Origin of the sequence: Aestuariimicrobium sp. p3-SID1156 (genome assembly GCF_025144225.1) — a bacterium.
Taxonomy (GTDB): domain Bacteria; phylum Actinomycetota; class Actinomycetes; order Propionibacteriales; family Propionibacteriaceae; genus Aestuariimicrobium.
Genome location: NZ_JALXXB010000001.1, coordinates 507,047 through 561,960 on the forward strand (window position 1 = coordinate 507,047; position 54,914 = coordinate 561,960).

56 protein-coding genes, 1 tRNA gene and 1 pseudogene (2 of these 58 running past the window's edge) are annotated in these 54,914 nt (G+C 68.1%); 30 read left to right on the forward strand and 28 right to left on the reverse strand.

Annotation, left to right across the window (positions count from 1 at the left end; translation table 11 throughout):
- Positions 1-98, reverse strand: partial view of a neutral zinc metallopeptidase gene (locus tag M3G03_RS02405; RefSeq protein ID WP_259807814.1) — the beginning only. The gene continues 1,186 nt to the left of window position 1, outside the view; the window shows 98 of its 1,284 coding nt (coding positions 1-98); it begins with the start codon at positions 96-98; the stop codon falls past the left edge of the window.
- Between the two features lie 67 nt (positions 99-165).
- Between M3G03_RS02405 and M3G03_RS02410 the strand changes: the two genes are divergently transcribed.
- Positions 166-1,605, forward strand: a complete 1,440-nt coding sequence (locus M3G03_RS02410) for a glycine hydroxymethyltransferase (RefSeq protein ID WP_259807815.1) — start codon at positions 166-168, stop codon at positions 1,603-1,605.
- A 36-nt stretch (positions 1,606-1,641) separates the two neighbouring features.
- On the opposite strand, the gene rlmB is transcribed toward M3G03_RS02410, so the two are convergent.
- The 7 genes from rlmB to M3G03_RS02445 form a co-directional block, all read right to left on the reverse strand.
- A complete protein-coding gene (gene rlmB, locus M3G03_RS02415; RefSeq protein WP_259807816.1) occupies positions 1,642-2,598 on the reverse strand; it encodes a 23S rRNA (guanosine(2251)-2'-O)-methyltransferase RlmB in 957 nt (318 codons plus the stop codon).
- Positions 2,598-4,031: a cysteine--tRNA ligase gene (cysS, locus tag M3G03_RS02420; RefSeq protein WP_259807817.1), complete on the reverse strand. Its 1,434-nt coding sequence runs from the start codon at positions 4,029-4,031 to the stop codon at positions 2,598-2,600. The genes rlmB and cysS overlap by 1 nt, the downstream gene beginning before the upstream one ends.
- A 22-nt stretch (positions 4,032-4,053) precedes the next feature.
- Entirely contained in the window at positions 4,054-4,365 is a 312-nt protein-coding gene (locus M3G03_RS02425) for an antibiotic biosynthesis monooxygenase (RefSeq protein WP_259807818.1), read from the reverse strand.
- Positions 4,366-4,386: 21 nt separating this feature from the next.
- Positions 4,387-5,049 (reverse strand): methionine ABC transporter permease, encoded by a 663-nt coding sequence (locus M3G03_RS02430; protein WP_259807819.1) that lies wholly within the window; start codon positions 5,047-5,049, stop codon positions 4,387-4,389.
- A complete protein-coding gene (locus tag M3G03_RS02435; RefSeq protein WP_259807820.1) occupies positions 5,049-6,089 on the reverse strand; it encodes a methionine ABC transporter ATP-binding protein in 1,041 nt (346 codons plus the stop codon). The genes M3G03_RS02430 and M3G03_RS02435 overlap by 1 nt, the downstream gene beginning before the upstream one ends.
- Entirely contained in the window at positions 6,086-6,967 is an 882-nt protein-coding gene (locus tag M3G03_RS02440) for a MetQ/NlpA family ABC transporter substrate-binding protein (protein WP_259807821.1), read from the reverse strand. The genes M3G03_RS02435 and M3G03_RS02440 overlap by 4 nt, the downstream gene beginning before the upstream one ends.
- 154 nt (positions 6,968-7,121) lie before the next feature.
- Entirely contained in the window at positions 7,122-8,513 is a 1,392-nt protein-coding gene (locus tag M3G03_RS02445; RefSeq protein ID WP_259807822.1) for a DUF4032 domain-containing protein, read from the reverse strand.
- A gap of 45 nt (positions 8,514-8,558) precedes the next feature.
- Here M3G03_RS02445 and M3G03_RS02450 point away from each other — a divergent pair, with 45 nt between their 5' ends.
- Complete coding sequence (locus M3G03_RS02450) at positions 8,559-9,428, forward strand: uracil-DNA glycosylase (RefSeq protein WP_259807823.1); 870 nt, start codon at positions 8,559-8,561, stop codon at positions 9,426-9,428.
- On the opposite strand, the gene M3G03_RS02455 is transcribed toward M3G03_RS02450, so the two are convergent.
- Complete coding sequence (locus M3G03_RS02455) at positions 9,361-10,290, reverse strand: rhodanese-related sulfurtransferase (RefSeq protein WP_259807824.1); 930 nt, start codon at positions 10,288-10,290, stop codon at positions 9,361-9,363. The genes M3G03_RS02450 and M3G03_RS02455 overlap by 68 nt on opposite strands.
- Before the next feature lie 20 nt (positions 10,291-10,310).
- On the opposite strand from M3G03_RS02455, the gene M3G03_RS02460 reads away from it, so the two are divergent.
- Positions 10,311-10,904 (forward strand): MarC family protein, encoded by a 594-nt coding sequence (locus tag M3G03_RS02460; protein WP_259807825.1) that lies wholly within the window; start codon positions 10,311-10,313, stop codon positions 10,902-10,904.
- Positions 10,905-10,971: 67 nt separating this feature from the next.
- On the opposite strand, the gene M3G03_RS02465 is transcribed toward M3G03_RS02460, so the two are convergent.
- Positions 10,972-12,069 carry an ABC transporter ATP-binding protein gene (locus M3G03_RS02465; protein WP_259807826.1) on the reverse strand — a complete coding sequence of 366 codons (1,098 nt, stop codon included), beginning with the start codon at positions 12,067-12,069 and terminating at the stop codon, positions 10,972-10,974.
- Positions 12,070-12,322: 253 nt separating this feature from the next.
- Here M3G03_RS02465 and M3G03_RS02470 point away from each other — a divergent pair.
- Both M3G03_RS02470 and M3G03_RS02475 read left to right on the forward strand, forming a co-directional pair.
- A pseudogene (locus M3G03_RS02470) lies at positions 12,323-13,000 on the forward strand (DedA family protein); the annotation flags it as partial.
- On the forward strand, positions 13,000-14,358 hold the full coding sequence (locus M3G03_RS02475; protein WP_259807828.1) for a serine/threonine-protein kinase: 1,359 nt from the start codon (positions 13,000-13,002) through the stop codon (positions 14,356-14,358). The pseudogene M3G03_RS02470 and the gene M3G03_RS02475, both read left to right, overlap by 1 nt.
- On the opposite strand, the gene M3G03_RS02480 is transcribed toward M3G03_RS02475, so the two are convergent.
- Both M3G03_RS02480 and M3G03_RS02485 read right to left on the reverse strand, forming a co-directional pair.
- A complete protein-coding gene (locus M3G03_RS02480; RefSeq protein WP_259807829.1) occupies positions 14,359-15,177 on the reverse strand; it encodes a hypothetical protein in 819 nt (272 codons plus the stop codon). It abuts the gene before it with no gap.
- Between the two features lie 3 nt (positions 15,178-15,180).
- Positions 15,181-15,792 carry a bifunctional 2-polyprenyl-6-hydroxyphenol methylase/3-demethylubiquinol 3-O-methyltransferase UbiG gene (locus M3G03_RS02485; RefSeq protein ID WP_259807831.1) on the reverse strand — a complete coding sequence of 204 codons (612 nt, stop codon included), beginning with the start codon at positions 15,790-15,792 and terminating at the stop codon, positions 15,181-15,183.
- A 50-nt stretch (positions 15,793-15,842) separates the two neighbouring features.
- Here M3G03_RS02485 and M3G03_RS02490 point away from each other — a divergent pair.
- Positions 15,843-15,915 (forward strand) — tRNA-Thr (locus tag M3G03_RS02490).
- A 7-nt stretch (positions 15,916-15,922) separates the two neighbouring features.
- Here the strand turns inward: M3G03_RS02490 and manA are convergent.
- Positions 15,923-17,125, reverse strand: coding sequence for a mannose-6-phosphate isomerase, class I (gene manA, locus M3G03_RS02495; RefSeq protein ID WP_259807833.1), 1,203 nt, complete (start codon positions 17,123-17,125; stop codon positions 15,923-15,925).
- Positions 17,126-17,197: 72 nt separating this feature from the next.
- Between manA and M3G03_RS02500 the strand changes: the two genes are divergently transcribed.
- Positions 17,198-17,497, forward strand: coding sequence for a DUF3263 domain-containing protein (locus M3G03_RS02500; RefSeq protein ID WP_259807835.1), 300 nt, complete (start codon positions 17,198-17,200; stop codon positions 17,495-17,497).
- Here M3G03_RS02500 and M3G03_RS02505 read toward each other — a convergent pair.
- Positions 17,481-17,924, reverse strand: coding sequence for a hypothetical protein (locus M3G03_RS02505; RefSeq protein ID WP_259807837.1), 444 nt, complete (start codon positions 17,922-17,924; stop codon positions 17,481-17,483). The two genes, M3G03_RS02500 and M3G03_RS02505, sit on opposite strands and share 17 nt — an antisense overlap.
- Before the next feature lie 175 nt (positions 17,925-18,099).
- Between M3G03_RS02505 and groL the strand changes: the two genes are divergently transcribed.
- Complete coding sequence (gene groL / locus M3G03_RS02510) at positions 18,100-19,725, forward strand: chaperonin GroEL (RefSeq protein WP_259807838.1); 1,626 nt, start codon at positions 18,100-18,102, stop codon at positions 19,723-19,725.
- Positions 19,726-19,800: 75 nt separating this feature from the next.
- Here the strand turns inward: groL and M3G03_RS02515 are convergent, their stop codons facing one another.
- Positions 19,801-21,351: a DUF6056 family protein gene (locus M3G03_RS02515; protein WP_259807839.1), complete on the reverse strand. Its 1,551-nt coding sequence runs from the start codon at positions 21,349-21,351 to the stop codon at positions 19,801-19,803.
- 47 nt (positions 21,352-21,398) lie between these two features.
- Between M3G03_RS02515 and M3G03_RS02520 the strand changes: the two genes are divergently transcribed.
- The 6 genes from M3G03_RS02520 to M3G03_RS02545 are packed head-to-tail and all read left to right on the forward strand — an operon-like array spanning position 21,399 to position 26,054.
- Positions 21,399-21,800 carry a GtrA family protein gene (locus tag M3G03_RS02520; protein ID WP_259807840.1) on the forward strand — a complete coding sequence of 134 codons (402 nt, stop codon included), beginning with the start codon at positions 21,399-21,401 and terminating at the stop codon, positions 21,798-21,800.
- Positions 21,801-21,827: 27 nt separating this feature from the next.
- On the forward strand, positions 21,828-22,793 hold the full coding sequence (locus M3G03_RS02525; RefSeq protein ID WP_259807841.1) for a glycosyltransferase family 2 protein: 966 nt from the start codon (positions 21,828-21,830) through the stop codon (positions 22,791-22,793).
- Positions 22,794-22,798: 5 nt separating this feature from the next.
- Entirely contained in the window at positions 22,799-23,500 is a 702-nt protein-coding gene (locus tag M3G03_RS02530) for a copper homeostasis protein CutC (protein WP_259807842.1), read from the forward strand.
- Positions 23,501-23,543: 43 nt separating this feature from the next.
- Complete coding sequence (locus tag M3G03_RS02535; RefSeq protein ID WP_259807843.1) at positions 23,544-24,473, forward strand: ABC transporter ATP-binding protein; 930 nt, start codon at positions 23,544-23,546, stop codon at positions 24,471-24,473.
- On the forward strand, positions 24,466-25,257 hold the full coding sequence (locus M3G03_RS02540) for an ABC transporter permease (RefSeq protein WP_259807844.1): 792 nt from the start codon (positions 24,466-24,468) through the stop codon (positions 25,255-25,257). The genes M3G03_RS02535 and M3G03_RS02540 overlap by 8 nt, the downstream gene beginning before the upstream one ends.
- Entirely contained in the window at positions 25,254-26,054 is an 801-nt protein-coding gene (locus M3G03_RS02545) for an ABC transporter permease (RefSeq protein ID WP_259807845.1), read from the forward strand. Before M3G03_RS02540 ends, M3G03_RS02545 begins: the two co-directional genes overlap by 4 nt.
- On the opposite strand, the gene M3G03_RS02550 is transcribed toward M3G03_RS02545, so the two are convergent.
- Positions 26,031-27,170 (reverse strand): MalY/PatB family protein, encoded by a 1,140-nt coding sequence (locus M3G03_RS02550; protein WP_259807847.1) that lies wholly within the window; start codon positions 27,168-27,170, stop codon positions 26,031-26,033. The two genes, M3G03_RS02545 and M3G03_RS02550, sit on opposite strands and share 24 nt — an antisense overlap.
- A 23-nt stretch (positions 27,171-27,193) precedes the next feature.
- Between M3G03_RS02550 and M3G03_RS02555 the strand changes: the two genes are divergently transcribed.
- The 3 genes from M3G03_RS02555 to M3G03_RS02565 are packed head-to-tail and all read left to right on the forward strand — an operon-like array spanning position 27,194 to position 28,555.
- Positions 27,194-27,556: a hypothetical protein gene (locus M3G03_RS02555; RefSeq protein ID WP_259807848.1), complete on the forward strand. Its 363-nt coding sequence runs from the start codon at positions 27,194-27,196 to the stop codon at positions 27,554-27,556.
- A complete protein-coding gene (locus M3G03_RS02560) occupies positions 27,525-28,055 on the forward strand; it encodes an MFS transporter (RefSeq protein ID WP_259807849.1) in 531 nt (176 codons plus the stop codon). The genes M3G03_RS02555 and M3G03_RS02560 overlap by 32 nt, the downstream gene beginning before the upstream one ends.
- An 11-nt stretch (positions 28,056-28,066) precedes the next feature.
- Positions 28,067-28,555 carry an NUDIX hydrolase gene (locus M3G03_RS02565; protein WP_259807850.1) on the forward strand — a complete coding sequence of 163 codons (489 nt, stop codon included), beginning with the start codon at positions 28,067-28,069 and terminating at the stop codon, positions 28,553-28,555.
- A 14-nt stretch (positions 28,556-28,569) separates the two neighbouring features.
- Here the strand turns inward: M3G03_RS02565 and M3G03_RS02570 are convergent, their stop codons facing one another.
- The 6 genes from M3G03_RS02570 to M3G03_RS02595 form a co-directional block, all read right to left on the reverse strand.
- The gene (locus tag M3G03_RS02570) at positions 28,570-29,904 is read right to left on the reverse strand and encodes a DUF222 domain-containing protein (RefSeq protein ID WP_259807851.1); all 1,335 of its coding nucleotides are present in this window, start codon (positions 29,902-29,904) and stop codon (positions 28,570-28,572) included.
- A gap of 208 nt (positions 29,905-30,112) precedes the next feature.
- The gene (locus M3G03_RS02575; protein ID WP_259807852.1) at positions 30,113-30,343 is read right to left on the reverse strand and encodes a hypothetical protein; all 231 of its coding nucleotides are present in this window, start codon (positions 30,341-30,343) and stop codon (positions 30,113-30,115) included.
- Positions 30,340-31,986, reverse strand: a complete 1,647-nt coding sequence (locus tag M3G03_RS02580) for a DNA repair helicase XPB (RefSeq protein WP_259807853.1) — start codon at positions 31,984-31,986, stop codon at positions 30,340-30,342. The genes M3G03_RS02575 and M3G03_RS02580 overlap by 4 nt, the downstream gene beginning before the upstream one ends.
- The gene (locus M3G03_RS02585) at positions 31,986-32,747 is read right to left on the reverse strand and encodes a hypothetical protein (protein ID WP_259807854.1); all 762 of its coding nucleotides are present in this window, start codon (positions 32,745-32,747) and stop codon (positions 31,986-31,988) included. The genes M3G03_RS02580 and M3G03_RS02585 overlap by 1 nt, the downstream gene beginning before the upstream one ends.
- A gap of 119 nt (positions 32,748-32,866) precedes the next feature.
- On the reverse strand, positions 32,867-34,897 hold the full coding sequence (locus M3G03_RS02590; RefSeq protein ID WP_259807855.1) for a helicase-associated domain-containing protein: 2,031 nt from the start codon (positions 34,895-34,897) through the stop codon (positions 32,867-32,869).
- Positions 34,894-35,583, reverse strand: coding sequence for a hypothetical protein (locus tag M3G03_RS02595; RefSeq protein WP_259807856.1), 690 nt, complete (start codon positions 35,581-35,583; stop codon positions 34,894-34,896). Before M3G03_RS02595 ends, M3G03_RS02590 begins: the two co-directional genes overlap by 4 nt.
- Before the next feature lie 74 nt (positions 35,584-35,657).
- On the opposite strand from M3G03_RS02595, the gene nagB reads away from it, so the two are divergent.
- The 4 genes from nagB (at position 35,658) to M3G03_RS02615 (ending at position 39,143) form a co-directional block, all read left to right on the forward strand.
- Positions 35,658-36,416 (forward strand): glucosamine-6-phosphate deaminase, encoded by a 759-nt coding sequence (nagB, locus tag M3G03_RS02600; RefSeq protein ID WP_259807857.1) that lies wholly within the window; start codon positions 35,658-35,660, stop codon positions 36,414-36,416.
- 40 nt (positions 36,417-36,456) lie between these two features.
- On the forward strand, positions 36,457-36,840 hold the full coding sequence (locus tag M3G03_RS02605) for a cold-shock protein (RefSeq protein ID WP_259807858.1): 384 nt from the start codon (positions 36,457-36,459) through the stop codon (positions 36,838-36,840).
- The gene (locus M3G03_RS02610) at positions 36,840-37,622 is read left to right on the forward strand and encodes a DUF3027 domain-containing protein (protein WP_259807859.1); all 783 of its coding nucleotides are present in this window, start codon (positions 36,840-36,842) and stop codon (positions 37,620-37,622) included. The genes M3G03_RS02605 and M3G03_RS02610 overlap by 1 nt, the downstream gene beginning before the upstream one ends.
- 72 nt (positions 37,623-37,694) lie before the next feature.
- Positions 37,695-39,143 (forward strand): NCS2 family permease, encoded by a 1,449-nt coding sequence (locus tag M3G03_RS02615; protein ID WP_259807919.1) that lies wholly within the window; start codon positions 37,695-37,697, stop codon positions 39,141-39,143.
- Here M3G03_RS02615 and M3G03_RS02620 read toward each other — a convergent pair.
- From M3G03_RS02620 to M3G03_RS02630, 3 genes are read right to left on the reverse strand one after another with little or no spacing between them, the layout of a single operon-like run.
- Positions 39,127-40,233 (reverse strand): glycosyltransferase family 4 protein, encoded by a 1,107-nt coding sequence (locus M3G03_RS02620; RefSeq protein ID WP_259807860.1) that lies wholly within the window; start codon positions 40,231-40,233, stop codon positions 39,127-39,129. The genes M3G03_RS02615 and M3G03_RS02620 overlap by 17 nt on opposite strands.
- Positions 40,230-41,447, reverse strand: a complete 1,218-nt coding sequence (locus tag M3G03_RS02625; RefSeq protein ID WP_259807861.1) for an O-antigen ligase — start codon at positions 41,445-41,447, stop codon at positions 40,230-40,232. Before M3G03_RS02625 ends, M3G03_RS02620 begins: the two co-directional genes overlap by 4 nt.
- The gene (locus tag M3G03_RS02630; protein ID WP_259807862.1) at positions 41,444-42,664 is read right to left on the reverse strand and encodes a glycosyltransferase; all 1,221 of its coding nucleotides are present in this window, start codon (positions 42,662-42,664) and stop codon (positions 41,444-41,446) included. The genes M3G03_RS02625 and M3G03_RS02630 overlap by 4 nt, the downstream gene beginning before the upstream one ends.
- A gap of 18 nt (positions 42,665-42,682) precedes the next feature.
- Between M3G03_RS02630 and M3G03_RS02635 the strand changes: the two genes are divergently transcribed.
- Both M3G03_RS02635 and M3G03_RS02640 read left to right on the forward strand, forming a co-directional pair.
- Positions 42,683-43,912: a polysaccharide biosynthesis tyrosine autokinase gene (locus M3G03_RS02635; protein ID WP_259807863.1), complete on the forward strand. Its 1,230-nt coding sequence runs from the start codon at positions 42,683-42,685 to the stop codon at positions 43,910-43,912.
- 225 nt (positions 43,913-44,137) lie between these two features.
- Positions 44,138-47,551 (forward strand): pyruvate carboxylase, encoded by a 3,414-nt coding sequence (locus M3G03_RS02640; protein WP_259807864.1) that lies wholly within the window; start codon positions 44,138-44,140, stop codon positions 47,549-47,551.
- Here M3G03_RS02640 and M3G03_RS02645 read toward each other — a convergent pair.
- On the reverse strand, positions 47,487-48,251 hold the full coding sequence (locus M3G03_RS02645; protein WP_259807865.1) for a hypothetical protein: 765 nt from the start codon (positions 48,249-48,251) through the stop codon (positions 47,487-47,489). The two genes, M3G03_RS02640 and M3G03_RS02645, sit on opposite strands and share 65 nt — an antisense overlap.
- 24 nt (positions 48,252-48,275) lie before the next feature.
- Between M3G03_RS02645 and M3G03_RS02650 the strand changes: the two genes are divergently transcribed.
- Complete coding sequence (locus M3G03_RS02650; RefSeq protein WP_259807866.1) at positions 48,276-48,599, forward strand: hypothetical protein; 324 nt, start codon at positions 48,276-48,278, stop codon at positions 48,597-48,599.
- On the opposite strand, the gene serC is transcribed toward M3G03_RS02650, so the two are convergent.
- Positions 48,518-49,678, reverse strand: a complete 1,161-nt coding sequence (serC, locus tag M3G03_RS02655; protein WP_396121849.1) for a phosphoserine transaminase — start codon at positions 49,676-49,678, stop codon at positions 48,518-48,520. The genes M3G03_RS02650 and serC overlap by 82 nt on opposite strands.
- Here serC and pdxH point away from each other — a divergent pair.
- On the forward strand, positions 49,677-50,324 hold the full coding sequence (gene pdxH, locus M3G03_RS02660) for a pyridoxamine 5'-phosphate oxidase (RefSeq protein ID WP_259807867.1): 648 nt from the start codon (positions 49,677-49,679) through the stop codon (positions 50,322-50,324). The genes serC and pdxH overlap by 2 nt on opposite strands.
- On the opposite strand, the gene M3G03_RS02665 is transcribed toward pdxH, so the two are convergent.
- A complete protein-coding gene (locus M3G03_RS02665) occupies positions 50,304-50,960 on the reverse strand; it encodes an acVLRF1 family peptidyl-tRNA hydrolase (RefSeq protein ID WP_259807868.1) in 657 nt (218 codons plus the stop codon). The two genes, pdxH and M3G03_RS02665, sit on opposite strands and share 21 nt — an antisense overlap.
- Before the next feature lie 31 nt (positions 50,961-50,991).
- On the opposite strand from M3G03_RS02665, the gene nagA reads away from it, so the two are divergent.
- From nagA to trxA, 5 genes are all read left to right on the forward strand, one after another.
- A complete protein-coding gene (gene nagA, locus M3G03_RS02670; protein ID WP_259807869.1) occupies positions 50,992-52,143 on the forward strand; it encodes an N-acetylglucosamine-6-phosphate deacetylase in 1,152 nt (383 codons plus the stop codon).
- Positions 52,140-52,829 (forward strand): metal-dependent transcriptional regulator, encoded by a 690-nt coding sequence (locus tag M3G03_RS02675; protein ID WP_311197445.1) that lies wholly within the window; start codon positions 52,140-52,142, stop codon positions 52,827-52,829. The genes nagA and M3G03_RS02675 overlap by 4 nt, the downstream gene beginning before the upstream one ends.
- Positions 52,830-52,832: 3 nt before the next feature.
- Positions 52,833-53,891 carry a hypothetical protein gene (locus M3G03_RS02680; RefSeq protein WP_259807870.1) on the forward strand — a complete coding sequence of 353 codons (1,059 nt, stop codon included), beginning with the start codon at positions 52,833-52,835 and terminating at the stop codon, positions 53,889-53,891.
- Between the two features lie 9 nt (positions 53,892-53,900).
- The gene (locus tag M3G03_RS02685; RefSeq protein WP_259807871.1) at positions 53,901-54,677 is read left to right on the forward strand and encodes a class I SAM-dependent methyltransferase; all 777 of its coding nucleotides are present in this window, start codon (positions 53,901-53,903) and stop codon (positions 54,675-54,677) included.
- An 83-nt stretch (positions 54,678-54,760) separates the two neighbouring features.
- Positions 54,761-54,914 carry the 5' end (the start) of a thioredoxin gene (gene trxA, locus M3G03_RS02690; RefSeq protein ID WP_259807872.1) on the forward strand. 218 nt of this gene lie beyond the right edge of the window, so 154 of the gene's 372 nt are visible here — the first part of the coding sequence; the start codon lies at positions 54,761-54,763; the stop codon falls past the right edge of the window.

Below are 54,914 nucleotides of genomic sequence, written 5' to 3' on the forward strand. Positions count from 1 at the left end.
TGTGGCCCTGTGGGTCGGCTCACCGGAGTGGGCTGACTTGCCGGCAACCACGATTGTCCGCCCTGGGGCGGCTGCGGGTGCTGGAAGTCGCTGGTCACCCCTCCACTGTAGGCGTCGGGGGGGCTAGATTGGGCTGGGTCAGTTCCCCTCGCCCAGGAGTACGCCGTGTCCCAGGTCAACGCTGAGCTGAACAGCGCCTACAAGACCATCCTCAACGTCATCGGCGGCATCGAACCTCGCATCGCCGAGGCCACCCGTCAGGAGCTGGCAGACCAGCGCGCGTCACTCAAGTTGATCGCCTCGGAGAACTACGCCTCCCTGCCGGTGCTCGCGACCATGGGCACCTGGTTCAGTGACAAGTACGCCGAGGGCACCGTCGGGCACCGCTTCTACGCCGGCTGCCAGAATGTCGACACCGTTGAGTCGGTCGCCGCCGAGCACGCCCGCAACCTCTTCGGCGCCGAGTACGCCTACGTCCAGCCGCACTCCGGGATCGACGCCAACCTGGTCGCCTACTGGGCCATCCTGGCCAACCGCATCGAGAGTCCGGCCCTGGAACAGCTGGGTGCCAAGACGGTCAATGATCTCACCGAGCAGGACTGGGAGACCCTCCGCAAGACTTTCGGTGAGCAGCGGGTGATGGGCATGGCGCTGGACGCCGGCGGCCACCTCACCCACGGCTTCCGGCACAACATCTCCGGCAAGATGTTCCACCAGCGCAGCTATGGCACTGATCCCGAGACCGGTCTGATCGACTACGACAAGCTGCGCCGGGACGCCAAGGAGTTCAAGCCCCTCATCCTCATCGCGGGCTACTCGGCCTATCCGCGCCGGGTCAACTTCGCCACCATGCGCGAGATCGCCGACGAGGTCGGCGCCGTTCTCATGGTCGACATGGCCCACTTCGCCGGGCTTGTCGCCGGAAAGATCTTCCAGGGTGATGAGAACCCGATCGCCCACGCCGATGTGGTCACCACCACCACCCACAAGTCCCTGCGCGGCCCGCGCGGCGGCATGGTGCTGTCCACCAAGGAATTCGCCGCAGACATCGACCGCGGCTGCCCGATGGTGCTGGGCGGCCCGCTCTCGCACATGATGGCTGCCAAGGCCGTGGCCCTCGCCGAGGCGCAGACCGCCGACTTCCAGACCTACGCCCAGAATGTCGCCGACAACGCCCAGTCCCTGGCCGAGGGCTTCCTGAAGCGCGGCGGCAAGCTGGTCACCGGCGGCACCGACAACCACCTGGTCCTGCTCGACGTCACCACCTTCGGCCTGACAGGCCGCCAGGCCGAGTCCGCCCTGCTCGACGCCGGTGTGGTCACCAACCGCAACTCGATCCCGCAGGACCCGAACGGCGCCTGGTACACCTCCGGCGTTCGCCTCGGTACCCCCGCGCTCACCACCCGCGGCTTCACCGGCGAGGACTTCGACCGTGTCGCCGAGCTCATCGTGGACGTGCTGGAGAACACCACCCCGGTCACCGCCTCCACCGGCAAGCCCGGGAAGGCGAAGTACACCCTGGCCGACGGTGTCGCGGACAGGACCAAGCAGGCCGCCAACGAGCTGCTCAACAACCATCCGCTCTACCCCGGACTGGAGCTCTGAGCCTCAGTTCCTCTGCGGCGGCCACCCGAGGGGTGGTCAGCCGCGGCATCGCCCGATCTCGTAGAGCGCGATGGACGCGGCCACGGAGGCATTGAGGGATTCCACCTCGCTGCTGATGGGGATCGACACCAGGTGGTCGCAGTTGTCACGGACCAGCCGGGACAGGCCCTCACCCTCGGAGCCGAGCACGACGACCAGGGGGCCGTCCACGCCGGGGATGCCCGCGACGTCCACGTCCCCTTCGCCGGCGAGGCCGACGATGGTGAAGCCCGCCTTGGCGTACTGCTGCAGGCTCCGGTTCAGGTTGGTGGCCATCGCCACGGGGATGCGGGCAGCCGCACCCGCGGAGGTCTTCCACGCCGCAGCTGTCATCGACGCCGAGCGACGTTCCGGGATCACCACGCCATGCGCCCCGAAAGCAGCCGCGGAGCGGATCACCGCACCCAGGTTGCGGGGGTCGGTGATCTGGTCGCAGAACACGACCAGCGCCTCCCGGTCCTCGTCGTTGATGGCGTCTGCCAGCACATCATCCGGGTGCGCGTACTCGTAGGCCGGCAGCTGCAGGGCGACGCTCTGGTGCAGCGCGCCCTGGGTGAGCCGGTCCAGTTCGACGCGGGTGACCTGCATCAGCGGGATCGACTTCTCGGCAGCGATCTTGAGGATGTCGCGCAGGCGGTCGTCGCGATCGGCGCCCTCGGCGACGAACGCGGTCTTGACCGGCAGCCCGGCCTGGAGCGCCTCGAGAACGGGATTGCGGCCGACGACCCACTCCGGGCCCGCCCCCGGGCGTCCTTTGGTGAGGTTGCGGCGGGGCTGGGCGGCCTGGCGCTTGGCGGCAGCCTGCTTGGCCTTGTAGGCCTTGTGGTACGTGCGGTCCTCCGCCTTGGGCGTGGGGCCCTTGCCCTCGAGCCCTCGACGGACGCGCCCGCCGGAGCCGGCAGTGCGTCCCTTGCCCTTGGTGGTGGCGCCGCGGCGCTGCGAGTTTCCGGCCATCAGTTCTTCTCCAGTTCCCACCGGGCACCCTGCGGGGTGTCGGTGATCTTGAGGCCGAGTGCGGCCAGTTGGTCGCGGACGGCATCAGCGGCGGCCCAGTCCTTGCGGGCGCGGGCATCGGCGCGCTGGGCCAGCATCGCCTGCACCAGCCCGTCGACCACCGGCTCCAGCTCGCCGGACCCCCCAGAGGCGAGGTGCGCCCATTCGGGGGCGTCCGGGTTGAGGCCCAGGACGTCGAGCATGTCGAGGACCTGTGCCAGCAGGGGAGCCAGGGCATCCAGGTCCTTGGCGGCGATCGCCTTGTTGCCGTCGCTGATCGTGCCGAACAGGGACGCGACCGCTCCCGGCGTCCCGAGGTCATCGTTCATCGCCTCGACGAAGGCGGTGGGCAGGTCTGCCTCGACCACGGGCACCTCGAGTTCGCGTGCCCGGGCCAGGAAGCCGTCAATGCGCTCGATCGCCTTGCCGGCCTCGTCGAGTGAGCCGCGGGTCGCCTCGTCGGCGGGGGAGAAGTCGATCATGGAACGGTAGTGCGGGGCGAGCAGGAAGAAGCGGACCGCGCGCGGGTTGTGCATCCGGGTCACCTCGCTCACCTTGGCGGTATTGCCCAGGGATTTGCTCATCTTCTCCCCGGCCATGGTGACCCACGCGTTGTGCATCCAGTAGTGCGCGAAGGGACGCCCGGCAGCCCGCGACTGGGCCAGTTCGTTCTCGTGGTGCGGGAAGCGCAGGTCGATGCCTCCGCCGTGGATGTCGAAGGCATCGCCCAGGTACTTGCCGGCCATGGCGGAGCACTCGATGTGCCAGCCCGGGCGTCCACGGCCCCAGGGTGAGGGCCAGGAGGCGGTCTCGGGCTCGCCCGCCTTGTGGCCCTTCCAGAGGGCGAAGTCGCGCGGGTCTCGCTTGCCGCGCGGGTCGGCGTCGCCCGCGGGCTCCATCTCGTCGAGCTTCTGGTGGGACAGCTCGCCGTACTGGGGCCAGGAGCGTACGTCGAAGTAGACGTCGCCGGATTCGTCGGGGGCGGGGTAGGCGTGGCCGCGATCAATGAGGGTCTGGATCAGCTCGACCATCTCGGGGATGTGGCCGGTCGCACGCGGCTCGTAGGTGGGCGGCAGGCAGCCCAGCGACGCGTAGGCCTCGTGCAGCTCGTTCTCGAACTCGTACGCATGGGCGTACCAGGCCACGCCACGCTCGGCGGACTTGGCCAGGATCTTGTCGTCGATGTCGGTGACATTGGCGATGATGTCGACCTGGTACCCGCAGTGCTCAAGCCAGCGGCGCAGGACGTCGAAGACGACCTCCTTGCGAATGTGGCCCAGATGCGGGGAGGACTGCACGGTCAGGCCACAGTGGTAGATCGAGACCCGACCCTCGACGAGGGGCGTGAAGTCATGGACCTGACGGGTGGCGGAGTCGTACAGACGGAAGTTCACCCCGTCAGTCTAGTGGGGCAGGTCAGCCACGATGCTGGTCGAAATCGACGACGCTGTAGCTCCACAGTTCGGCGGAGATACCGGCAGGACTAGGGCGACCCGAGCCGTGCGCCTTGGTGAAGGCGGCACCGGAGGCCCAGGACTGGTAGGCGTCCTCGTCGCGCCAGCGGGTCACGACCAGCCAGGTGGTGCGGTCGTCGGCCGGACGCAGCAGCTCGAAGCCCTCGAAGCCGTCCTGCCCGTCGACGGCGCCCTGGCGCTGGGCGAAACGCTCCGCGAGGGTGTCGCCGGAGTCGGCCGGCACGGTGATGGCATTGATCTTGACGATGCTCATGGTGCCCAGCCTAGGCATCGTTCAGCGGTGTTGCGTCCGCCTCGCCAGCCAGTTCCCCAGGAACTGCACGGCCTGCACGATCACGACGATGACCAGCACGGTGATCCAGGTGATGGCCCAGTCGAAGCGCTGGTAGCCGTAGCTCAGCGCGAAGGCGCCCAGGCCGCCGCCGGCCACGATCCCGGCCAGGGCGGACATGTCCACCACGGCGACGAACAGGAAGGTGTAGCCCAGGATCAGCGGGGCCAGCGCCTCGCGCAACAGCACGGTGTGGATGATCCGCCAGGTCGAGGCACCCATCGCTCGGGCCGCCTCGATGACTCCCGGGTCGACCGACACCAGGGACTGCTCCACCAGCCGCGCCGTGGCCATGGAGACCATGATCGAGGCGGGGAAGATGAAGGCATTGGTGCCGATGGAGGTTCCCACAACCGCTAGGGTTAGCGGCCCCATCGCGGCGATGAAGATGATGAAGGGGATCGGCCGGAAGAAGTTGATGATCACGTTGAGGATCGTGAACACCACCTTGTTCTGCTTCAGCCCTCCGCGGCGGGTGAGGTACAGCGTCAGGCCCAGGGCCAGACCGACCAGACCGCCGATGCCCATGGCTACCGCGACGATGTAGAGGGTCGTCCCGATGGCCTCCAGGAAGATGTCGCCATTGGTCGAGAAGTCGAACTTCATCAGGCCACCACCTCCACGTCGGTGAAGTCGCGGACCGCGGCGATGGCCCCGGCAACTTGGTCCTCGGTGCCCTTGAGCGAGAAGGTCAGCGAACCGTAGGGGCGGTCGGCGATCTCCACGATCGAGCCGTAGACCAGGTCAGCGTGAACGCCGGCATCGTTGAGGGTGTTGACCACGGTGCGTCCGGCGGTGTCCTCATCACGAATGGTGACCGTGATCAGCCGGCCGGGGTAGTTCGCGGCCAGGCGCTTCAGCGCCGCCGGGGTGGGCCTGTCGCGCAGGGAGGTCTGGACGAATCGTCGGGTCGTCGGGTGCTGGGGCCGGCTGAAGATGTCGTAGACCTCGCCGGACTCGATGACCTTGCCGGACTCCATCACGGCCACGCGGTCGCAGAGGTTGCGCACCACGTCCATTTCGTGGGTGATGATGACGATGGTGATGCGCAGCTCCTTGTTGGCGCGGCGGAGCAGCTCGAGCACCTCGTCGGTGGTCTGCGGGTCGAGCGCCGAGGTGCATTCATCGGCCAGCAGGATCTTCGGGTTGGACGCCAGCGCGCGGGCGATCCCCACCCTCTGCTTCTGGCCTCCGGAGAGCTGGCTGGGGTAGGCATCGGCCCGGTCGGCGAGACCGACGAAGTCGAGCAACTCGGCGACCCTCGCGCGGCGCTTCGCCTTGTCCCACTGCTTGTTCTGGGCGTGGAGGATCTCCAGCGGGTAGGCCACGTTCTGGGCGACGGTCCGCGACTGCAGCAGGTTGAACTGCTGGAAGACCATGCCGATGTCGTGGCGCACGGTGAGCAGCTGCTTCTCGCTCATCGCCGAGACCTCGTGCCCGTCGACCACCAGGCGTCCGCTGGTGCAGGGCTCGAGGCCGTTGACCAGGCGGACGAGGGTGGACTTGCCGGCTCCGGAGAAGCCAATGACGCCGAAGACCTCTCCGGCGTTGATGTCCAGGGAAACGCCATCGACGGCGTGCAACTCGCCCTTCCTGGTGGTGAAGGTCTTGTGCACGCCGTCGAGCGTGATGATGGGTGCGGTCACTTCAGCGACGCGGTGACCTCGGCGAGGATCTTCTGCAGTTCCTCGGGGGTCTTGTCAACGAAGACCGCGGAGCCACCGGAGTCCTTGGCCAGAGCGGCACGAACATCCTTGTCAGCGAACAGCTTGCCCAGCTTCAGCAGGGTCTCGTTGTTGGCATCGGCCTTGCGGACAACGAAGACGTTGATGTAGGGCTCGGCAGCCTTGGAGGAGGCATCGTCGCTGAACAATGCCTTCTTCGGGTCCAGACCGGCGTCGGCCACGAAGTCGTTGTTCACGACCGCACCGTCAATGGAGGACAGGGCGGTCACGGTCTGCTGGGCGTCCATCGGGGAGACCTTGACCTTGGAGGCGGCGGTGTCGATGTCCTCCTCGGCGGCGATGACGCCGGTGCCGTCCTTGAGCTTCAACAGCTTGGCCTCGGCCAGCACGTGCAGCGCACGGGACTTGTTGGTCTCGTCGTTGGGGACGGCGATCTGCGCACCCTGGGGGATGTCCTCCAGCTTGGTGTGCTTCTTGGAGTAGAGCGCGAGCGGGTAGATCGCGGTGGAGGCGATGGGCACCAGGTCGGCGTTCTGGTCCTTGTTGTAGCGGGCCAGGTAGAGCAGGTGCTGGAACTGATTGGCGTCCAGGGAGCCGTCCTTCACCGCCGGGTTCTCAGTGGTGTAGTCGGTGAAGTCCTTGATCTCGACCTTGATGCCGGCCTCTTCGGCCTTCTTCGTGAACACGGTCCACTGTTCCTGGGACGCACCCACGACGCCGATGGTGATCGGCTTGTCCTTGCCGTCACCGACGGACTCGGTCTTCTTGCCGCAGCCCGTCAGCAGGAGGGCGAGGGCAGCGGTCAGAGCAACCACTTTCGCGGTCAGGCTCTTGGTCATTGGTGATTCCTTTCGTTCGGGGCAACAAGCCCCACACCGCAAAGAGCGGCGCGCTGGGTGGGGTGCCGTGCTGGGCACGACGTTCGTCGCGACAAGCGACGAGCTCCAGTTTTGCTCCTGAACCACCGGGCAGGCAACCCATCTCAGATCGCGACTACTCCTGGGGGCGTGCTTTCGCCCTCAGCGAATTGATGTCGAGGACGGACGCGGCCGCGACGTCGATCTCCTCGGCATCCTGCTCCCAGGGGTCGAAGATCGGGATCTCATCGGTCGCCTCGACGTAGCCCTTGGACGGGTCGTAGGGGTTCACCGGGGTCATGCCCTGCTGGGTGACCTGCACCATGGAGGCCTGGGTGACCGCCTCATCCGGCAGTGCGGTGAGGAAGTCGCGGATGTAGCTGTCGGCCGCCTCCCACAGCGGCACCTCGCGGTTGAAGGCCTGGGACTGGTACCAGCGGTGGTCGAGGACCTCGTGGAAGAACTGGGCATTGTCACGCTTGCCGCGCAGTTCGTCAGGGATCCGCCGCACCGTCGGCTCGTAGCACTCGGTGAGCCACTGGTGGGCGACGACGGCCTCGTCCACCCAGCCCAGGTTGTTGCGTGCCCGATAGGTGTCCAGGTCGTTGAGCATGCGTCGAGCCTGGTTCTCCTCGGCGTCCAGGCCGGTGAGGCGGAGCAGCCGCCGCGAGTGGTGGCCGGGGTCGACCACCTTGGGCTGGATGCGGATCTGCTCACCGCTGGTGTCGGTGGATACCTCCAGTTCGGCGACGTCGAAGCCCAGCGCATTGAGCCGGCGAACGCGTCCCTCGATGCGGTGGATCTCGCCGCCGGAGAACTCCTCGACGCCAGTCAGCTCGCTCCACAGCTCGTTGTAGCGGGCCTCGATGGTGTCAACCAGGGTCAGGGGGTCGAGCGAGCTGTCGAGCAGGCCGCCGGCCTCGAGGTCGAGGAACTCGCCGAACAGGTTGGTGCGCGCGATCGTGAGGTCGTGCAGCCGCTGGCCGTCGGTGAGCTTGTCGTGCAGCTCGCCGGTTTCAGCGTCCACCAGCCAGGCGGCGAAGGAGTCGGCATCGCGGCGGAACAGGACGTTGGAGAGCGACACGTCACCCCAGAGGAAACCCAGCAGGTGCAGCTGGGCGAGCAGCACCACGAGAGCGTCCAGCAGCCGCATCACGGTGTCCTGGCGCACACCTGAGTGGAACAGGGAGCGGTAGGGCAGCGAGAAGGACAGGTGCCGGGTGATCAGGATCGGGTCGAGCTGGGTGCCGTCGCGGGTCAGGCGCCCACTCACCACGGCCACCGGCTCGACACTATGGGCGCCGAGCCGACGCAGGTCGTGGAGCAGCCGGTACTCGTGCACGGCCAGGTGCTCGATGACCTCCTTGGCGGCGTAGACCTCGTCGCCGACCCGGATGAACCGCACCACATGTCGGGAGATACCTCGGGGCAGCGCAACCAGCAGGTCGGTGGGCCATTCCTCGAGCGGCGTCGACCAGGGCAGCGGGATCAACCGCGAGTCGGGCTGGGAGGAGAGGAAGCGTGGCACCCTGCCAGTCTGCCAGCCGACTGCCTCTCCCACTAGCCTCACCCCATGGAGCACTTGCCGAATCCACTCACCGGACAGCTCTTCGACTCCCCGGTCCCGCCCGGAACCGGGTGGCCCGGCGACCCTGCAACGGCCGAGACTGCGGTCGCCGCAGCGCCTGCCGAGGTGCGCCACCTGGCACGTACGGCCACCACGCTCGAGGAGTTGGACGCAGTGATCTCCGTCTGTCGCGCCTGCCCTCGGCTGGTGGCCTGGCGGGAGGAGGTGGCTGAGAGCAAGCGCAAGTCCTTCGCTGACCAGCCCTATTGGGGACGCCCGGTGCCCTCCTTCGGGGACTCTTCCGCCCGGCTCCTGGTGCTGGGTTTGGCGCCGGCAGCGCATGGCGCCAACCGCACCGGTCGCATGTTCACCGGTGACCGCTCCGGGGACTGGATCTTCGCCGGGCTCCACCGGGCCGGCCTCGCCACCCAGGCGACCTCGGTGTATGCAGGGGACGGGCAGGAACTCCTCGGCGTCCGGATGGTGGCCCCGGTGCACTGCGCGCCCCCGGCGAACGCGCCCACCACCACGGAGAAGGCGACCTGTTCAGGCTGGCTGGATCGTGAACTCGCGCTGCTCACCGAGGTCGGTGCGATCCTCGCTCTGGGTGGGATCGCCTGGCAGGCGGCACACACCACGGCGGTCAGGCTGGGCTGGAAGGTGCCGAAGCCCCGCACCCCCTTCGGGCATGGTGCCACCAGCACCTTCACCCGCCCCGACGGGCGCGAGGTCACGCTGGTCGGTTGTTACCACGTCTCCCAGCAGAACACCTTCACCGGCAGACTCACCGAATCCATGCTGGACGCGGTCATCCAGCAGGCGTGGGAGTGTGCCCACCACACCAGTTCTGGTCATCCCCACACCCTGGACAGGTGACCAGCCGCTCCTGGCAGGCGGGGTCCGAGCAGTTCTGCAGCCGGCTGGTCGGCTCGCCGCACCGGTGGCAGCGCCCGATCACGGTGGCGTCGGGCCCAAGGTCGACCACCGACCGTTTGTCGAAGACGGTGAGCCCGCCCTCCCACAGCCCGGTGTTGCCGAAGCGCTCGCCATAACGGACGATGCCGCCCTCGATCTGGTAGACCTGCTCGAACCCGCGATGGCGCATCAGTGCCGAGAGCACCTCGCAGCGGATCCCGCCGGTGCAGTAGGTGATCACCGGCCGGTCCTTGAGGTGGTCGTACTTCCCGGAGTCCAGCTCGCGCACGAAGTCGTGGGTGGTGGAGGTGTCGGGGACGATCGCGCCGCGGAAGCGTCCCACGGCTGCCTCGATGGCATTGCGCCCATCGAAGAAGACCGCATCGGGGTGCGACTCGACCAGCTCATGCACCTCATCGGGGCTCAGGTGGGTGCCGCCACCCACGATGCCCTCGGCGTCCACCTCGACCTCACCGGGGACGCCGAAGCTGACGATCTCGTCGCGGGCCCGCACCCGCAGCTTGGGGAAGTCGAGCGAATAGCCCTCCGCGTCCAGGCCGGTCCCCTCGGACCATTTCCAGTCGATGTCGCGGAACGCGGGGTAGGTGCGGCAGGCCTTGATGTACTGCTTGCAGGCCTCGACGGCGCCGCCGACGGTACCGTTGATGCCATGCGGGCTGACGATGATCCGGCCGCGCAGTTTCAGCGAGCGGCACAGTTCCCACTGCCACAGACGCACTGCCTCGGGGTCGGCCAGCGGGGTGAAGCGGTAGTAGAGCAGGATCTTCGGCACGGGCACCGGGCCATTATGGCGTGTCCACATGGTGGGATATCCTTCGGCCCGTGACTTTTACCTCCGCTGCCCTGACGTTCCTCCTCGTGATGGACCCGTTGGGCAATGTGCCGCTCTTCCTGGCGGCCCTGCGGCACACGGCTCCCGAACGCCGGATCAAGGTGGTGCTCCGCGAGCTGCTGATTGCGCTGGTGCTGATGCTGGTCTTCCTGGGGCTGGGGCGCAGCATGCTGTCGGTGCTGCACGTCTCGGAGGAGGCGCTGACGGTTTCCGGTGGCGTGATCCTGCTCTTGATCGCGGTCCGGATGATTTTCCCCAGCGAGGATGCCAACCTGCAGGAGGTCGTCCACGGGGAGCCCTTCATCGTGCCGCTGGCGGTGCCCTACATCGCTGGCCCCTCGCTGCTGGCCACCGAGATCCTGGTGGTGAGTTCGGGACGCCCGGGGCAGTGGCCGTTGTGGCTTGCTGCGTTGCTGGTGGCCTGGGCGCTCTCGGCCGTGGTGCTGCTCGCCTCAGGCTGGCTGCAGCGTTACCTGGGTGACAAGGCGCTGACCGCCATCGAGAGGTTGATGGGCATGGTGCTGGTCATGATCGGTGTCCAGATGCTCATGGATGGCATCGGCCACTACGCAGCCACCTTCTGATCCCCTCGCAGTACACGACAAAGGGCCCGGCCGAAGCCGGGCCCTCTGCTGTTGTCGCGGTGCGACCTCAGGAGATGCGGTCCTGGGTGGCGTTGCTGAACACGTGGACGTTGTTGGGATCGATGCCCAGGCGAACCTGCGCGCCACGCTGGGGTGGGCGACGCGAGGAGATGCGGGCGACGATCTGCTGGGCGGTGATGCGCTCGTCCTCCGACAGACCCGACAGGGTGCCATAGAGGTAGGCGTCGGCGCCGAGCTCCTCGACCACGGCCACGTCCAGGCCGATGCCCTGCTCGTTCTCGGCCAAGGTGAAGTTCTCCGGGCGGATGCCCAGGGTGAGGGTGTCCTCGCCCTTGGCGCGGTCCAGGATCTCGCGGGAGACCGGAACGACGTAGTCACCGATCTGCACGCCGCCGTCGACCACCTTGCCCTGCATCAGGTTCATGGCGGGGGAGCCGATGAAGCCGGCCACGAAGAGGTTCTTCGGGGTGTCGTAGAGGGCCAGCGGGGAGTCGACCTGCTGCAGCTCACCGGCGGACATGACGGCCACGCGGTCACCCATGGTCATGGCCTCGACCTGGTCGTGGGTCACGTACACGGTGGTGACCCCCAGGCGCGACTGGAGGGCCGCGATCTGGGTACGGGTCTGCACACGCAGCTTGGCGTCCAGGTTGGACAGCGGCTCGTCCATCAGGAAGACCTGCGGGTCACGGACGATGGCGCGTCCCATGGCAACACGCTGGCGCTGACCGCCGGAGAGGTTCTTCGGCTTGCGGTTGAGGAACTCCTCCAGGCCCAGCAGCTTCGCGGCCTCGAGGACGCGCTTCTGGCGATCGGCCTTGGGAACGTTCTGCATCTTCAGGGCGAAGCCCATGTTGTCTGCCACCGTCATGTGCGGGTACAGCGCGTAGTTCTGGAAAACCATCGCGATGTCGCGGTCCTTGGGCGGCAGGTCGGTGACGTCGCGGTCGCCGATGTGGATGCTGCCGGCGTTGACCTCCTCGAGGCCGGCCAGCATGCGGAGGCTGGTGGACTTGCCACAGCCGGAGGGGCCGACGAGGACCATGAACTCGCCGTCGCCGATCTCGAGGTTGAGCTTGTCAACAGCGGGGCGCTCAGAGCCCGGGTAGATGCGCGTGGCATCCCTGAATGTGACCTTGGCCATGCCAATTGTCCTTTCCACGGGCAGGTACGTGCCCGACGATCCGTAGTGGAGTGTCCCCCGAAGGGGCTTCACAAAAGATACCCCCACACCCTGACAAAACTGGAAACGGGTCCGGAAAGTAATCAAGTGGTTACCTCTCCGGCCCCACTGGGACGCGACCAGCAGTCTCGGCTTGCTCCTCGTCACCGCGGTGGGGGGCTGACCGCCCAGTACTCTCGGACGCGTGAGTGAACCCAACAGCACCCAGCCCACCGCCACCAAGGAGTGGTGGCAGGAGGAGGGCATGCCCTGGAAGCAAAAGCCGGGGCGCCAGGACTACTGGTGCCTGGGCTGGATCATGTTCATGGGTATCTTCGGGCTGGCGATGCTGCCCCTGCGCGGCTGGCTGCTGGGGCTCAATCCACCCCTGCTGGTGGCGCTGACCGGGTCGCGCTCGGGCACTGCGGCGATGGGCGCCCTCGCCTCCCAGGGGCTCGCGCCCCACTGGTACTGGTACCTGCTCGCCGGGACGATCATGTCGATCAAGTTCGACTGGGTCTTCTGGTGGGCGGGCAAACTGTGGGGCCGGGGCATGATTGAGGTCTGGGCGGGACGCAGTGAGCGGGCGGGGAAGAACTATGCGCGCGCCGAACGCTGGGCGCAGAAGCTGGGCTGGCTGGGCATGTTCATTGCCTACATCCCCATCCCGCTGCCGCTGATGCAGGTGATCTTCGTGCTGGCGGGCGCCTCGCGGATGAGCCTGAAAAAGTTCGTGGCGCTGGACTTCCTGGCGTCCACCGTCTGGCTGCTCGGCTACTTCGCGCTGGGTTGGGTGGTCGGGAAGCCGGCCGTCGAGCTGCTCAAGGAGTACGCCAAGATCGCCAACTACGTCGCCATCGCGTTGATCGTGTTCATCGTTGTCGGTCCGATGTTCCAGCGGCGCAAGGGCTGATGGCGTCCCCGGGTCGGCTGGGCAGCCGCTACCAGCTCGAGGAGCTCATCGGGCGCGGTGGCATGGGCGAGGTGTGGCGCGGCACGGACGACGAGGGGAATGCGCTGGCCTTCAAGGTCCTCCATTCCCACTACCTCGACGACGAGGACATGCTGCGCCGGTTCATCTCCGAGCGACGACTGCTCACCGACATCGACCACCCGAACCTGGTCAAGGTGCACGACCTGGTCCTGGAGGGCTCGACGCTCGCGATCGTGATGGAACTGGTGGAGGGCGGCGACCTGCGCCGGTTGATCCAGCAATGCGGGCCATTGGCTCCGGCCGACATCGCGGCGGTGGGGGCACAGATCGCCGAAGGGCTGGCCGCCATCCACGCCCAGCGGATCGTGCACCGGGACATCAAGCCCGAGAACGTGCTCATTGCCCCGGAGCCCACCGGGGCGCTCGCCAAGATCACCGACTTCGGCGTCGCGCGGCTCTCCGCGGACGACCTGACTGTGGACCGCACCACCGTCGTTGCCGGCACCCCGCAGTACATGGCTCCCGAAGTGGTGCAGGGACGCGTCCCCACCCCGCAGTCGGACCTCTACTCACTCGGATTGGTCCTGTACGAGCTGGCCTGCGGCGTCACTCCCTTCCAGGGGCGTTCCCCGGCCGGGGTGATGTACGCCCAGGCGAACGATGTTCCGAGCCGGCCCGTTGGTGTCCCTGACCCGCTGTGGGAGGCCATCGAGCGGTTGCTCCACAAGGAGCCCACCCAGCGTCCCAGCGATGCCCGCGTGGTCGCCCACCACCTCACCACGCTCCGGCAGTACCTGACAGGATTGCCTGCCGCGCCCAGGCTTCAGGAGCCCCCACCATCCACGCCCCTGTCCCAGCCGGCGCACCAGGTCGCGGCGGTGCCTGCGCTCCCGCCGGCGAGGAAGCGCCGGTTCCCGTGGGTCGTGGTGCTGATCCTGCTGGCGCTGCTGCCGGCCGGCTATGCCGCATCAGCCCTGGTGCGTCCAGTGCCGACGGAGGTCGACCCTCCGCGGCCGACTCCCACGGCCTCCGCCAGCCCGACACCCAGCCCCACCCACAGCACGACGCAGCCCACCTCGGAGACCCCGACGCCGAGCCCAACCTTCCCGCCGAGCGTGAAGGCGTGCACCGAGCGGGTGGGCGTCAACGAGAACACCACCTGCCCCTTCGCCCAGAACGTCGCCCGGGCCTGGGAAGCAGAGGGCAGCAGGACCGACGTGGTCGAGGTCACCGCCTGGAGCCCCGCGGTTCGCAAGGACATCACGATGACCTGCGTGCCCGGGCAGGTCGTGATCTGCACCGGCGGGAACCGGGCGGCGGTCTACATCAAGCCCTGATCACAGCGCGTTGGCCAGGGTCGTCAGGGCCTGCGTGCCCTCGCCGAAGGAACCGGCCTCGACGGCCATGGCCACCGGGAGCCGACCACCCGGGGTCTCGAACCAACCGAATTGGCGCACCAGGTAGCCGCCCTGCCGCGCCGGCCCCCAGCCGCCCTTGGCCACCGGCCGGGTGCGGTCAGCGATACCCCAGTGCTGCTGGGCGTCCAGGTGGCGCATGTCCTCCAGCAGCGCGCCGCTGTCGGGCAGGGAGGCGAATCCCAACAGGTAGCGCAGCTGGTCATCGGTCTCCCAGGGTGTCTGTCCGAAGACCGACCAGGGCGCCTGCAGGCGGGTGGTCGGCACCATGGTGCGCTGGTCGCCGCCGCGTCGTAGTTCCTGGGTGAGCCGCCCAGCACGGTGCACGTCGTTGCTGCCCAGGGACGCCCACAGTCTCTCCGCGGCGTCGTTGTCCGAGGCGCGGATGGCGGCGCGCTTGTCAGCGGCCGAGCCCGAGGTCGCCACCAGGACGAGGGGTACCTTGATGGTCGACCACGCCGGAGCCGCCGTGAGCGAGCCGGCGGAGCGGACGGTGTCGTCCCACCAGGACATGCTGATCCGCGCGCCTCGCCGTTCCAGCCCGGCCACGACTATGGCAGGGGACTGGCGGGGGCGCGCCCACCGGGCGGTGGGGCTCCTCCCCGGCGCCGAACTCGTCGGGCGCAGGACCGCGGTCTGGCGCGGCGTGGGTGGTGCTTCCGACGACGGCGCCACCTGCTCCGGCGTTCGTGAGCATCCGACCAGCCCCAGACCGGCCAGCACCACCGTCCGGCGGCGCATGGCTCAGGCCTTGCGGAAGATGGCGACGAGGAAGTTGTCGCCGTCCCTGTAGGGGCGCAGGTCCCAGGTGGACAGCGCCAGATCCAGCTCGAGACCACCCTCGGCGGCGTCCGCCATGAAGTCGTTGAAGTCGTAGCCACGGCCGGCGCCGAAGCCGATGGCGCAGCGTCCCTCGTCGGACAGGTGCTGGGCGAATCGACGCAGGACCTCAGTCCGGGTGCTCTCGGCCAGGAAGCCCATCACATTGCCCGCGCACACGATCGCATCGAACTTCTCGGCGACGCCGCGGGCGGGAAGGTCCATCTCGGCCAGGTCACCAACGAGGTACCGCGGCCCCGGATGGTCCTCCTGCGCAGCCTTGATCAGCCCCGGGTCCACGTCGACGCCGACCACCTTGTGGCCCAGGAGGTGCAGGCGTCCGGCGACGCGGCCGGGGCCGCACCCGGCGTCGAGGATGTGGGCCTGGCGCGGGACCATCGCGTCGATCATCCGGGCCTCGCCATCGAGGTCATGGCCCTGGGCGGCCATCACCTTGAATCGTTGGATGTAGCGGGCAGTGTGCTGGGGGTCTGCTTCGATGATGCGCTGCCACGTGGACGCTTCTGGGTGGGTCACCGCACCATCGTAGCCATGGCACAATGGACGGCGACCCACCCCCGGGTCATGCCTCCGTAGCTCAGTTGGTAGAGCGCCTCTCTTGTAAAGAGGATGTCGTGGGTTCGAATCCTGTCGGAGGCTCCGCGAATCAGGCGTACACGCCCGCTGAGGCCAGGTACGCCTCGGCATCGCCGTGCACGCGCACGACCTCCCCGGCGGGGATGAATGCCGCCTGGCCCTTCACCAGCTCCTGGGTCTCGTCGGCCGTTGCGCAGTCCAGGAAGCCGTCCAGGACGAACAGGATGCGTGCCCCCTCGGTAGCCGGGAGCAGGGTCGGCTCGCAGGAATCAGTGCCGCGTCCGACGTGGATCTTCCACAGCGCGAACTCCGGGGCGTCCGTGGGGTAGTGCACCAGCCCGGGCGCAGGCATCTGGGGAGTGACCAGCGCCTTCTCCTCACCGGTGAAGGTGAGCACCTGGAGCAGGCCGTCGACGTCGATGTGCTTGACGGTGAGGCCGCCGCGCAGGACGTTGTCGGAATTGGCCATGATCTCCACGCAGGTGCCGCGCATGTGGGCGTGCAGGTTGCCGGGCTCCAGATAGGTGGCCTCCCCCGGCTTCAGCTCGACCCTGTTCAACAGGAGCGCCGCCAGGATCCCGCGATCACCGGGGTAGTACTCGTCCAGTTCCAGGGCAGTCCGTGCGAACCTGCCCATCTCGCTGTCCTCGTCGCGGTAGGGGAGGCAGGCAGCCACCACCTGGTCGACCAGCCCGCGACGCTCCTCCGACAGGCTCAGGGCGTCCAGGAAGACCTCGGCGAGCGCCGCACTGCCGCCCCGCTGGGTGAGGGGCCCAATGACGCTGTCCAGGCCGGGAACGCTGAGGCGCTCGAACAGGGCTGCTGTCTGGGAGGCGGGGCGGAAGCCGCTGAGGGTCACGAAATCGGTGAGCGCGAGCGCCATCTCCGGCTTGGGCCAGTCGTCCTTGTAGGTGCGATCGGACGCCTGGAGGTCGATGCCCTCGTCGTTCTCCTTGGCGAAACCGGCCTCGGCTTCGGCCCGGTTGGGGTGGGCCTGCAGACTCAACGGCTGCCCGGCGGCCAGGATCTTGAGCATGAAGGGGAGCACATCGCCGAAATGTTCACGGGACTTCTCGCCCAGCACCTCGGGGTGCTCGGTCACCAGGGCAAGCAGGTCGGTATCGTCCTGGGGAAGGCGGCTCGGCTTGAGCGGATGGGCCCCGAGCCACAGTTCTGCCTGGGGGTCGCCGGTGGGCTCCACGCCGAGCAGACGGGGGATCGAATCGAGCGATCCCCAGGCGTAGTTCTGGATCGCGCCTTGCAAGAGCTTCATGGCCGGGATTCTATCCAGCGCCTCCTTCGGCGATGAATGACAGTCATGTGATTCGAGCGTAGACTGCTCCTCATGTCAGCGCAGCGCCACATGTCCGTCGTCCCTGAGGCGCAGGCCGAGGTCGGCCTCAGCGACCGCGACGCCGCCATCCTGGCCTTCGAGAAGAGTTGGTGGGCGGCCGATGCGTCCAAGGCCAGTGAGATCCGCGAGCGCTTCAACATGTCGACCACGGCCTACCACCAGATCCTCAACGGGCTGCTGGACAACCCTCACGCCCTGGCCGCCGAACCGCTGCTGGTCAAGCGCCTGCGTCGCCTGCGGGAATCACGCCAGAAGGCGCGCTCCGCGAGCCGCCTCACCCATCACGGCTGAACCGCCGCCGAAGGGGACGCTGCTCGTACCCGCCGCGTTCGAGGCCAGCGGCACGTTCGAAGAAGTTCGCTGACGCCCGGTCTCCGGTGCGCACCCACGACCAACCCATGCATGCGGTGTAGATCGGCAGGTAGAGCAGGCCCAGTGAGTAGGCGTACTGCCAGGTGTGGTGCTCTTCGTGCTCGACCAGTCCGGGACGCCGCTCTGCGAGCTCACGCCACGAGTGGTGGCCGGTGATCAGCACGGAGCCGAGGGCGAAGGCACCCGCAATGGGGAACTTCAGTCGATAACCCTCGGCGAGCCAGAGCCCGTCGCGTCCCCTGGTGATGTGCGCGCGGCCCAGAGTGGCGACCACAAGGCCCAGGGGAGTCGACAGGTTGCACCAGTTTGCGACGTTGCGAACGCGGGCCATCGGCGAAATGCTCATGGACGCATTCTGCCGCCGGTCAACTCTTTGCACTCGCAGGGGTCGAGTGCTAAGAATGGTGTTGGCACTCGAAGCATCCGAGTGCTACCGCCAGGTTCTGGTGAGGCCCCCATGGGCCGTCCGTCGCGGGCACCGGGATGGCGTTCGACCCGATGCTGGAGGATTCCCCAACACCATGGCAAAGCTCATTGAATTCAACACCGAGGCCCGCCGCGGGCTCGAGCGGGGCATGAACACCCTCGCCGACGCGGTGAAGGTCACGCTCGGCCCCAAGGGCCGCAATGTCGTGCTCGAGAAGAAGTGGGGTGCGCCCACCATCACCAACGACGGCGTCTCCATCGCCAAGGAGATCGAGCTCGAGGACCCCTACGAGAAGATCGGCGCCGAGCTGGTCAAGGAGGTCGCCAAGAAGACCGACGACGTCGCAGGTGACGGCACCACCACCGCCACCGTGCTGGCCCAGGCCATGGTCCGCGAGGGCCTGCGCAATGTGGCTGCCGGCGCCAACCCCATCGAGGTCAAGAAGGGTATCGAGGCCGCTGTCACTGCCATCATCGGGCAGCTGCACGCTCAGGCCAAGCCTGTCGAGACCCGCGAGCAGATCGCTGCCACCGCCTCCATCTCCGCTGCTGACCCGGCCGTGGGCGACATCATCGCTGAGGCGATGGACAAGGTCGGCAAGGAAGGCGTCATCACCGTCGAGGAGTCCAACACCTTCGGCATCGAGCTCGAGCTCACCGAGGGCATGCGCTTCGACAAGGGCTACATCTCGCCCTACTTCGTCACCGACACCGAGCGCATGGAGGCCGTCCTCGACGACCCCTACGTCCTCATCGTCAACTCCAAGGTCTCCTCGCTGAAGGACCTCCTGCCGCTGCTCGAGAAGGTCATGCAGGCCTCCAAGCCGCTGCTGGTCATCGCCGAGGACGTTGACTCCGAGGCCCTCGCCGGCCTGATCGTCAACAAGATCCGTGGCACCTTCAAGTCGGTTGCCGTCAAGGCCCCCGGCTTCGGTGATCGCCGCAAGGCCATGCTGGAGGACATCGCCATCCTGACCGGTGGCACCGTCATCAGCTCCGAGGTCGGCCTCTCCCTGGAGACCGCCACCCTCGACCTGCTCGGCCAGGCCCGCTCGGTCGTCATCACCAAGGACGAGACCACCATCGTCGATGGTGCCGGCGAGGCCGAGAAGATCGACGGACGCGTCCAGCAGATCCGCAAGGAGATCGAGAACTCCGACTCCGACTACGACCGCGAGAAGCTGCAGGAGCGCCTCGCCAAGCTGGCCGGCGGCGTGGCCGTCATCAAGGTCGGCGCGGCCACCGAGGTCGAGCTGAAGGAGCGCAAGCACCGCATCGAGGACGCCGTTCGCAACGCGAAGGCTGCCGTCGAGGAGGGCCTGGTCGCTGGTGGCGGTGTCGCGCTGGTGCAGGCTGCCAAGGCCACCTCCATCGACGACCTGCAGGGTGATGAGTACACCGGCGCCCAGATCGTGCTGCACGCTGCCAACGCCCCGCTCCGCCAGATCGCCGTCAACGCCGGCCTCGAGGGTGGCGTCGTGGTGGAGAAGGTCCAGGGCCTGGAGCCCAACCACGGGCTGAACGCCGCCACCGGTGAGTACGTCGACATGGTTGCCGCCGGCATCATCGACCCGGCCAAGGTGACCCGCTCTGCCCTGCAGAACGCGGCCTCCATCGCGGCCCTGTTCCTCACCACCGAGGCCGTTATCGCCGACAAGCCGGAGAAGGCCCCGGCCATGCCGGCCGGCGCCGACGGTGGCATGGGTGGCATGGACTTCTGAGCCCAGCCACTCGCTGAACAACACGGACGGGCGGTCCCCCAAGGGGGGCCGCCCGTTTCGTGTGCCGTGCGGGTCTCAGCGAGCCCTGGGAGGCTTGATCCTGCGGGAATCGGTCGTCACGAACTTCACATCCTTGGGGATGCCGTAGTAGCGCTCGAAGGCGAGTTCATAACGGGGGACCGAGAAGGAGTTGTTGTAGCCGGCGTCGTTCACCGGCATCGGCCAGGGCAGCACCACACGGTTGAGCTCACCAGCTGCTGCGAGCTCGAACTGGGGCAGCACCCTGGTGGTGACGAAGCGATGATTCGTGGCCAGGGCCGGTCGTGCCCAGTTCCACCACAGGAAGGAACTGGTGACCAGCATCGCCACGACGATCGCCGGCAGGACCCAGCTGCGACGAGCCCGTGCAGCGAGACCGAACAGCGCGGCGATGATCACCACGAGCAGCCACAGCACGGGGACCAGGTACGCGCGGGACTGGCGCACGCCGGTGAGGACGGTCGGCGCCCACGAGGCGCAGAAGGCCATCCAGGCCAGCAGCGGCGCGTACCCCCACACGTCCACGAGCTTCCAGAGGGCGACCAGACCCACGAACAGGGTCCCGAAGAGGCAGAGGGCGAGCAGGGACTGCCACACCAGCATGTTCTGGGCGACGGGCAGGGCAGCGGCGTCCCGCTCGGGGGCGCGCCGCACCCATAGGTCCCCAGCGATCACCAGACCGACGATGCCGACCGTCCACAGGGCGGGGACCAGCCGCTTCCGTGCAGGGAGGAGGAAGGACCCCAGGGCAGCCACGACGGCAAGGACGACCCAGAGTTCCGCGGACGACGCATGCAACGTTCCTCCCGCGAGGGCGACGTTGTGGACGCGGGCGTGGGGCCCGGTGGGGCCGGTGGTCATGCGTCCCAGTCGTGCCCACAGGCCGGGCGCCGACATCTGCGCGACGAACCCGAAGAGCCAGGCGCCCACCATGGCCCACGATCGCGCGCCCAGGCGCCCACGCTTCGCGGCCACCACGACGAGACCGATCCCCAGCAGGGTCCATGAGGCTTGTTCGTGCATCAGTTGGGCCAGCAGACCGGCCGGGATCGCGAAGGCCAGCCATCGCCAAGAGGGTTCGGCGTCCCGTCGGAGGAGGACCAGGGCAGGGTGGGCCACGAAGACGACGAGAGTGGTGGGGACGAGGTAGTTGACCGCAGCATCGGCCCAGAAGACCCCGTCGCCGGTGATGTTAGGCCAGACAGCCAGCGCGGTGGGAAGCACGAGCAGGCCGGCGACCAGTCGCAGCTCGCGATGCCTGCTCCCGAGCCAGCGATGGATCCCGATGCCGAGCAGCGTGTAGCACAACGGTGCGAACCACTTCCACGTATCGAAACCGGGCCGCACGATGAGGCGGAAAACACCATCACCCAGGCGACCGACGCGCCAGGACCAGTCGTTCCAGACCACGGTTGCCCATTCCTGAACCGTGAACGAGATGCCTGGTCGGTTCGTGATGGCGACGAACTTGTAGTCATCAGCGGCGGGGTACCAGAACCTGTGCAGATCCCGCCAGGTGCAGAGCGACGCGAGGGCGATGAGAATGCACAACGCGAAGCGCAGGTGCGAGCGGGAACGGGTCTGCATGCGCCGGATCCTATCTGTCCGGGGGTCGGGGCAGTATTCTCGACCGGGTGACCGAACAACTCGCGCGGGTAATGCGCTTCGGCATCGTTGGTGTCGCGAACACCACCGTGTACTACCTCATCTATCGGCTGCTGCTGTTGGTGATGCCTTACCTTCCCGCGCACGTGATCGCCTTCGCCTGCGGCGTGGTGTTCTCCTTCTATGCCAACTGCCTTTTCACCTATCGAGTTCGCCCCACCTGGCGTCGATTCATCGAGTTCCCGGCGACAACCGCCATCAACTTCCTCATCACCACATTCGGCTCGATGCTGCTGGTGAATGCCTGGGGCGTCTCCCCGAAATGGGCGACGCTGGTGGCAACCGTCGTCGCGATCCCATTCACCTATCTCGCGACGACCTTCGTGCTGGCACGTCCGCGCCCTGACACGCCTGCTGCCCAGCACAAGTGATGACCGCGCCTGTGGGACGATTGTCGGGTGAAACTCGTCTCCTTCATCTTCCCCATCTACAACGAGCAGGAGAACATCAACCTGCTCTGGGAAACGATGCAGCGAGTCACGGCGGACACTCCCTATCGCTATGAGTACGTCTTCGTCAATGACGGCAGCCGCGATGGCTCGCTCGAACTGTTGAATGAGCTGCACCAGCGCGACGACCGGGTCACGGTCATCGACTTCTCGCGCAATTTCGGGCACCAACTCGCGGTCACTGCCGGGCTGGACAGGGCCGAGGGCGATGCGGTCATCATCATGGACTCCGACATGCAGGACCCGCCCGAGGTGGCGATGGAATTGCTGGCCACCTGGGAGCAGGGCTGGGATGTCGTCTACGCCCAGCGCCGCAGCCGTCAGGATTCGGCCTTCAAGAAGCTGACCGCGAGTGCCTTCTACCGCACCCTGCACAGCCTGGCCGACATCGACATCCCCCGCGACACCGGCGACTTCCGCCTGCTTGACCGCAAGGTGGTGCTGGAGTTGCGGCGCTACCGCGAGCAGGATCGCTTCCTCCGCGGAATGGTGAGCCACGTCGGCTTCCGCCAGACTGCCGTCCAATTCGACCGCCATGCCAGACATGCCGGGGAGACCGGCTACCCCTTGCGCAAGATGGTCAAGTTCGCCCTCGACGGCATCTTCGGCTTCTCGTCGAAGCCGCTGCAGCTGATCAGCCGGGTGGGCTTCCTGGTCGCCGGGCTGGCGGTCATCGGAATCATCTACGCCCTTGTTCGACGCCTCTTCTTCCCCGACCAGGTCGTCTCGGGCTGGACCTTCGTGGTCATCACCATCCTGGGCGTCGGAGGAGTGCAGCTGTTGATGATGGGCATCATGGGCCAGTATCTGGGGCGGGTGTACTCCCAGGTCCAAGGGCGTCCCCTCTACTCGGTGCGGTCGATCCTGACGACGCCGGGCGATCAGCACACTCCCAGCGGCGAAGTGCACGCCTGACTGCCATGTCCGGCCTGCTCGAAGTGATCGCGCTCCACGAGAACGATGCCAAGCGCGCGGAGGAGGGTGGCGCTGACCGCATCGAACTGTGCGGGACCCTCGACTTCCACGGCCTTTCCCCCGAACCCGCCCGGCTTGAGAAGGTACGGCGCGCCACCACCATCCAGATCCGTCCGATGGTCCGCCTGCGGGAGGGCTTCGGGACCGACGGCGGCGAGGTCACCCGCCTTCGCGGCCTGATTTCGGCCTATCTGGACGCCGGCGCGGACGGCGTGGTGCTGGGCTTCCTGAACGGCCACGGCGATGTCGACACTGAAGTCGTCCATGCCCTGGTCGACGTGGGCGACTTCCCCTGGACCTTCCATCGCGCCATCGACCACGCCCTGGACGCCCGCCGCGCCTGGCAGGTGATCCCTTCGCTGCCGCGCGTCGACCAGGTGCTCACCGCCGGTTCCGCACGAGGCCTCGACAAGGGCCTGGACGACCTGCTCCACACCGCGCGGGAGATCCCCGGCGCCGCAGAACTGATCATGGCCGGAGGCGGTCTCGAGGCCGAACATGTGCCCTGGCTGGCTCGCGCCGGCGTGCGAAGCTTCCACATCGGGCGCAAGGCGCGTCCCGGGGGCAGCTGGAAGGCGTGGGTGGACGCCGAGCTGGTGGCATCCTGGCGCGATCTGGTCGACGCGGAAGTCGCCCACCACCGTTGAAGTCTGTCGCTTTTGTCGCCCGCACCCCGTAGTGTGCGGACTCGTGTCAACCGCCCCCGTGATCCAAGCCCGTGACCTGCGCAAGAAGTACGGCGACTTCACTGCCGTCGACGGCATCAGCTTCGACGTAATGCCCGGTGAGTCCTTCGGCCTGCTCGGGCCCAACGGCGCCGGCAAGTCCACCACCATGCGCATGATTGGCGGCACCCTGGCCCGCAGCGGCGGGCAGCTCACCATCAACGGGCTCGATCCGGAGGAGAATGGCCCGGCCGTGCGCGCCCACCTGGGTGTGATCCCGCAGCAGGACAACCTCGACGAGGACCTGCGCGTCCGCGAGAACCTGATCATGTACGGCCGCTATTTCGGTCTCACGCGCAGCCACCTGAAGGAGAAGTCCCAGGAGCTGCTGGAGTTCGCCCAGCTCACCGAGAAGGCCGACGAGCGCGTCCGCGAACTCTCCGGCGGCATGAAGCGGCGCCTCACGATTGCTCGAGGGCTGGTCAACGACCCGAAGATCCTGCTGCTCGACGAACCCACCACCGGCCTCGACCCACAGGCGCGTCACACCTTGTGGGACAGGCTTTTCCGGCTCAAGGAACAGGGCGTCACCCTCATTGTCACCACCCACTTCATGGACGAGGCCGAGCAGCTCTGCGATCGTCTGATCGTCGTCGACAAGGGCTCGATCATGGCCGAGGGCTCTCCCGCCCAGTTGATCAGGGAATACTCGACCCGCGAGGTACTGGAACTCCGCTTCGGCTCCTCGCGCAATGAGGCGGTGGTCGACCAGCTGGAGCAGCTCGCCGAACGCATCGAGGTGCTCCCCGACCGCGTCCTGCTCTACACCGCCGACGGGGAGGCGACGCTGGAGAAGGTGACCCAGGCTGGCCTGCAGCCGGTCACCTCGCTGGTCCGTCGCTCCTCGCTGGAGGACGTCTTCCTCCGCCTCACCGGGAGGACCCTCATTGACTGAGCGAGTACGGCGCTGGGGCGCCCTCTACCACGCCGAGCACTACCTGTTGGTCGCCCGGGCCTTCCTCTGGACCGTCCTGCTCAACGCCATCGGCACCCCGCTGCTCTACATGGTCGCGATGGGCGTGGGCCTGGGCAGCCTGTTGGACGCGAAGGGCACCACGGTCGATGGGGTCTCCTACCTCGTCTTCGTCGCGCCCGCGATCATGGTCGCCACCTCTGCCCAGTCCGCCTTCGGGGAGAACACCTACACGGTGATGGCCGGGTTCAAGTGGCAGCGCACCTATTACGGCCCTGCAGCGACGCCGATGGACCCCTCCCAGATCGCCTGGGGACACCAGATCGGTATCGCGATCAGGTATCTCTTCCAGGCGTCGATGTTCTGGGTGATCATGGTCCTCTTCGATGCCGCTCCCAGTGTCTGGTCGTTCCTGGCGATCCCGGTAACCGTGCTGACGGCGCTCGCGATGGGTGCGCCGATGCAGGCCTATGCCGCGACCCTGGACAGCGAGGGAGCGCAGTTCACCACGATCCAGCGGTTCGTGGTGATGCCGATGTTCCTGTTCGCCGGCACCTTCTTCGCCCTCTCCTCGATGCCGATCTACCTGCAGTGGATCGGCTGGATCTCGCCGATGTGGCATGGGTCCCAACTCGCCCGCTGGGCAAGCTATGGTCTGGCTGAACCGTGGTGGCTGCGGGTCGTCCATGTCGTGTACCTGGCCGGTCTCTTCCTGCTCGGCGGCACTCTGGCTGCCCGCACCTATCGACGGAGGTTGTGGAGTTGAGCACCGTCCCACGCCCTCTGCGGGGTCTCTACTCGGGAAATCTGGCCGCCGTCCTCGAACGTGGCTGGATCGCCATCAAGACCCAGAACTGGGTCATCATCATCTCCGGCTTCGTCGAGCCCGTGCTCTACCTGCTCGCCATGGGCCTGGGGGTCGGCGCGCTGGTGGGCGACGTCGCCGGGCCCGGTGGCAAGCCGATCAGCTACGCGGCCTACATCGCCCCCGCACTGCTGGCGACCTCGGCGATGAACGGCGCCCTCTACGACTCGACCACCAACGTCTTCTTCAAGTTGAACTTCGCCAAGCTCTACCAGGCGATGCTGCAGACCGCGTTGGGGCCCATGGACGTCGCGCTCGGTGAGATCGTGCTGGCGCTGCTTCGCGGCCTGCTCTACGCCATCGCCTTCATGATCCTGATCGCCGGCCTCGGGCTGGCGACGAGCTGGTGGGCAATCCTGATGATCCCCGCTGCGCTGCTGATCGCTTTCGGCTTCGCCAGTATCGGGATGGGGATCACCAGCTTCATCAAGAACTTCCAGGGCCTGGACATCATCACCTTCGTGATGCTGCCGATGTTCCTGTTCTCGGCGACGCTGTACCCCATCGAGGTCTTCCCGGCCGCGATCCAGTGGTTCATCAAGGCGATGCCGCTGTGGCATGGCGTGGAGATGATGCGCCACCTCTCCGTGGGCCACATCACCGGGGCGACGCTCGGTCACATGGCCTACTTCGTGGCCATGTCCCTGGCAGGGATGGTCATGACCACGCTGCGGCTACGCAAGCTGTTCCTGCGCTGAGGCGCCCATCCGTTCCAGAATCTCGGACAGCACCGGGCGCGGGGTAGCGAAGTTGAGCCGGACGCTGCCGCGTCCCCCCTCGCCACACAGCGCGCCATCGGTGACCGCCACGTTCGCCCTGTCCAGGAAGAACTTGGCGGGCGAGGTGGGTAGGTCGAGGGCGGTGCAGTCCAGCCAGGCCAGGTAGGTGCCCTGGTTCGGGATAAACTCGACCCCCGGCAGCACGGTCGGGAGCATCTCCTGGATCAGGCGCTGGTTGCCCTCAAGGTAGGTGATCACCTCCGCCAGCCAGGGCTCTCCGTCGGAATAGGCGGCGATGTTGGCCAGGACGCCCGGCGTGGCCGGCTCGTGCAGGTCGGTCGGCTGCAACGTGGTGCCGTCGGTGATGACCAGCTGGGCGCACTTGTAGCCGGCCAGATTCCAGGCCTTGGACGCCGACAGGGCGGTGATCGAGTGGCTCGCCGCGGCGTCCGAGACGGTGGGGTAGGGGATGTGACGGGCACCGTTGAGGGTGAGCGGCGCGTGGATCTCGTCGTTGAAGACCCGCCCGTGGTGGCGCTCCACGATCTCGCTGATCGTGGCGAGTTCGTCGGCGGTGTACACCTTGCCGATCGGGTTGTGCGGGTTGCACAGGACCAGCAGGTCGCCCTCACCGAAAGCGGCATCCAGGGCGTCGAAGTCCACCAGCCACTCGCCCTCGGCCCTGATCATCGGGACCTGCACCAGTTCATGCCCATACGCCCCGGGCAGGGTCATGAACGGCATGTAGGCCGGCGTGGGCACGATGACGCGGGCGTCCGGAGAGATGTGGCGGTTCATGGTGATGACCATCCCGGCCAGCACGTCGGGGATGGCGTGGACCTGGTCCGGGCTGACCGACCAGCCATAGCGACCCGAGAGGAAATCTGTCGTGCTGGTCTGCAGGTCCTGGGTCCATCGCGGGGTGAGGTAGCCGGACTGCCCCAGGTCAATCGACTCATGGAGTCGCGCCTTGATCGGTTCGGCCAACCCGAAGTCCATCTCGGCGATGAACGCGCCCAGGGCGTCGCCCATGCGGCTCCACTTGCTGCCGCCAATGCGGAAGAGGTCCTCGGTGGTGATCTGGTCGAAATCCATGGTTACGACACTAGTCTGGGCCGGTGACCCTGGACCCCGCCTTCCACCCGAACCAGTGGCGCCTCGCGACGGCCCAACTGCTGAGCGGTGTGGGCATCGCCTCCGGTATCGCTGTCGGTGCCGTGCTGGTGGAACAGGTCTCCGGCAGCACGGTGCTGGCGGGATTCGCGCAAACCGCGACAGTGCTGGGCGCTGCCCTGCTCGCCTTCCCCCTCTCTCGGCTCGCCTTCTCGCAGGGACGCCGACGCGCACTCGGTCTGGGCTTTGCCCTCGGCGCACTGGGGGCTCTGCTGATCGTGGCCGGGGTGCAGCTGCGCCATGTCGGTGGTGATCTGGGCCACGACGGTGGGCTCGGTGGCAGGGCCACAGCTGTCGGCGCCCGGTGACGCGATCGGCCGGCACTTCGGGCTCTCTGAGCTGGTCGGACCCTACCTGTTCTCGATCGTCGCCTTCTCCCTGGCTGCACTCGTCTCCAGCCACATCCTCGGCATGTACGGACTGTCGCCCCTGGTCGGTTGGGCGACCGACCGCTTCGGGGCGCGCATGGTGATCGGGATCGGCATGGGGATCTTCGCCCTCGCTTTCGTGGGCGGCATCCTCGACGCGGTGGGGGAGTCGCACCTGGCTCGCCTGATCCCCGCCCTGATGCTCCTCGGCCTCGGCTGGTCCTGCACGCTGATCGCCGGCTCGTCGCTGGTGGCGCAGTCCACGGAGCCGGAGTTGAGGATGCCCATGCAGGGTACGGTGGACACGTTCATGAACTTCGGCGCCGCGGGGATCACCGCGGTCAGCGGGAGCGTGCTGGCCTGGCAGGGATTCATGGGGATCAACGCGATGGCCTTCGTGGTGTGGTTGGTGCTGCTGCTGTTCTGGATGCCACGGTGAGAGGGGAGCCCATGCGTCCCACCAAGAAGCGGACAGCTGCGCGCATCATCGTGCGCGACGGTGACCGGGTGCTTCTCTTCCAGGACACGGACCCGGGGATTCCTGGCAGCTCGTGGTGGGTGACGCCCGGTGGAGGCATCGACCCGGGCGAAACAGAGCTGCAGGCGGCCGTGCGAGAACTTGCCGAAGAGACCGGGCTGGTGGTGCCCGAGTCGGACCTTCGGGGACCGGTCGCCCGCAGGCTGGTCGTGCATGGGTACTCCGATCAGGTGCTGGAGCAGGATGAAGTGTTCTTCCTGATCGACGCGAAGCCTTTCGAGGTGAGCACGGCCGGTTTCACCGAGAAGGAGAAGCTGACCCTGCTGGACCACGGCTGGTTCGGCCCTGACGAGCTTCGCGGCATGACCGTCTGGCCCAGGCAGTTGGTGGACTGCCTCGGCTGGGATGGGGAGCCCGCAGTCGACTGGGGCCGGATGGAGGAGTCGACGGTCCCGGTCTGAACCCGATCCTTCCCTCAGGCGGCGAGGGTCCAGGTGTGGCTGGGGGTGATGAGCCATTGCTGGCCCAGGGGTGAGGTCCAGTGGAGGATTCCGGGGGCCAGGTGGGTGACTTTCCAGCCGGCGTGGGTTTTGGCTCGGTGGACGGTGCGGCTGAGCGGGGCGAGGTTCTCCGGTCTGGTTTGTCCGGGGGTTCCGGTTTGGTAGGGGATGGTGTGGTCCATGTCGCTTCCCCGGCTGGAGGCTCGCAGGGAGCCGGGGAAGGGCTCGACGGGGTTGCGCAGCTGGACCCATTCGCGCATGGAGCGCGGCACCTCGTAGGCATCGACGGGACGCAGGTGGTCGGGGGCCAGGACGGGGCGGACGCGGATGCGGCGGTGCCCGAGAAGCGTGGTGAGCCAGCTGGTGAGGACGGGGCCGATGTCCTCGGCGCGGGCCACGCCTTTGCCAGTGGCGAGGTGGTCGTCGGTGAGGTGGACGACCAAGTCGGCCCGGGGGAGCAGCTTGTCAGGATCAACGGTGATCGTGCCGCAGGTGTGGCCCGCCAGCCCCTGCTGGGGGCAGGGTTCTGGGACCAGGCCCTGGGTGTGGGCTTGGAGCATGGTGAGGGCTCGGGCGGGGTTGGCCAGGATGCCCAACGCGACCGAGCGTCGCACATCCCGAGAGTCGGCGGATCCTTGGCGTGCCAGGATGTCGGCGAGCTTGTTGAGGGTGGCGTCGAGTTGGAGGGCGTCGCCGGCGTCCAGTGATGAGCTGACGCTGGTGAGATCGTGGTGGTCGGGGTGAAGGTCGACGCGGCGCTGCCGGCGGGCCTGGGTGCGAGCATCGGTCTCGTGCTCATCCAACATCTCGAGGACCCGCGCCTTGATGAACTTCTTGATCCGGTCGGGGTGGACGGTGTCGAGCAGCGGTGCGATGTCGGAGTCGAGGATGAGGGAGTCGGTGTAGGAGAGTTTGCGCGTGAGGTGGGCGGCCTCGCGGGCACGCCAGACTCGCCAGCGGCCGGTGATGATGGCCTCCCACAAGCTGGGGAGGCGGTGTCGGACGGTGAGGGCGTCGGCGATCAGAAACCTGGCCTCGGTCTCCTTCAGGTCCATGGTGGCGGAGAGTTCGAGGCTGCAGAACTCCGCCACCAGTGGGGTGCCGTCGCCTCCCCACTGCACCAGCCGCTCCTCCCCATCGACGGTGGGGGCGTCGCTGGTGGTGAGGGTGTTGTTCAGGTCGGCCCAGTGGGCGGCGAGGGTGAACTGTTCGGCTTCGGCTTGTCGTTTGCGTTGCTCAGCATCTTTGAACTCGGCGAGCGCGAACAACCGCGTGGCGCGTAGATCGCGGGTCCGGTCGGGGTGGTTCATCGGGTTTCTCCTGTCGGCTAGCAGGAATGAATCCATATCGAACTCACTATCGATACTAGACGCGAGCTCCGACAAAACCGGCACACCAGCGACAACGGACAACACCTGAGGTCACACGGACAACACCTGTCGGGGCCGATCACGCTTCGTCTCAATGGCCACAGGGGGAGAGGGGAGGCGAGCTGCGGGACGCGCACCCATCAGCCCATCACAGGTGCGCGAAGACCTCGCGGTGGCCGTTCACCGCCGGCGCGATCAGGGCCAGCAGCGTGCTCAACCCCACCATCACCAGCGCAGCCGACCACCAGCCGACGACAACAAGCCCCAGGGCTGCGCCGTACCAGACGACGGCCAGCGTCATCCACAGCGCCGCGAACCACCCCGATTCACCACGGATCAGGGAATAGGTCTCGCGTCCGCAGGGGCAGGTGTACTTCACAGGCTGTCGATCTCCTCGGCGTCAATGATGCGGTACGCGTATCCCTGCTCCGCCAGGAATCGCTGGCGATGCTGGGCGAAATCGGCGTCCACCGTGTCACGTGCCACCACAGCGTAGAAACGCGCCACCAGCCCATCCTTGGGTCGCAGCAATCGCCCGAGCCGCTGGGCCTCCTCCTGGCGCGATCCGAAGGCGCCCGAGACCTGGATCGCCACCTCGGCGCTGGGCAGGTCCACCGAGAAATTGGCCACCTTGGAGACCACCAGGCGCGTGATCTCCCCATCGCGAAATTGCTGGTAGAGCTTCTCGCGTTGACGGGTGGTGGTCGAACCGGTGATCAGCGGCGCGTCCAACCGCGCAGCCAGGTCCTCGAGCTGGTCCACATACTGCCCGATCACCAGCGTGGGCTGGTCGCGGTGCTTCTCGGCCAGTTCCAGCACCACTCGGGTCTTAGACTCCGCGGTGGACGCCAACCGGTAGCGCACATCGGGCTCTGCCATGGCCTGCGCGAGCCGCTCGTCCTCGGTCAGGCTGACCCGCACTTCCACGCAATCAGCGGGCGCGATCCAACCCTGGGCCTCGATCTCCTTCCAGGGCGCGTCGTAACGCTTGGGCCCGATCAGGCTGAACACGTCGCCTTCTCGACCGTCCTCGCGCACCAGCGTGGCGGTGAGGCCCAGTCGACGACGCGCCTGCAGGTCGGCGGTCATCCGGAAAACCGGGGCAGGCAGCAGGTGCACTTCGTCGTAGATCACCAGCCCCCAGTCCCGCGCATTGAACAACTCCAGGTGCGGATGCACCCCGCCGCGCTTGGTGGTGATCACCTGGTATGTGGCGATCGTCACCGGACGGATCTCCTTCTTCGCCCCGGAATACTCACCGATCTCGTCCTCGGTCAAGGTGGTGCGACGGAGCAGCTCATCGCGCCACTGCCGCGCCGATACGGTGTTGGTGACCAGGATCAGAGTCGTCGCCCCGGCCAGCGCCATGGACGCTGCCCCCACGATCGTCTTGCCAGCCCCACAGGGCAGCACCACGACTCCCGAGCCGCCGTGCCAGAACGAGTCCGCCGCAAGCTTTTGATAGGGACGCAGCTGCCAGCCGCCACTGGCGTCCAGCTCGATGGCGTGGGCTTCGCCGTTGACGAAACCGGCCAGGTCCTCTGCCGGCCAGCCCAACCCCAACAGCGCCTGCTTGACCGAGCCCCGTTCCGAGGGGTGCACGACGACGGTCTCGTCGTCGATCCGCCCCCCGACAAGGCCCTTCAGCTTGCGCGAACGCAGCACTTCGGTGAGCACGGCGCGGTCAGAGGACACCATGACCAGCCCGTGGGTGGGGTGCTTCTCGATGCGCAGGCGCCCGTAGCGTCCCATGGTCTCGGTGATGTCGACCAACAGCGAACTCGCGACCGGGTAGCGCGACCAGGTCAACAGGGCATCCACCACCTGCTCGGCGTCGTGCCCTGCCGCCCGGGCGTTCCACAACCCCAGGGGCGTGATCCGGTAGCTGTGCACGTGCTCAGGGGCACGTTCCAGCTCGGCGAAGGGCGCGATGGCAATGCGGCAGGCCTCCGCGTCCGGATGGTCCACCTCCAGCAGCAGGGTGCGGTCGGACTGGACGATCAGTGGTGCGGTGGGATTCATCAACAGGTGGGGGCCGGTTCGCTTGGGGGCAGTGGGGAATCGCTGGGGTCCGACGGCGCGGGGGTGCCGGTGGCGGTCACCGTCTCGGCGGGCTCACTGGGGCACAGGGTCTCTGAGGGGGATGGGGTGGGGGTCTCGGAGGTGGGCGAGGCGCTGGATGAGCTGGGCGCCGCCGAGCTTGAGGGCGCCAGGGTCGAGGGTGTCACCGAGGGCGACGGAGTCTGGCTCGGCGTGGTGACCGTGGAAGTCGGTGCGGTGCTGGACTGGGTGGGCGCCGGAGCAGAGCCGTCCGGGGAGGGCTGGGGCAGCACGACGGTTGTGGTGGGCTGCGTTGGCGTCGGCGTCGGCGTGGGCTGCGGAGTCGCGGGTGGCGTTGGCCCGGGGGTGGGGGTGGCCGGCTTGGCAGGGGGGGCGACCGCCAGCGGCGGAGGAATCACCACGATGGCCCGCCATTCGCCCTGGTTGCCGTTCCCGTCCACAGCCGCCACCTGGATCAGGATGTTCGCCGTCGATGCCGGCCAGGTCAGCGTGATCCACGGGTCCTTGACGGTGCCGGTCAGGTAGCCGTCCACGAGCACCACATAGTGCTGGATGCCTGCAGCGTCGTGGCTGCGGTTCCAGCCGATCAGGTAGTGCGAGGCCGTGTTCGACACCAGCCGCAGTCCGCGCACCGGCGTCGGCAGGCTGCGGTCCTTGCCCGGCAGAGGCGAGGCGGTGGAGCTTGGGTGCGCCTTTTCCGGGGACGTGGGGGGCACCGACACGCCAGGAGACGAGGCCACCGGCACCGGTTCGTCAAGCCCTGTCGGTGTCGTTCGGTCGGGCCTCAGATACAGCCCCAGCCCCACGACAAGACACACGCCGGTCACGGCGAGGCGTCGGATCACATGGGGCTGCACGCACCAATGATACGTGCCTGCACGACGCGTGCGACCGGCACGGTGGTGGGTGCCGACGCCCTGCGCACCACGCGGGCCTGTCCGCCCTGGACGCCCAGCACTCGCACCACGTCGGTTGTTGCCACGCCACGAGCGTCGACGTGGGTGAGTTCGGTCCACTCCCCGCTCTCCAGGGCGCGCCCGAGCAGGTCGACGACGTCCTCCTCCTGGTCGGGCTGGGTCTGGGTCAGCAGCGCCCGTGCCAGCAGCGTGAGCTGGTCCCGGGTCGGGGGTTCCGGCTCCCGGTGGGGAGCAGTCGCACGCGTCGCGCGGCGAGGAACGGGTGCCTGCAATGGCTCGCCGGACTCATTGGTCGGCACCGGCGCGTGCCCCATGCTGCGCAACAGGTCAACGACCTCCTCGACATCCCCCTGCGCCGCGATCGCCTGCGGCCCGACCCGGCGCAGACCGAGGATTTTCGCTTCTGGCGAACGCAGGAGTGACTCCAGGATGGCTGGATCCTCCACAGTGACCACCGAAGCGGCCGGCATGACGCGGAGTTGACCATGCCGGCGCGCGACATCGGCCACCAGGTAGGCCAGTGGTTGGGGTACGGGAGTGAGGGAGTGGTCCTCCAGCCACTGGACCAGGGACTGCGCGGTGAGCCCCGAGTCCAGACCGCGACGGACGCTGGCAGCGGTGAACCGACGAGTACTTCCCTCCCTGGCGGTCACCAGGTCGAGCCGCCGTCGCACGTCGGTCTGCAGTGGACCGGGCAGGACCGCAGTCAGGTCGGACTGCAGGACGAACTGGTGCCCCGCGGCTGGGAATCCGGGGTCCTCGGCGGTGTGCGACAGCTCGCTGACCCTTCCCATCGCGACGACGCCGAGAACTTCGGCATCCCGCACCACCGCCGTCGTGGCCTCCTGGACCGCTTCCTCCGGCCAGGTCGGGTAACGCCACAGGACGCGGGCTGCCAGCAGGTGGGTGTCGATCGGCGTGCCGGTGGGAGCCTGGTGCAGCTCGGCCATCACCGCACGGTCGATGCGTTGCGCGCCTCTGGTCCAGGCACGGGCCAGCGCCCGCCATTGCCCCCACCCGGCCAGGGCGTCCCATCGATCGAACTGGGGGGTGGCCAGCCAGGTCGGCCCGTGGGCAGCGACCAGACCGGCCTGCAGCGCGAGGCGAAAGGCGAACTCCACCGCGGCCACCGGACGATCACCCGCGAGCACCTTGAGGTCACGACGCCCCACGCCGCCGGTGCTGAGGACGCGGGGCGCCAGGCTGATCACCTGCTCGACCAGGTCGGTGACCAGTGACAGGGCCTCGACGGCGGTGCCCAGGGCCGCCTGCTCGAGCAGCCTGCCGGGTTCAGCGGCGGGGGGAAACCCCGGGGGCTGGGAGGGGACCGCATCGGCGAAGAAACGTCCGCCGCGCAGGTGCAGCGCCACCTCGCGGGCCAGCACCACGCTCTCCTCGTCGTGGCGGCGCAGGATCCGCGCATTCAACAGCGCTTCGGCCGGAGCGCCCCGCACGGGGGTGCGCAGCCGTCCCCGGGGGTGCCAGACCAGCGGGTCCAGCAGGGCGCGCTGTTCGGGGGTGAGGTCCGTCAGCGCTGCGGTGACGTCGGCGTCCGTCAGTGGCAGGGGGGAGGGGGCGGCCAGACCAGCGGGGAAGGGGCCGAAGGCGGCTGCGGCCGCGCGGGTCAGCTGGAGCGACTTCCCCGTGCCCCAGACCAGCGCACGGCGTTCGAGCACGCGCAGGGCTGCCTCGACCGCCCCCCTGTCGGCGTCCAGCATCGCGGCCAGATGCCGCGGGCTCACCGGCTCATGCGCGGCGGCCAGGCCCTCGGCCACTCGCCGCAGCCAACGGTCCAGGCGCTCCATGGCCTGGGCGGTCGACGAGGGCGAGGAGGCGCGCTCGACCAGGTCCGACAGTGAGCTGGGCCGGGGCTGTGCGAGGTCCGGACGCTCCCGCATGAGGGTGACGAGCTGGTTCTCGTCCATGGCGCGGATCGCGTCGGCCAGGCTCCTCATCGTTGGGGGACCAGCTGCCGCCAGCCCCACCACAGCCCCAGACCCAGGCAGACCAGACAACCGAGCTGGCTGTAGCGGCCCATCGAGTAGAGGCTGTCGTCCATCACGTTGACCAGGAAACCGAGGACGAGCGCACTGGCGGAAGCCACCGCCAGGGCAGCGCGCAGGCGCGGCGAGAGGGGGCGTTCGGGTTGGCTGATGACAAGCACCAGCCCGAGAACCAGCAGCGGGAAGGCGAGCATCCACAGCGCAGTGCCGACGGCCAGACAGACGAGCAGGGGGACGCCGACGGCGTTCGCGATCTCTGCGGCAGGCACGCCCAGTCGCGGTTCGGCGGGGGCCGGCTCGGGCTCCCACTGGAGTGGTTCGGGTTCGAACACGGGGGCGTCGAGGACGGCGGTGGTCGCCATCGGGGCGCGGGGGTCGAAGGAGGAACTCGCGAAGCCGTCCGGGGGACCGGCGGAGAAGGCTGCATGGGGGTCGCGCCGAGGGCCGGAGGAGGGAACCAGCGTTTCCAACGGACGGCGGCCGGGGGCGTCGTGGTAGGTCGATGGGGCGGCGTCTGGGTGCCCGTCGGCGGGGGAGAGCGCCTTGGCGGGGAGTTCGAGGGGGCTGGTGCGCGGCATGGCGAAGCCATCAGGACGCTCGGTCGGTGCGTACTCGACCCCGTCACTCCACGAAACCATGACCACCACTGTAGTCCGCCGCTCCCGGTGAGCGTTTCGCTGCAGTCAGGCCGATTCCGTGGGACGGTGGATCGGTGGACGTGATCATTTGCAAGGATCCGGCTGAGGTCGGACGCACGGCGGCGCGCAGGGTCATGGAGATCCTCCGCCGCACCAGCCAGCCGGTGCTGGGTGTCGCCACCGGCAGTTCGCCCCTGGACCTCTACCACGAGCTCGCCCGTGCCGTGGGCGCCGGCGAGGTGGACCTGTCGAACCTGTCCTGCTTCGCCCTCGATGAGTACATCGGGCTCGAGCCGAACGATCCGAACAGCTATGCCGACACGATCCGCCAGACCGTCACCGAACCCCTCCATCTCGACCCGGCGCGGGTGCACGTGCCCCGCGGCATCGGCGAGGACCTCGATCAGGGCTGCCGTGACTACGAGGAGGCGATCCGCGTCGCCGGCGGTGTGGACGTGCAGATCCTGGGCATCGGCGCCAATGGTCACCTGGGCTTCAACGAACCCGGATCCTCCTTCGGGGGCAGGACCCACCTGCAGCGCCTCACTGAGCAGACCCGCGAGGACAACCAGCGCTTCTTCGGGGACAGGGATGTCCCCACCCACTGCGTCACCCAGGGGCTGGGAACGATCATGGACGCCCGCCACCTCGTCCTGGTCGCCATGGGGGAGAACAAGGCCGATGCGATCGCCGCAGCCTGCGAGGGTCCGGTGACGGCGATGTGCCCGGCCAGCATCCTGCAGTTCCACCCCGATGCCTGGGTCGTGGTCGACCGCGCGGCGGCCTCGAAGCTGCACCACCACTGGGTGGAGCCGGTTGGGGTCACCCAGTAGACTTGGCCTCTCCTGACCACCAGAGACAGAGGTAATCGACGTGCCGATCGGCAAGGTGCGTTTCTACGACGCTGACAAGGGATTTGGCTTCATCACCAAGGAGGGCGGTGGCGACGTCTACGTCCGTTCCACGGTGCTGCCCGCAGGGGTGACCGCCCTCAAGGCCGGCCAGAAGGTCGAGTTCGGCGTCATCGAGGGGCGCCGCGGGGAGCAGGCGCTCTCGGTGGAACTGTTGGAGGCCCCGCCCTCGCTGTCCAAGGCCTCCCGCCGCAAGCCCGAGCAGATGGCCGTGGTCGTGGAGGACCTGATCAAGCTGCTCGATGGCATCGGCAATGGCTACCGCCACGGGCGCCACCCCGACTCGCGCCAGGCCCAGAAGGTCGCCTCGGTGTTGCGTGCCGTCGCCGACGAGCTGGAACTCTGATGCCTACGAGAACCGGGGCGAGAGTGAAGCTGGACACCGTCACCGCTCAGGCCGTCGACCAGGCCCGCAGTGCCGCGGAGTCGTACGCCAAGGATTTCGGCGTCGGGGAGCACCTCGGCGTGGTCGCCGACGACGACCGCTGCGTCACCCATCTGTTCGCCTGTGAGCACCCCGGTTACCGGGGGTGGCGTTGGGCCGTGTCCATGGCCCGTGCCGTCCGTGGACGCGTCGCGACCGTCAACGAGGTCGAACTGCTCCCGGGCGAGGGTTCGTTGGTGGCACCGAGCTGGATTCCGTGGGAGAACCGCGTCCAGGCCGGTGACATCGCCCCCGGCATGCTGATGCCGACTGAGGACAATGACCCCCGCCTCGAACCCGGCTTCACCGGCGGCGAGTTGGCCGCGGACGCCGAACCGGCCGAGTGGGCGATGACTCGCGCCGTCGTCTCGGAACTGGGGCTCGGCCGCGAACGCGTCCTCACCCGCTTCGGTCGCGACCTCGCCATCGAGCGCTGGCTCGAGGGGGAGGGCGGGCCCGACACCGCACTGGCCCACCAGGCCCCTGCGCCCTGCGCAACCTGTGGCTATTTCGCCCGCCTGCAGGGGAGCCTGGGCATGTCGTTCGGTGTCTGTACCAACGAGTTCAGCCCCTCCGACGGTCGTGCGGTGAGCCTCGACCACGGCTGTGGCGGTCACTCCGACGTCGCTGCCGAGGAGCGGGGCATCGAACTGCCCGAGCCCGTCTTCAACACCATCGAGACCGATCAGATCCTCTTCGACTGATCCCTCTACGATGTCCGGGTGACGACGACAGCACTCGACAGGTTCTTTGACATCACCCAGCGCGGGTCCACCATGGGACGCGAGGTCCGTGGCGGCCTCGTCACCTTCTTCACGATGGCCTACATCATCGCGCTGAACCCCCTCATCATCGGGACCGCCGCCGACAAGAACGGCAACCTGGTCACCGGTAAGCCCAAGTTCTCCGACGCGGCGATGACCGTCCTCAACGACGGCAACGTCACCCAGTCCAAGCTGATGGTCGCAGCAGCCACCGCGTTGATCGCCGGCCTGATGACGATCCTGATGGGTGTGTGGGGACGCTTCCCGCTCGCGCTCGCCACCGGTCTTGGCCTCAACGCCCTGCTGGCCTTCGTGCTGGCCCCCCAGATGACTTGGCCGCAGGCGATGGGCCTGGTCGTGTGGGAGGGCATCCTGGTCACCCTGCTGGTCCTGACCGGTGTCCGCGAGGCCATCTTCAGGGCTGTGCCCGGTGCGCTCCGCTCGGCGATTTCGGTCGGCATCGGCCTGTTCGTCACCCTGGTGGGCATGGTCTCGGCTGGTGTGGTCCGGCAGGGCAGCGGCACCCCGCTGCAGCTGGGTATCGGTGGCAGCCTGATGGGCTGGCCGCTGGCGGTCTGCATCCTGGCCTTCATCCTGCTGATCATCCTGTGGGCGCGGAAGGTGCCCGGCGCCATGTTGATCTCGATGGTGGTGGCTTCCGTTGCAGCCGTCATCCTGGAGAACACGCTGCACATCGGCGTCCGCCTCGGCGACAAGAATCCCACCGGCTGGTCACCCAATGGCCCGGCCCTGCCGAAGTGGTCCGACTTCGCCACCCCCGATCTGGGGCTGCTGGGCCGTATCGACCTGTTCGGGGCCTTCGCCCCCGATGGCGTCTTCCGGCCCGGCTACGTGCTGGGCCTGGTGCTGATCGTCTTCTCCCTGCTGCTGGCCGACTTCTTCGACACCATGGGCACGGTCGTGGCCGTGGGTGCCGAGGCCGACCTGCTCGATGAGGAGGGCAACCCGCCGCACCTGCGCGAGATCCTGCTGGTCGATTCCCTGGGAGCGGTCGCCGGCGGCCTGGGGTCGGTGTCCTCCAACACCTCCTACGTCGAGTCCACCGCTGGCGTCGCCGAGGGTGCCCGCACCGGTTTCGCCTCCGTGGTGACCGGACTGGCCTTCCTGGCCAGCATCATCCTGGCCCCGGTGGTGAGCATGGTGCCCGCCGAGGCCGCCGCCCCGGTGCTGGCCTTCGTCGGCTTCCTGATGATGTCCCAGGTCACCAACGTCGACTGGAGCGATGTCGAGGTCGGCGTCCCTGCCTTCCTCACCATCATCCTGATGCCCTTCGCCTACTCGATCACCACCGGTATCGGCGCCGGCTTCGTCATCTACGTGCTCATCAAGCTGCTGGTGGGCAAGGCGAAGCAGGTCCACCCACTGATGTGGGGCGTGGCAGCGGCCTTCCTGGTCTACTTCGCCCAGGGCGTCCTCATGGGGCTCATCGACAAGATCTGAGCGACTGGTTCGTCGCCTCGACCAGCTGGGGGACGTCGGCCTCGAAGTTGAACACCTCTTCGATGGCCCGGCGTCCCCTTTCGCCCATCTCGGCACGCAACTGGTCGTCGGCGAGCAGGGTGCGCAATGCCTCAGCCGGGGCGTCCACCGAGGTGGTGTCGACGAACAGGCCGGCCTGGTACTCCTCCAGCAGCTCCTGGAAGTAGGGGAAGTCGGAGGCGACGAAGGGAATCCCGGCGGCCATGTACTCGAACAGCTTCGTGGGCAGGGACTCGCGGTAGTTGGGCAGCGGCTGCAGGAAGACGAAGCCGACCGCGCCAGAGGCCAGGATCTCCGGGATTCGGGTCGGGGGGACCGGCCCGATGTAGTCGATGCGCCCCTCGGCGGTGATGTCGGCGATCACCTTCTCGGCGAAGGCATCGGTTGGGCCGGCCAGCACCATGGAGGACTCGGGTACGGCGGCGATGGTGCCGAGCATTGAGTCCACCTGGCGGGTCTCGGTGATGCCGCCGATGTAGACCACACGACCCGGCACCTCGTCACGCTGCTTGACTTTCGGGAAGTCCTTGAGCCAGGGGTAGTTGCGCACGACATGGGCCTGCTGGCGACGGAACCTGCGCGCAATGACCGGGGTGGCGGCGACCACGGCGTCCGCGAACCGGTCCACGATCGCCATCAGTGCACGGGCATAGAGGCGGGCAAGGACGCGCGCCGGGCCGGACAGGTAGTCCTTGCCGTCGATCTGGCCGATCAGGTCCTCATGGGAGTCGTAGATGAACCCGGCCTTGTTCAACCGGCACCAGACCAGCGCCAGCGGGATCAGCTCGGGGTCGTGCACGTGCACTGACTTCGGACGCACGGAGTTCAGCGCCCGCCAGGCATTCCACCCGCCACCGACCAGGCGCTGCAGGCGCCCGCGGGTCTCGGGGAGCTCGTGCTGGTGCACCCCGTTGACGTCCTCGGAACCGGCGCCCCGGGCGATGAGGGTGATGTCGAAACCGCTCGCAGCCAGGGCAGTGCACTCCTTGTTGAAGATGCGGTTGTCGCGCGGCTTGTGCACCGTGGTCAGGTGGGCGATCTTCGGGCTCATCGGAAGGCCTCCAGGAGTTGTCGGGGCTTGGTGGGTCGAGGGCTTCGGCTGGTGACCATGATCGTCTGGAAGAGCAGCGCGATGCCGATCATCTGAGCGGGCGCCACCGAGGACTTCAACCAGGTGGAGTTCGCGAAGCTGAGCAGCGGCACGGTCAGCACCATCAGCAGCAGGCCCTGTCTCATCGCGGTCTCGGCGCGGTCGGGCCACTGCCGCCAGATGCTGGGTGCCATCCGCACCACCACCGCGAGCCAGAGCCCGAAGACGAGCAGGGAGACGAACAGGCCGTACTGGCTGAGGATCTCCAATACTCCCGAGTGGGGGTTGACGGCACCGAAGGTGAACATCGGCCCCTCGTTGTGCTGCATCTTCTCGGTGAAGCCGGCCGGGCCGACGCCCAGCCCGAAGGAGCGCCAGAAGAAGTAGAAGGCGTCCTGGTACAGGCGTCCACGAACCAGGTCACCGTGGGAGGTGGGGCCCGACGGCTGGATCGCCAACCAGCCGACCAGGGCCAGGGCGCCGGCGCTGCCCAGGGCGAGGAGCAGTCGTGAGCGGGTCACCATCATCACCCAGGCCGCCAGCACCAAGGCCATGAAGGCGACGTTGAGGCGCGAGTTCGAGGGCCAGGCAAGCACGGGGGAGGCCAGCAGCAGGGCGGTGAGCAGCCAGCGTTTCCACCCCTGCTCGAGGAACCAGCCGATCGCCATCATCGAGACTGCCACGACCAGGAACCAGGCGAAGAGGTTGGGCTGGCCCATGTAGCTGGCGATGTCGGTGGCGCGGTTGCGGATGTCAGGGGTGGCGTCCAGACGGTAGTTCGGCAGGTGCTTGCCGGTCGCGATCTCCCCGACGGCGGGGATCGCCACCGCGAACCAGGCCAGGACCCACCCCCAGATGAAGGTGCGCAACAGCGAGCGGTCACGCACCAGCAGCATCACTGCGATCATCGCGAACATCATCAGGGCAACGCCGAGCAGCTCCTTGACGCCCTCGGGGGAGCGGACCAGGGCCATTCCCCAACCCAACCAGATGGCCGCGATGAGCCCCAGCCAGACGGCGGCGCGGGGCAGCGTCCGGGGGAGGCTGACGAGCGCCACGGCCACCAGGCCCGCCGAGACCAGACGCACCACCGACAGCCCCGCGATCGATCCCAGCGGACCAAGGCTGGTTGCGAAGGGGAGCACGAGGAGCAGCAGGTGCGCCAGACGCCTCATGCGATCGAACCCAGCACGTCGTCGACGAAGGTGCGGTAATTGCGTTGCGCATCGAAGCGCTCCCGGACGAGCTCATTGGCGGCCTGGCGCACCTGGGGGTCGCGGGCCGGGTCGACCTGTCGGTCCAGGGCATCGGCGAGGTGGGCAGGGGTGAGGTCGACGGGCAGCAGGAAGCCCGATCCGGGGACGATGGCCTCGCGAGTGGCGCCGACGTCGGTGGCCAGGCAGGGCAGCCCGCGCACGGCGGCCTCCATGATCGAAACCGGCACGCCCTCGTTGTCACTGGTGTTCAGCATCAGGTCGAAAGGTTGCGTGGAGAGTGTCTCCAGCAGTTCGGCATGCGGCACCATGCCGCGGAACTCGACCTTCACAGTGCTGGGCATGACCTCGGCGATGACGGTCTCGACCTGGGCACGCAGCGGCCCGTCGCCAAGATGGGTCCAGTCCACCTGCTGCTCGGGGTGGCGTCGGGCGTACTCGGCGATGCCTCGCGCGGCCAGGTCGACCCGCTTCTTCGGCACCAGGGTGCTGATGGTGACCAGGCGCAGGGTCTGGGAGGGGGCCCAGGGGTCTGTGTCCCGCGGCGGCATGTCGACCCCGAGGCGGGCCAGCGAGAGCTGGTCGTCGCGGAATCCGTAGCGTTCGCGCAGGTAGTCCATGCCCCCCTCGGAGATGCTGAAGAGGGTGTCCAGACCCGAGAGCCCGGTGCGCACCAGGGGGTTGTAGGAGGCGGGTCGACCCTCTTCGTAGAGGTCGGCGGCGTGGGCGCGGCTGACCACCGGGGCGACGCCCGCCATCACGGCGCCCACCGTCATGGGCTTGAGCCAGTAGGTGTAGACGACGTCCACCGGGCCAAGAGCGGCCACGGCATCGCGGGTCATCAGCGCCTGCACCATGGCTTTGAAGGCCATGGTGGCCCTGGCGGGGGTGAGCTTGCCACGGCGGCGGAGGTCGGCCAGCTCTCGGACGAGGAGGGGATGGGCGGCGGCGCGAACGCTGGCGAGGGCCTTGGCGGAGCGCGAGCTCCAGGCGTCCGCGAGCCGGAAGTCAACCGAGAAGTTCTCGGGGATGGGGCGCTGCGGGCCGGAGGGGCCGTACTCGACCGGCAGCAGGGTCACGTCGGCGGCGTCCCAGAAAGCGGTCTCGGGGCCGATGAACTGCTCACCGCTGCCGCCGGGGAAGGTCGAGGTGATCCACACCACACGCGGTCGCTGCACGCCGATAGTCTATCGCCCATGAAACTGGACCAGATTCTTCGCGCCGTGCGTCGCTACTGGTGGCAGGGAGCGCTGCTCGGCGCCCTGCTCGGGGTCGCGGCGGCCGTACTGCTCAGCAGTGGGCCGACCTACAAGGCGACCAACACCATGGTGTACTCGGTGGCGGGGGTCGACAAGGTGGCCGATCCCGCCGAGGGGCGCATCTACGCGACCAGTCTGGCCGGTTCCTACTCAGCCCTGGTCACCACGCCGCTCATCACGGTTCCGGTCTCGTCGGATCTCGGGGAAGGGGCCCCCAAGCCGGAAGACCTGGCGGCCAACCTCAGGGTCCTGATGCCCGACAAGAACCTCATCTCGACCCTCACCTGGGTGGGGACCGATGAGCAGCAGGCCCGCCAGATCGTGGAGGCTGCTGGCACGCATCTCAACGCCTACGTCAACAAGACCTCCGACAAGTACGACGGCAACCAGCGAGTCAAGATCGTCTCCCAGGACATCGTGGTGGCCCCCACCGGCCCGGGCAGTTCGCTGCTGGGTGACGTGCTCAAGGGGCTGGTCGTTGCCACCTTCGTTGCCCTGGCCTGGATCCTGGCCCGCGCCATCCTCGACCGCAAGGTTCGCAGCGCCGACGATGTTGCCGAGATCAGCGACAGTTCGGTCGTGGGCCGGGTTCGCGACGCCGGGGACGCCGAGGCCCTCGCGCTGGCCATGCCCTACCTGGATGATCGCGCCGCGCCAATGGTGCTGGTCACCTCCACCCATCGCCGGGAGAACCCGGCCACCACCGCCCTGGGACTGGCGAAGGGGCTGGAGTCACAGCACCCCGGCCGCGTCCTGCTGGTCGACGCCGACCTGCGCCAGGGCTCGCTCAGCCAGGACGCCCAGGGCGTCGGTCTGTCCGAGGTGCTGTCCCGGCAGGTCGCCTTTGCCGAGGCAGTGCGTCCCGCGACGAACGGAATGCCTGCGCTGGTGCCGGCCGGCAAGCTCCCGCCGAACCCCGCAGAGCTCCTCGCCTCAGGACGCCTGCTCGAGGCATTGCGCGAGCACTCCGCGGATTTCGACGCGGTGGTGGTGAACTCCGCCCCCGTCGACGACGGCAGCGATGCGGCGATCCTGGCCGCGCAGACCGGTGGCGTCCTGATGGTCGTCGGCGAGGGCAGGGTCGACAAGGAGGACCTCAAGGACTCCCTGGACCTGCTCGGCGCCGTGCGGGCGCGAATCCTGGGGCTGGTGCTCAGCCGGCGCTGAACTCCGCCTCCACCCGCACGGTCACCTCGACCGCTTCATCGTCATCGCCTGACCCATCGGGTTGACCCTCAGGCCGCTGTCAGCCACCGCCAGGAGGGCGATGAGAGTTCGACGCCCTCGATTCTGGCCCAGGCCGTGGTCAGCGCCCCGGTGGATTCGGCCTGGACCCTGATCTGCATGTGGCCATTGTCACCTCCCACCTCGCAGGGCACTAGTCTCGGAGGCATGTTCTCCAAGGTTCTGGTCGCCAATCGTGGCGAGATTGCCGTGCGCGCCTTCCGGGCCGCCTACGAGTTGGGAGCGCGCACCGTCGCCGTCTTCCCCCACGAGGACAGGGCCGCCGAACACCGGATCAAAGCCGACGAGGCCTACCAGATCGGGGAGAAGGGCCACCCCGTCAGCGCCTATCTCGACATCGCCGAGATCATCCGCGCCGCCAAGGAGTCCGGCGCCGATGCGGTCTACCCCGGCTACGGCTTCCTCTCGGAAAACCCCGACCTGGCCGAGGCCTGCGCCGCCAACGGGCTCACCTTCATCGGCCCCAGCGCCCAGGTGCTCGAGCTGGCCGGCAACAAGGTCCGAGCCATCGACACCGCCCGCAAAGCGGGCCTGCCCACGCTGAAGTCGAGTGAGCCGGGCACCGACGTGGACACCCTGATCGCCGAGGCCGACGAGATCGGCTTCCCGGTCTTCGTCAAGGCCGTCGCCGGCGGCGGCGGTCGCGGCATGCGCCTGGTGCAGGAGCGCGAGGACCTGCCCGAAGCTCTCGACCAGGCCATGCGTGAGGCCAACGGTGCCTTCGGGGACCCGACGGTCTTCATCGAGCAGGCCGTCCAGCGCCCCCGCCACATCGAGGTGCAGGTGCTGGGTGACACCCAGGGCAATGTCATCCACCTCTTCGAGCGCGACTGCTCCATCCAGCGCCGCCACCAGAAGGTCATCGAGATGGCACCGGCGCGCAACCTCGACCCCGAGCTGCGAGACAAGCTCTGCGCGGACGCCGTGAAGTTCGCCCAGTCGATCAACTACTCCTGCGCCGGCACGGTGGAGTTCCTGGTCGAGACCGCCGGCCCACGGGCGGGGGAGTACGTCTTCATCGAGATGAACCCCCGCATCCAGGTCGAGCACACCGTCACCGAGGAGGTGACCGACGTCGACCTCGTCCAGGCCCAGATGCGCATCGCCTCGGGTGAGTCCCTGGCCGACCTCGGCCTGAACCAGGACGACATCCAGGTCCGCGGCGTGGCCATCCAGGCCCGCATCACCACCGAGGACGCCTCCAACGGTTTCCGCCCCGACACCGGGGTCATCACCGCCTACCGCTCGGCCTCGGGAGCAGGAATCCGCCTCGACGGCGGCACCGTCGCCACCGGGGTCGAGGTGCAAGGCTACTTCGACTCCCTGCTGGTCAAGGTCACCGCCCACGCCCGCGACTTCGACGGCGCCCTGAACCGGCTGCGCCGCGCCCTGGCCGAGTTCCGCATCCGTGGTGTCTCCACGAACATCCCCTTCCTGCGCGCGGTGCTGGACGACAAGGACTTCGACGCCGGCAACACCTCCACCCACTTCATCGACGAGCGGCCCTACCTGCTCACCTCCCGCGCCCCGGCAGACCGTGGCACCAAGATGCTGCGCTGGCTGGCCGACGTCACCGTCAACAAGCCCAATGGCGAACCCTCCACCCTGCTCGACCCCTCGGAGAAGCTACCGGCGGGCATTGATCTGAACGCGGCGGCGCCGGCGGGCTCCAAGCAGCGCCTGGACGAGCTGGGCCCGGCAGGCTGGGCCGCGTGGCTGCGTGAGTCCGACCACGTCGAGGTCACCGACACCACCTTCCGCGACGCCCACCAGTCGCTGCTGGCCACCCGGGTCCGCACCCGCGACCTGCTGGCAGTGGCCCCCTACGAGGCCCGGATGCTGCCCGAACTCCTCTCGGTCGAATGCTGGGGTGGGGCCACCTATGATGTCGCGCTGCGCTTCCTCGGTGAGGACCCCTGGGAACGACTCGGCGCGCTGCGCGAGGCGATGCCGAACATGGCGCTGCAGATGCTGCTGCGCGGACGCAACACCGTCGGCTACACGCCGTACCCCACCCAGGTCACCGAGGCCTTCGTGGAGGAGGCCGCCCGCACCGGGGTGGACGTCTTCCGCATCTTCGACGCCCTCAACGACGTCGACCAGATGCGCCCGGCCATCGAGGCCGTGCTCTCCCGCACCGAGTCGGTGGCCGAGGTGGCGCTCTGCTACACCAGCAACCTGATGGACCCGGGCGAAACCACCTACAACCTCGACTTCTACCTGCGGCTGGCCGAGCAGATCGTCGAAGCAGGCGCCCATGTGCTGGCCATCAAGGACATGGCCGGCCTGCTGCGTCCCCCAGCTGCAGAGAAGCTGGTGCGTGCCCTGCGCGAACGCTTCGACCTACCCGTGCACCTGCACACCCACGACACCGCCGGCGGCCAGACCGCGACCCTGCTGCGGGCGATCGACGCCGGGGTGGACGCGGTCGACGTCGCCTGCGCGGCGATGGCGGGAACCACCAGCCAGCCCCCGGCGTCCGCCCTGGTGATGGCACTGGAGCACGGCGAGCGACAGACCCGGCTCAACCCCCGTGCGGTGGCCGACCTGGAGCCCTACTGGGAGGCCGTCCGGCGTGTCTACGTGCCCTTCGAGTCGGGCCTGGCCAGCCCCACCGGTCGGGTCTACCACCACGAGATCCCCGGCGGGCAGCTGTCGAACCTGCGCCAGCAGGCGATCGCGCTGGGCCTGGGTGACCGCTTCGAGCAGATCGAGGCGACGTACGCCGCGGCGAACAAGATCCTGGGTCGCCCGACCAAGGTCACGCCGAGTTCCAAGGTGGTCGGCGACCTGGCCCTGCACCTGGTGGCCGTCAACGCCGACCCGGCCGAGTTCGAGGCCGACCCGCAGAAGTTCGACATCCCCGATTCGGTGATCGGTTTCCTCAACGGTGAACTGGGGACGCCGGCAGGCGGCTGGCCCGAACCGTTCCGCTCGAAGGCGCTAGCCGGGCGCCAGACCCCGCTGCGCCAGACCGAGGTCTCCGAGGGCGATGCGGCCAACCTGCGCGAACCCGGGAGGGACCGCCAGGTGACGCTGAACCGACTGCTCTTCCCGGCCCCGACCAAGGAGTTCGACGAGGCACGTGAGGAGTACGGCGACCTGACCTCCATGCCCACCATCCCGTACCTGTACGGCATGCGCCCGGGGGAGGAACACGTCATCACCATCGACAAGGGCGTCTCGCTGATCACCGCGCTCGAGGCGATCTCCGAGCCGGACACCCGCGCCAAGCGCACCGTGATGACCCTGACGAACGGCCAGCTGAGGCCGGTGCGGGTGCGGGACAAGTCGATCAAGGCCGAGGTGGCCTCCGCCGAACGCGCCGACAAGAACAACCCGGGCCACGTGGCGGCGCCCTATGCCGGTGCGGTCACCGTCCGGGTGTCCGAGGGCGACCACGTCAACGCCGGTGATTCCCTGGCCGTGATCGAAGCCATGAAGATGGAGGCCTCCATCAATGCCCCGGTCTCGGGGACCGTCGAGCGGGTCGTGCTCAGTGGGACCTTCCAGGCCGAGGGTGGCGACCTGGTCGCGGTGCTCGCTCCTGACGGCCAGTGATGATCGGTTGGGTGGGGTCGAAGGCCGGCTGCTGACCGCGGGCGGTCTCCCACCAGACCACCACCAGGTCGGGTACCGGGGCGTCCGCCTCACGGGCCGCGCGCGTCCAGTCCGCGAAGGCGTCCAGGAAGGAGGCCAGGTAGTCAGCTCGACCGCGTTCTTCCGGGTCGACCTCGGGCAGGATCTGGGTCAGGCAGTCGTGGGTGGCCATCACATGCGCATTCTTCGCATACCCCGTCCGCATCCCCTGGGCCGGGCGAAGCGGGATGGCCAGGTCATTGGCGAGCAGGTTTCGTAGCCCCAGTTGAGACGGCAGCCCCGCCCGGGTCAGTGCGAAGTCGAAGGCCTCCACCTCGCCGGGGGACAAGGTGAAGGTGGCGGTGCCCCGGTCGCGGGCCTCCAGCCAGGCGTCGACCACCCGCCAGCAGTGGACCAGCCGCTCGCCCTCGATGTGGCACCCCTCGATGAGGGACTCCCAGTCGCGCGGGGTGGGCTGGTCGGCGGGATAGGCGATCTGCAGCGGGTCCCGCTTGAACATCGGGCCGATCTTGTGGATCAAGCCACGCGGCTGGTTCTCGACGGCGGGCACGATGAAGCGGGTGGAGGCGATCTCCCGCAACTCCGCGGCCAGTTCGGGCAAGGCCCCGAACATGTCGCGCACCTCGTGCACGCTGATGGCGTGCATCCTCAGCTCACCCATGACGACAGGGTACAGTTCGGAGAAATGAAACTCAGGACCCGTCAGGCCATTGTCACGCTGGTGTTCGTCGCACTGGTGGTGCTGGTCATTGGCGGCGCACTGGCGACCGCCGCGCCCTCCGGGACGCCCTCGGCCTCCGTGACGCCCTCGGCCAGTGCACTGCAGGATCCCGCCGAGGTGAAGGTGAGCTCCGACACCCGCCGCGTCGGCACCTTCATTGCCATCGGAGCCGCGGGCTTGCTGGCAGTCGCTGCTGGGGCGGCGACCTACGGGTGGCCGGTGCGCTCCAGCAGCCAGTCCAGGCAGCCGAGCAGGGCCGAGACATCGTCGGGGTCGACCGAGGAATAGCAGCCGATGCGCAACTGGTTGCGTCCCAGCTTGCGGTAGGGCTCGACGTCGACGATCCCGTTGGCGCGCAAGATGCGGGCCAATGCGGCGGCGTCCACCTGGTCCACGAAGTCGATCGTGGCCACCACGGGCGAGCGGAACTCGGGGGCCACAAAGGGGGCGGCCACGTCGGAGGACTCGGCCCAGGCGTAGACCCGGCTGCTGGAGTCGGTGGTCCGCTGGGTGATGAAGTCCATCCCACCGCAGCCGAGCATCCAGTCGAGCTGTTCCTGCAGCATCACCAGGGTGGCCAGGGCGGGGGTGTTGAGGGTTTGGTGCTGGGCTGAATTGGTGATCGCCACCTGGAGATTCAGCGATTCGGGTATCCAGCGGTCGCTGCGCTCACCCACTCTTGCCGCCCGCTCCAGCGCTGCGGGGGAGAAGAATCCCAGCCACAGCCCACCGTCGGAGGAGAAGTTCTTCTGCGGGGCGAAGTAGTAGACGTCGGTCTGGGACAGGTCGGCGTCCATGCCGCCGGCGGCACTGGTGGCATCGACCAGCACCAGCCCTTCGGCGTCGGGGCGGGTCACCGGGGCAGCCGCGCCGGTGGAGGTCTCGTTCTGGGCCCAGGCGTAGACGTCGGCGTCCGTCGGTTCCGGCAAGGTGCTGGTGCCCGGTTCGGACTCGGTGATCGCCGGCTCGGCCAGGAAGGGGGCGCGGGCTGAGGCGGTGGCGAACTTCCGGCTGAACTCTCCGTAGACGCCGTGAGCGCTGCGATTCTCGACCAGAGAGCAGCAGGCGGCGTCCCAGAAGAAGCTCGACCCACCATTGCCGAGCACGACCTCATAGCCGTCCGGAGCGGAGTAGAGCTCGGCGAGGTCGGCCTGGATGGTGGCGACCAAGTCCTTGACCGGTGGTTGGCGATGTGACGTGCCCATCAGGGGGCTGTCACTGACTGCGCTCAACGCCTCGGGCCGAATCTTCGCGGGGCCACTGCCGAACCGGCCGTCCCTGGGCTTGAGATGGGCTGGGATCGTGAGCTGTTCGGGGGCCGCCATGCCATTGAATTCTGCCACGGCGCAGAGTTGGATGGGAGCCATGACCACCGACCTGCATGCGGCCCGACGCGAGTACCAGGGTGGGGAGCTGCCCCCGCGGATCGAGGACCCCTGGGCCTTCCTCGCGGGCTGGTTCGGGGAGGCGCTGGCGGCGGACATCGAGGCCTCCGCAATGGTGCTGTCGACTGTCGACGCAGATGGGCAACCGAGTTCGCGTGTTGTCCTGGCCAAGGCCTTCGGACGCGACCTCGGCCCCGGCGGCGGGGTTGACTTCTACTCCGACCTGGACTCGCGCAAGGGCTTGGCCATGCAGGCCAACCCCAAGGTGTCGCTGCTGTTCTATTGGCCCGCGCTCAACCGGCAGGTGCACATCGAGGGCCAGGTGCAGCAGAAGCCGGTGGCCGAGGCCGAGGAGTACTTCCACCAGCGACCGCTGGCCTCCCAGGTGGCGGCCGCGGTCTCGAAGCAGTCCGAGCCCCGGGAATCGCGGGCCAGCCTGGTCCACGAATTCGAGCAGGCCGCCGAGCGCTTCGGGGAGGGGCCAGTTCCTCGACCGCAGGGGTGGCTGGGCTGGCGTGTGCGCCCGGACCGTTTCCAGTTCTGGCAGGGACTGCCCAGCCGCCTGCACGACCGGGTCGAGTGCCGCCGCGACGGGGAGGGATGGACCTCAGGGCGCCTTGACCCGTGACTGTGCCCGCGCGTTGAGGTCGATCGGCACCGCGCGGACCGTGGCGACGAATTCGCGCAGCACCTCCTGACGGGGGTCGGGCACCGGCAGCACCGGATGCCGTGATCGCAGCGCCACCAGCGGCGCCAGCCGACGGTCCGCCAGGACGGCGGCGATGAACGAGGCGTCACCACCGCAGACCACGGCGTCCAGGGTGGGCGCTTCGGGCAGCAGCCGCTCGATCGCGCGCTCGATGGTCTCCTCGACGGCGTGGGCGGTCTGGTTGCCCCGCCGGCGGGCGTAGCGCTGCTGGGACCAGCCACCCGCCTTGGTGCGCCCCTGCACATAGGTCCTGTCCACCTTGGACGCCTCCAGTTCGCTGCCCCGTGCGATGCCCACAGCATGGGCACCCTTGCGCCCCAGGAGCAGCCCCACCCGGCGCTCCCGAGCGAGGTGGCGGAGGAAGGCGCCCGGTGAGGCATCCTCGGGGGCATGCTCCCACTGGTCCACCAGGGTCGCCTTGGCGCCGTCCTCGGCGCGCGCGAGCATCGAACCGGAGCTGACGGTGAACTCCGTGCGTCCATGGGACTGGCGGAACCGATCGAGCCAGCCGCCCAGCCGCTCGGGGGCGACGAGCACGCGACGGTCGGAAGGCATGCCGCCACGGTAGCCCCACTAGGCTGGGCGCATGCGCATCGCCTCCCACAAGGTCGTCACTGGCACCACCGGACCCGAACCCCGCCCGCTGACCCTGGTGGTCGAGGGGGAGCGCGTCGTCGAGGTGGTCGAGGGCATCGAGCCCGACGCCGACCTGGTCGAGGAATGGATCGTCCCCGGCTACGTGGACACCCACTGCCACGGGGGCGCTGGCGCCGACTTCAGCTCGACCGATCCTGACGCAGTGCGGCGCGCGATCGACTTCCACCGAAGCCATGGCACCACGACCCTGTTCGCGAGCACGGTGACCGAGGCGATGGACGAGGTCATCGCCCAGATCGAGCGGATGCGTCCGCTGGTGGAGGCCGGTGAACTGGCCGGCATCCACCTGGAGGGGCCCTTCCTGTCGCCGGAGAAGAAGGGTGCCCACAACCCTGACCTGCTTGTCGATCCCCGTCCTGAGTACGTGGAACGCATTCTGGAGGCCTCCGGTGGGGCTGTTCGGATGATCACCCTGGCCCCGGAGCGGGAGTTCGGCCTGGAGGCGTTCTCGACGTTCACCGAGAACGGGGTGGCAGCGGCCTTCGGGCATTCGGATGCCGACAACCGGGTCGCCAAGCAAGCGGTGGATGCCGGTGCCAGCATCGTCACCCACCTGTTCAACGCGATGCGTCCGATCCACCACCGCCAACCGGGCCCGGTCCCGACGCTGCTGGACGACGAGCGGGTCATGGTCGAGCTGATCTGCGACGGTACCCACCTGGATGCCGATGTCATCGCCATGTCCCGGGACGCCGCCGGCATCCACCGGGTCGGCCTGGTCACCGATGCCATGAGTGCGACCGGTCAGCCTGATGGGCGCTATGACCTGGGTTCGCTGAAGGTCCAGGTCACCGATGGGGTGGCGCGTATCCTCGCCGACGACGGGACGCTCGGAGCGATCGCCGGGTCCACCCTCACCATGGACCGAGCGGTGGAATACGTGGTCACCCACTGTGGTTGCGAGGTGGGGGAGGCCGCCATCATGGCTGCCACCACTCCCGCACGATGGCACGGGCTGGCCGAGGTGGGCGAGCTTGCTCCCGGGCGCTACGCCGACCTGTGCGTGGTCGATGACGGGGCTGGGCTGCAGCGGGTGATGCATCGTGGACGCTGGATCGAAGGGGCAGGGGAAGGCGCATGAGCGAGCTGATTGACACCACCGAGATGTACCTGCGGGTGGTCTATGAATTGCAGGAGGAGGGCATCCCCCCAATGCGGGCCCGTATCGCCGAACGGCTGCACCAGTCCGGGCCCACCGTGTCCCAGACCGTGGCGCGGATGGAGCGTGACGGTCTGCTGGTGCTGGACAGGGACCGTCGCATCAACCTGACCAGGGAGGGCCAGCAGTTGGCCGAGGCCGTGATGCGCAAGCATCGTCTGGCCGAACGGCTGCTCACCGACGTCATCGGGCTGGACTGGGAACTGGTCCACGCAGAGGCCTGCCGGTGGGAACACGTCATCTCAGAAGAGGTCGAGCAGAAGCTCTTCCACCTGCTGGAGGACACCAGCTTCTCCCCCTATGGCAACCCGATCCCGGGACTGGCCGCCTTTGGGGCCGAGGGCCGCGCCGAGGGCTTCCGCGAGGGAAACCACCCCTTCACCGAACTGGCCCCGACCGATGGCGTGGTCATCGTCGTGCTGGAGCGTATGAGCGAGATGGTGCAGGCCGACGAGGAGACGCTGCGCGGGTTGTCCGCCGCGGGCATTCGTCCGGGAGTGCATCTGGAGCTCTCGGTGGTGGAGCAGATCCAGCTCGCCGTGGCGGGTAGGGAGCCGGTCGCCGTGCCGGACTGGGTGGCCGAGGGCCTGTTTGGGCGTCCGGCCTGAGCGATGGCCATCGACAACGCCGGCCTGGTCTCCCTGGCCGAACAGCACTGGTTCGACGCCTGCGAAGCGATGCTGCGCCAGCGCATCGATGCCGGGGACCAGGACCGCGCCCTGGCCCTGGCCCATCGGCTTGCGTCGATCGGGCATCGCGTGATCTCGCTGGATGCCGAAGACTTCTACGAGCTCTCCCAGCAGGTGAAATCGGCCCGGTGGGCCCCGCGCCTGGCGAAGTGCTCCTTCCCCGTGGAGCCGCGTGCTCGTGAGCGTGGGGCGCTTGGCTCCCTGGTGCCGCTGTACGAACTGATGCTGGAGGTCGTCCAGCTGCGCTCCCAGCGCCATGAACCGCAGGCCCTGGTGGTCACCGCCCATTTGATCGGGGAGTACCTGTGCCAGCTGGCCTGGGAACCGCGTCTGGGTCATGCCGGGGACCCGTTGAAGCTGCCGCGGAATGTCGGCCAGCGCTGGGGGACCGATGACCCCGAATGCCCTCACAGCTCGGCCATGCGCGCCACCGCCAAACGTGCGGTCAACGCCGGGCAGGGCGACGTCAAGGGGTTCACCAGCTATCTGGACCGCTTCCACTCCCGGCTGGGCGACACCTTGGCCGTGTGCGGGATGAACCACGCCACGATCGCGGCCGGGGAGCGACCGGATGTGGGCCCCACCTGCCCCAACCCCTGCCGCTGGGCGGTTGCCGGCTCGCTTGATGACCGTCGCGACCTGGACGCCCGGCTGCGGCTCAGCCTGATGTACCTGGAGTCCCCACTGGTGGCGCTGCGTCACCATGCCCCCGTGGGCCACTTCTTCGGCGTCCCCTCGATCACGGAGATCAGCGATGGCTGGCTGCGGACCTGGGAGAAACTCACCCAACAGTGGTCCGATGGGTCCAACCCGCTGGTGGCCGCCCTCGAGCAGGGCAACCACCCGCGCCCCACGGGGGAGGCGCTGCCCGGGCTGTCGCTGCTGGTGTCGGTGGTCGCGGGGCGAGCCATCCAGCCCGGCACGCTACTGCGTGACATCGCTGCCGACATCGTCAAGACGCTGTCGTGGTCCGCGACGTAGGCTGGGTCAATGCCTTCCTGGATGGAACCACCCGCGTGGTTGGAATACCTGGACCGTTTCCACGGGGAGCGCCCCGGCGTGGCCGCCGAGGTTCTGGGACGCTGCCTGGCCGGCGGTGACAGCCCCCACACCTGGCTGGCGCGGGCGGTCTCGTCGTCGTCGGGAAGGGTCATCGACATCGGCTGTGGCGCCGGACCGATGTCACGCACGCTGGCCTGCGAGGGACGCACCGTCATCGGGATCGACCTGTCGATGCAGGAACTGAGGGAGGCGACGCGGCTCGGCCCCGGGCCCTGGGTCCGCGGGGATGCGCTGCAGCTGCCCATCGCCGATGAGTCCGTGGACGTGGTGGTCTCATCCATGGCGCTGGCTGTGATCGAGCAGACCGGCCGGCTGCTGGACGAGGTCTGTCGGGTACTGCGCCCCGGCGGCATGTTCGCCGCCACCGTGCCCACCTATCGCCCGATCAACGTCACCGACATGAAGCTGCTCTCCCGGCTCACCGCACGGCTGGGCGGGCCGCCCCGGTTCCCCGTGCGACTGGACATGTCGCTGGGGCCGCTGCTTCTCGCGCACGGTTTGCGCAAGGTCGAGGACGCCCGGGAGCGCTACTACTTCACGATCCGCAGCCGAGCGGACGCCGAACTGCTGCTGCGGGCGCTCTACCTGCCCATGACCAGCACCACCAGGGTCCAGCAGGCCACCGACTGGCTGGTGGCCCAGGTGGCCCGGGGGGGTGAGCTCCAGGTCCCGATCCCCATCCGCCGCGTGGTGGCCGTGAAATAGTGACTGGCCAACAGTGAAGGGAATAGGCGTCGCCCCGGCGTCGTTGACAAGGCGTACTGCTGAACGAACAGAGAGGAACGTTCATGGGCGGCAAGACCGTTGAACTGACTGCACAGAATTTCGCCGAGACTGTGGAGGCCAATGACATCGTCCTGGTGGACTTCTGGGCCGGATGGTGTGGCCCTTGCATGCGCTTCGCCCCGATCTACGAGGCGGCGTCCGATCGCCACAGCGACG

Excerpts from the sequence above, each read along its gene's own strand:
- M3G03_RS02455 (WP_259807824.1), bottom strand. The coding sequence starts at position 10,290 with ATGTGGACACGCCATAATGGCCCGGTGCCCGTGCCGAAGATCCTGCTC.
- M3G03_RS02610 (WP_259807859.1), top strand. The coding sequence starts at position 36,840 with ATGCCTACGAGAACCGGGGCGAGAGTGAAGCTGGACACCGTCACCGCT.
- M3G03_RS02650 (WP_259807866.1), top strand. The coding sequence starts at position 48,276 with ATGAAACTCAGGACCCGTCAGGCCATTGTCACGCTGGTGTTCGTCGCA.
- M3G03_RS02635 (WP_259807863.1), top strand. The coding sequence starts at position 42,683 with ATGAAACTGGACCAGATTCTTCGCGCCGTGCGTCGCTACTGGTGGCAG.
- M3G03_RS02430 (WP_259807819.1), bottom strand. The coding sequence starts at position 5,049 with ATGAAGTTCGACTTCTCGACCAATGGCGACATCTTCCTGGAGGCCATC.
- M3G03_RS02565 (WP_259807850.1), top strand. The coding sequence starts at position 28,067 with ATGCGTCCCACCAAGAAGCGGACAGCTGCGCGCATCATCGTGCGCGAC.
- M3G03_RS02645 (WP_259807865.1), bottom strand. The coding sequence starts at position 48,251 with ATGGGTGAGCTGAGGATGCACGCCATCAGCGTGCACGAGGTGCGCGAC.
- M3G03_RS02665 (WP_259807868.1), bottom strand. The coding sequence starts at position 50,960 with ATGCCTTCCGACCGTCGCGTGCTCGTCGCCCCCGAGCGGCTGGGCGGC.
- M3G03_RS02675 (WP_311197445.1), top strand. The coding sequence starts at position 52,140 with ATGAGCGAGCTGATTGACACCACCGAGATGTACCTGCGGGTGGTCTAT.
- M3G03_RS02530 (WP_259807842.1), top strand. The coding sequence starts at position 22,799 with ATGTCCGGCCTGCTCGAAGTGATCGCGCTCCACGAGAACGATGCCAAG.
- M3G03_RS02595 (WP_259807856.1), bottom strand. The coding sequence starts at position 35,583 with ATGGTTTCGTGGAGTGACGGGGTCGAGTACGCACCGACCGAGCGTCCT.
- M3G03_RS02620 (WP_259807860.1), bottom strand. The coding sequence starts at position 40,233 with ATGAGCCCGAAGATCGCCCACCTGACCACGGTGCACAAGCCGCGCGAC.
- M3G03_RS02440 (WP_259807821.1), bottom strand. The coding sequence starts at position 6,967 with ATGACCAAGAGCCTGACCGCGAAAGTGGTTGCTCTGACCGCTGCCCTC.
- M3G03_RS02625 (WP_259807861.1), bottom strand. The coding sequence starts at position 41,447 with ATGAGGCGTCTGGCGCACCTGCTGCTCCTCGTGCTCCCCTTCGCAACC.
- manA (WP_259807833.1), bottom strand. The coding sequence starts at position 17,125 with ATGAAGCTCTTGCAAGGCGCGATCCAGAACTACGCCTGGGGATCGCTC.
- M3G03_RS02425 (WP_259807818.1), bottom strand. The coding sequence starts at position 4,365 with ATGAGCATCGTCAAGATCAATGCCATCACCGTGCCGGCCGACTCCGGC.
- serC (WP_396121849.1), bottom strand. The coding sequence starts at position 49,678 with ATGGCTCCCATCCAACTCTGCGCCGTGGCAGAATTCAATGGCATGGCG.
- M3G03_RS02515 (WP_259807839.1), bottom strand. The coding sequence starts at position 21,351 with ATGCAGACCCGTTCCCGCTCGCACCTGCGCTTCGCGTTGTGCATTCTC.
- M3G03_RS02475 (WP_259807828.1), top strand. The coding sequence starts at position 13,000 with ATGGCGTCCCCGGGTCGGCTGGGCAGCCGCTACCAGCTCGAGGAGCTC.
- M3G03_RS02615 (WP_259807919.1), top strand. The coding sequence starts at position 37,695 with ATGGGACGCGAGGTCCGTGGCGGCCTCGTCACCTTCTTCACGATGGCC.
- M3G03_RS02500 (WP_259807835.1), top strand. The coding sequence starts at position 17,198 with ATGTCAGCGCAGCGCCACATGTCCGTCGTCCCTGAGGCGCAGGCCGAG.
- M3G03_RS02505 (WP_259807837.1), bottom strand. The coding sequence starts at position 17,924 with ATGAGCATTTCGCCGATGGCCCGCGTTCGCAACGTCGCAAACTGGTGC.
- M3G03_RS02450 (WP_259807823.1), top strand. The coding sequence starts at position 8,559 with ATGGAGCACTTGCCGAATCCACTCACCGGACAGCTCTTCGACTCCCCG.
- pdxH (WP_259807867.1), top strand. The coding sequence starts at position 49,677 with ATGACCACCGACCTGCATGCGGCCCGACGCGAGTACCAGGGTGGGGAG.
- M3G03_RS02680 (WP_259807870.1), top strand. The coding sequence starts at position 52,833 with ATGGCCATCGACAACGCCGGCCTGGTCTCCCTGGCCGAACAGCACTGG.
- rlmB (WP_259807816.1), bottom strand. The coding sequence starts at position 2,598 with ATGGCCGGAAACTCGCAGCGCCGCGGCGCCACCACCAAGGGCAAGGGA.
- M3G03_RS02550 (WP_259807847.1), bottom strand. The coding sequence starts at position 27,170 with ATGGATTTCGACCAGATCACCACCGAGGACCTCTTCCGCATTGGCGGC.
- M3G03_RS02570 (WP_259807851.1), bottom strand. The coding sequence starts at position 29,904 with ATGAACCACCCCGACCGGACCCGCGATCTACGCGCCACGCGGTTGTTC.
- M3G03_RS02590 (WP_259807855.1), bottom strand. The coding sequence starts at position 34,897 with ATGAGGAGCCTGGCCGACGCGATCCGCGCCATGGACGAGAACCAGCTC.
- M3G03_RS02640 (WP_259807864.1), top strand. The coding sequence starts at position 44,138 with ATGTTCTCCAAGGTTCTGGTCGCCAATCGTGGCGAGATTGCCGTGCGC.
- nagA (WP_259807869.1), top strand. The coding sequence starts at position 50,992 with ATGCGCATCGCCTCCCACAAGGTCGTCACTGGCACCACCGGACCCGAA.
- M3G03_RS02580 (WP_259807853.1), bottom strand. The coding sequence starts at position 31,986 with ATGAATCCCACCGCACCACTGATCGTCCAGTCCGACCGCACCCTGCTG.
- M3G03_RS02685 (WP_259807871.1), top strand. The coding sequence starts at position 53,901 with ATGCCTTCCTGGATGGAACCACCCGCGTGGTTGGAATACCTGGACCGT.
- M3G03_RS02480 (WP_259807829.1), bottom strand. The coding sequence starts at position 15,177 with ATGCGCCGCCGGACGGTGGTGCTGGCCGGTCTGGGGCTGGTCGGATGC.
- M3G03_RS02465 (WP_259807826.1), bottom strand. The coding sequence starts at position 12,069 with ATGGCCAAGGTCACATTCAGGGATGCCACGCGCATCTACCCGGGCTCT.
- groL (WP_259807838.1), top strand. The coding sequence starts at position 18,100 with ATGGCAAAGCTCATTGAATTCAACACCGAGGCCCGCCGCGGGCTCGAG.